49 protein-coding genes (1 of these 49 running past the window's edge) are annotated in these 57671 nt (G+C 48.0%); 22 read left to right on the plus strand and 27 right to left on the minus strand.

From position 1 onward, the window contains the following. Window positions 1-372 precede the first annotated feature (372 nt). The 10 genes from IXB50_RS14495 to IXB50_RS14540 form a co-directional block, all read right to left on the minus strand. Entirely contained in the window at window positions 373-792 is a 420-nt protein-coding gene (locus IXB50_RS14495) for a hypothetical protein (RefSeq protein WP_215609695.1), read from the minus strand. 31 nt (window positions 793-823) lie between these two features. Continuing rightward, entirely contained in the window at window positions 824-1864 is a 1041-nt protein-coding gene (locus tag IXB50_RS14500) for a hypothetical protein (protein ID WP_215609696.1), read from the minus strand. 25 nt (window positions 1865-1889) lie between these two features. Next, complete coding sequence (locus IXB50_RS14505) at window positions 1890-2243, minus strand: hypothetical protein (protein WP_215609697.1); 354 nt, start codon at window positions 2241-2243, stop codon at window positions 1890-1892. A 120-nt stretch (window positions 2244-2363) separates the two neighbouring features. Next, window positions 2364-2975: a RebB family R body protein gene (locus tag IXB50_RS14510; RefSeq protein ID WP_215609698.1), complete on the minus strand. Its 612-nt coding sequence runs from the start codon at window positions 2973-2975 to the stop codon at window positions 2364-2366. Continuing rightward, on the minus strand, window positions 2972-3190 hold the full coding sequence (locus tag IXB50_RS22830; protein WP_215609699.1) for a RebB family R body protein: 219 nt from the start codon (window positions 3188-3190) through the stop codon (window positions 2972-2974). Before IXB50_RS22830 ends, IXB50_RS14510 begins: the two co-directional genes overlap by 4 nt. Window positions 3191-3332: 142 nt before the next feature. Continuing rightward, window positions 3333-3599, minus strand: coding sequence for a RebB family R body protein (locus IXB50_RS14520; protein ID WP_215609700.1), 267 nt, complete (start codon window positions 3597-3599; stop codon window positions 3333-3335). 59 nt (window positions 3600-3658) lie between these two features. Continuing rightward, window positions 3659-3925 carry a RebB family R body protein gene (locus tag IXB50_RS14525; RefSeq protein WP_215609701.1) on the minus strand — a complete coding sequence of 89 codons (267 nt, stop codon included), beginning with the start codon at window positions 3923-3925 and terminating at the stop codon, window positions 3659-3661. A gap of 112 nt (window positions 3926-4037) precedes the next feature. Then, the gene (locus tag IXB50_RS14530; RefSeq protein WP_215609702.1) at window positions 4038-4304 is read right to left on the minus strand and encodes a RebB family R body protein; all 267 of its coding nucleotides are present in this window, start codon (window positions 4302-4304) and stop codon (window positions 4038-4040) included. Between the two features lie 38 nt (window positions 4305-4342). Next, the gene (locus IXB50_RS14535; RefSeq protein WP_215609703.1) at window positions 4343-4630 is read right to left on the minus strand and encodes a RebB family R body protein; all 288 of its coding nucleotides are present in this window, start codon (window positions 4628-4630) and stop codon (window positions 4343-4345) included. A gap of 566 nt (window positions 4631-5196) precedes the next feature. Next, window positions 5197-7029, minus strand: coding sequence for a CAP domain-containing protein (locus IXB50_RS14540; protein ID WP_215609704.1), 1833 nt, complete (start codon window positions 7027-7029; stop codon window positions 5197-5199). Window positions 7030-7416: 387 nt separating this feature from the next. Here IXB50_RS14540 and IXB50_RS14545 point away from each other — a divergent pair, with 387 nt between their 5' ends. The 4 genes from IXB50_RS14545 to IXB50_RS14560 all read left to right on the plus strand — a co-directional run bounded on the left by IXB50_RS14545 (window position 7417) and on the right by IXB50_RS14560 (window position 14247). Next, on the plus strand, window positions 7417-9516 hold the full coding sequence (locus IXB50_RS14545) for a substrate-binding domain-containing protein kinase family protein (protein WP_215609705.1): 2100 nt from the start codon (window positions 7417-7419) through the stop codon (window positions 9514-9516). A gap of 78 nt (window positions 9517-9594) precedes the next feature. Beyond that, window positions 9595-11313 carry a serine/threonine protein kinase gene (locus IXB50_RS14550; RefSeq protein WP_215609706.1) on the plus strand — a complete coding sequence of 573 codons (1719 nt, stop codon included), beginning with the start codon at window positions 9595-9597 and terminating at the stop codon, window positions 11311-11313. A gap of 22 nt (window positions 11314-11335) precedes the next feature. After that, window positions 11336-11824 (plus strand): PPC domain-containing protein, encoded by a 489-nt coding sequence (locus IXB50_RS14555; RefSeq protein WP_215609707.1) that lies wholly within the window; start codon window positions 11336-11338, stop codon window positions 11822-11824. Between the two features lie 14 nt (window positions 11825-11838). Continuing rightward, window positions 11839-14247 (plus strand): COG1470 family protein, encoded by a 2409-nt coding sequence (locus IXB50_RS14560; RefSeq protein WP_215609708.1) that lies wholly within the window; start codon window positions 11839-11841, stop codon window positions 14245-14247. An 18-nt stretch (window positions 14248-14265) separates the two neighbouring features. Here the strand turns inward: IXB50_RS14560 and IXB50_RS14565 are convergent, their stop codons facing one another. The 17 genes from IXB50_RS14565 to IXB50_RS14645 all read right to left on the minus strand — a co-directional run bounded on the left by IXB50_RS14565 (window position 14266) and on the right by IXB50_RS14645 (window position 39584). Next, window positions 14266-14901, minus strand: a complete 636-nt coding sequence (locus IXB50_RS14565) for a restriction endonuclease subunit R (RefSeq protein ID WP_326520807.1) — start codon at window positions 14899-14901, stop codon at window positions 14266-14268. 73 nt (window positions 14902-14974) lie between these two features. Beyond that, window positions 14975-16294, minus strand: a complete 1320-nt coding sequence (locus tag IXB50_RS14570) for a type III secretion system chaperone family protein (RefSeq protein ID WP_215609709.1) — start codon at window positions 16292-16294, stop codon at window positions 14975-14977. 154 nt (window positions 16295-16448) lie between these two features. Further along, window positions 16449-17117 (minus strand): pentapeptide repeat-containing protein, encoded by a 669-nt coding sequence (locus IXB50_RS14575; protein WP_215609710.1) that lies wholly within the window; start codon window positions 17115-17117, stop codon window positions 16449-16451. Between the two features lie 10 nt (window positions 17118-17127). After that, window positions 17128-21291: an eCIS core domain-containing protein gene (locus IXB50_RS14580; protein ID WP_215609711.1), complete on the minus strand. Its 4164-nt coding sequence runs from the start codon at window positions 21289-21291 to the stop codon at window positions 17128-17130. A gap of 176 nt (window positions 21292-21467) precedes the next feature. Further along, window positions 21468-22262: a HEAT repeat domain-containing protein gene (locus IXB50_RS14585; RefSeq protein WP_215609712.1), complete on the minus strand. Its 795-nt coding sequence runs from the start codon at window positions 22260-22262 to the stop codon at window positions 21468-21470. Beyond that, window positions 22262-24067: an eCIS core domain-containing protein gene (locus IXB50_RS14590; RefSeq protein ID WP_215609713.1), complete on the minus strand. Its 1806-nt coding sequence runs from the start codon at window positions 24065-24067 to the stop codon at window positions 22262-22264. Before IXB50_RS14590 ends, IXB50_RS14585 begins: the two co-directional genes overlap by 1 nt. Window positions 24068-24281: 214 nt before the next feature. Further along, window positions 24282-27071, minus strand: a complete 2790-nt coding sequence (locus tag IXB50_RS14595; RefSeq protein WP_215609714.1) for a serine-rich family protein — start codon at window positions 27069-27071, stop codon at window positions 24282-24284. Between the two features lie 79 nt (window positions 27072-27150). Then, the gene (locus IXB50_RS22175) at window positions 27151-27918 is read right to left on the minus strand and encodes an eCIS core domain-containing protein (RefSeq protein WP_246564526.1); all 768 of its coding nucleotides are present in this window, start codon (window positions 27916-27918) and stop codon (window positions 27151-27153) included. Window positions 27919-28060: 142 nt separating this feature from the next. Continuing rightward, a complete protein-coding gene (locus tag IXB50_RS14605; protein WP_215609715.1) occupies window positions 28061-29557 on the minus strand; it encodes a hypothetical protein in 1497 nt (498 codons plus the stop codon). 217 nt (window positions 29558-29774) lie between these two features. Then, entirely contained in the window at window positions 29775-31253 is a 1479-nt protein-coding gene (locus IXB50_RS14610; RefSeq protein WP_215609716.1) for a hypothetical protein, read from the minus strand. A 94-nt stretch (window positions 31254-31347) separates the two neighbouring features. Further along, window positions 31348-33711 carry an HET-C-related protein gene (locus tag IXB50_RS14615; RefSeq protein ID WP_215609717.1) on the minus strand — a complete coding sequence of 788 codons (2364 nt, stop codon included), beginning with the start codon at window positions 33709-33711 and terminating at the stop codon, window positions 31348-31350. A 133-nt stretch (window positions 33712-33844) separates the two neighbouring features. Then, window positions 33845-35833, minus strand: coding sequence for an ATP-binding protein (locus IXB50_RS14620; protein ID WP_215609718.1), 1989 nt, complete (start codon window positions 35831-35833; stop codon window positions 33845-33847). A 2-nt stretch (window positions 35834-35835) separates the two neighbouring features. Continuing rightward, on the minus strand, window positions 35836-36063 hold the full coding sequence (locus IXB50_RS14625; RefSeq protein WP_215609719.1) for a hypothetical protein: 228 nt from the start codon (window positions 36061-36063) through the stop codon (window positions 35836-35838). Between the two features lie 44 nt (window positions 36064-36107). Continuing rightward, entirely contained in the window at window positions 36108-36338 is a 231-nt protein-coding gene (locus tag IXB50_RS14630; RefSeq protein ID WP_215609720.1) for a hypothetical protein, read from the minus strand. Window positions 36339-36360: 22 nt separating this feature from the next. Beyond that, the gene (locus IXB50_RS14635) at window positions 36361-37635 is read right to left on the minus strand and encodes a DUF4255 domain-containing protein (protein ID WP_215609721.1); all 1275 of its coding nucleotides are present in this window, start codon (window positions 37633-37635) and stop codon (window positions 36361-36363) included. After that, window positions 37632-38324 carry a response regulator gene (locus IXB50_RS14640; RefSeq protein ID WP_215609722.1) on the minus strand — a complete coding sequence of 231 codons (693 nt, stop codon included), beginning with the start codon at window positions 38322-38324 and terminating at the stop codon, window positions 37632-37634. Before IXB50_RS14640 ends, IXB50_RS14635 begins: the two co-directional genes overlap by 4 nt. A gap of 117 nt (window positions 38325-38441) precedes the next feature. Beyond that, window positions 38442-39584 carry a sensor histidine kinase gene (locus tag IXB50_RS14645; RefSeq protein ID WP_215609723.1) on the minus strand — a complete coding sequence of 381 codons (1143 nt, stop codon included), beginning with the start codon at window positions 39582-39584 and terminating at the stop codon, window positions 38442-38444. Window positions 39585-40366: 782 nt separating this feature from the next. On the opposite strand from IXB50_RS14645, the gene IXB50_RS14650 reads away from it, so the two are divergent. The 18 genes from IXB50_RS14650 to IXB50_RS22650 all read left to right on the plus strand — a co-directional run. Then, window positions 40367-40912, plus strand: a complete 546-nt coding sequence (locus IXB50_RS14650) for a Pvc16 family protein (protein WP_215609724.1) — start codon at window positions 40367-40369, stop codon at window positions 40910-40912. 197 nt (window positions 40913-41109) lie between these two features. Beyond that, window positions 41110-42822 (plus strand): phage tail sheath family protein, encoded by a 1713-nt coding sequence (locus IXB50_RS14655; protein WP_215609725.1) that lies wholly within the window; start codon window positions 41110-41112, stop codon window positions 42820-42822. Window positions 42823-42901: 79 nt separating this feature from the next. Beyond that, a complete protein-coding gene (locus IXB50_RS14660; RefSeq protein WP_215609726.1) occupies window positions 42902-43396 on the plus strand; it encodes a phage tail protein in 495 nt (164 codons plus the stop codon). A 36-nt stretch (window positions 43397-43432) separates the two neighbouring features. Beyond that, window positions 43433-43930: a phage tail protein gene (locus IXB50_RS14665; RefSeq protein ID WP_215609727.1), complete on the plus strand. Its 498-nt coding sequence runs from the start codon at window positions 43433-43435 to the stop codon at window positions 43928-43930. A 24-nt stretch (window positions 43931-43954) separates the two neighbouring features. After that, entirely contained in the window at window positions 43955-44482 is a 528-nt protein-coding gene (locus tag IXB50_RS14670) for a phage tail protein (protein ID WP_215609728.1), read from the plus strand. Between the two features lie 145 nt (window positions 44483-44627). After that, on the plus strand, window positions 44628-44969 hold the full coding sequence (locus tag IXB50_RS14675; protein WP_215609729.1) for a hypothetical protein: 342 nt from the start codon (window positions 44628-44630) through the stop codon (window positions 44967-44969). 11 nt (window positions 44970-44980) lie between these two features. Next, window positions 44981-45364 (plus strand): phage tail assembly protein, encoded by a 384-nt coding sequence (locus IXB50_RS14680; protein WP_215609730.1) that lies wholly within the window; start codon window positions 44981-44983, stop codon window positions 45362-45364. Further along, on the plus strand, window positions 45304-45495 hold the full coding sequence (locus tag IXB50_RS22835; protein WP_407658808.1) for a DUF6760 family protein: 192 nt from the start codon (window positions 45304-45306) through the stop codon (window positions 45493-45495). The genes IXB50_RS14680 and IXB50_RS22835 overlap by 61 nt, the downstream gene beginning before the upstream one ends. 47 nt (window positions 45496-45542) lie before the next feature. After that, window positions 45543-47198: a CHASE2 domain-containing protein gene (locus IXB50_RS14685; protein ID WP_215609731.1), complete on the plus strand. Its 1656-nt coding sequence runs from the start codon at window positions 45543-45545 to the stop codon at window positions 47196-47198. Then, a complete protein-coding gene (locus tag IXB50_RS14690) occupies window positions 47191-47418 on the plus strand; it encodes a hypothetical protein (protein WP_215609732.1) in 228 nt (75 codons plus the stop codon). The genes IXB50_RS14685 and IXB50_RS14690 overlap by 8 nt, the downstream gene beginning before the upstream one ends. Further along, window positions 47418-47951: a phage tail protein gene (locus IXB50_RS14695; protein WP_215609733.1), complete on the plus strand. Its 534-nt coding sequence runs from the start codon at window positions 47418-47420 to the stop codon at window positions 47949-47951. Before IXB50_RS14690 ends, IXB50_RS14695 begins: the two co-directional genes overlap by 1 nt. Window positions 47952-48011: 60 nt before the next feature. Then, the gene (locus IXB50_RS14700) at window positions 48012-51878 is read left to right on the plus strand and encodes a hypothetical protein (RefSeq protein WP_215609734.1); all 3867 of its coding nucleotides are present in this window, start codon (window positions 48012-48014) and stop codon (window positions 51876-51878) included. Between the two features lie 16 nt (window positions 51879-51894). Further along, window positions 51895-52416, plus strand: coding sequence for a CIS tube protein (locus IXB50_RS14705; protein WP_215609735.1), 522 nt, complete (start codon window positions 51895-51897; stop codon window positions 52414-52416). Between the two features lie 13 nt (window positions 52417-52429). Next, window positions 52430-54268, plus strand: a complete 1839-nt coding sequence (locus IXB50_RS14710; RefSeq protein WP_215609736.1) for a VgrG-related protein — start codon at window positions 52430-52432, stop codon at window positions 54266-54268. A gap of 36 nt (window positions 54269-54304) precedes the next feature. Continuing rightward, window positions 54305-54697, plus strand: a complete 393-nt coding sequence (locus IXB50_RS14715) for a DUF4280 domain-containing protein (RefSeq protein WP_215609737.1) — start codon at window positions 54305-54307, stop codon at window positions 54695-54697. Between the two features lie 75 nt (window positions 54698-54772). Beyond that, window positions 54773-55210, plus strand: coding sequence for a GPW/gp25 family protein (locus IXB50_RS14720; protein WP_215609738.1), 438 nt, complete (start codon window positions 54773-54775; stop codon window positions 55208-55210). Beyond that, window positions 55200-57377, plus strand: coding sequence for a putative baseplate assembly protein (locus IXB50_RS14725; protein WP_215609739.1), 2178 nt, complete (start codon window positions 55200-55202; stop codon window positions 57375-57377). Before IXB50_RS14720 ends, IXB50_RS14725 begins: the two co-directional genes overlap by 11 nt. Before the next feature lie 58 nt (window positions 57378-57435). Beyond that, window positions 57436-57671, plus strand: partial view of a phage tail protein gene (locus IXB50_RS22650; protein WP_215609740.1) — the 5' end (the start) only. 874 nt of this gene lie beyond the right edge of the window; only the first 236 of its 1110 coding nucleotides appear in the window; the start codon lies at window positions 57436-57438; the stop codon falls past the right edge of the window.

The raw sequence follows: 57671 nt of genomic DNA on the forward strand, positions 1-57671 counted from the left end.
GTCTTTTTCCTTGTCATTGAGCGAGACCATGCCAAGCATGACCGCAAATCTGTGGCGAAAAATTCATGACACTAACTTTATTGAAGTTCAAATTAGTCGCCCCCTAAATCCTTAAGCTTAAGGATTTAGGGGGGCGACTTTAAGAGGTTAAACAGCTTGTTTATGTCTTATAAGTGGGTTAGCCTAATCGTTTATAAGATAGAAGGCTAGGCGTTTGGCTTCCTCGAATAAGTCCCCAACCCCCCAATACTGGGGCTTTGAGTCTAGTCTCCCCCAGTATTGGGGGGACGGAAGGGGGCTTCAGGATGTGAAGCATAATTGGGACAACCTACTTAAAAGCTTGAACTGACCTACTTACCTTTAAAGGGTCTCTTAGCCCTCACTATTTTCTTGCGTAGCAGCGATTGCTGCTGCAATTGCTTGGTCAGCTTTCTCCTGGGAGGATCGTATGATTTGAGATTGAGTATGGATTATATTCTCAATCGTTTCACCATATTCCTCTATCTGCTTAGCCGTCTGGTTGATGGCATTTTGCACCACTTGTTCAGTTGTTCCGACACTTTCCTCTAACTGCTCAGCGTTCTGATTGACGGCATTTTGTACCACTTGTTCTGTTGAGTGGATTACATCCTTGATTGTTTCATCATAGTTCTCTATCTGCTTAGCCGTCTGGTTGATAGTATTTTGCACTACCTGTTCAGTGCTTTCTACTGTATTTTCCAAAAGCTTTTCATTTTGCTCAATAATCGCCTCTGAATCCATGGGTGAAGGTGGTGTTTCAAAACCAGACATTTTCGATACTCCATATTTTTTAAAAGTTAGTTTAATTATCGTTAGTTTGAGAAATAACCTTAAATGATCTTAATGAAATAAGGCCATCCTGTACGATTAATTCTGCTTGCTTATCTTTAGTCTTATAGCCTACAGTACAACCGTTTCCAGCTTGATTAATCCAAGCATATACTGGGGTACTTATGGCAATAAAAGATTTGGCAGTATCTAAATACGCCGAAATAGTCTTTTCCCAATATGATATGGGCTGTTCCTCATAGTCTACCTGCTTCAAGATCTCTAATAGGGCTGAAGAGATATTTTGAAATCCTAAACGCTTACCCATCAGCGACCATCTTTGAATCAGAGGAGAAATCTCTGCTGGAGCAGGAATTCCTGACGTTTGAACAGAATCAAGGGAGCCAAATAATAGTGGAAGCAGTTTTGATAAACAATTTTTGGCACGCTCCAAGCGTTCTTCTTTATTTAGGCTGGATTTCTGACGAGATAGCAACAAATAGATTTGAAAGTAGTCACAGAACTCATGGCAAGAAAATGCTTGTTCGATGGCAAACGCTGCAGCCTCTTTTTGGAGATCACTATCAGCCTTTGAATCAATCGTCGAACGATACAAACTATAGAGCGTTAGACGGCCCTCAAAATTAAGCGCATCGAAAATGTATGCTTGATCCACTTCAAGCTGTTTCAGTAAATTGAGACCATCGGCTAAATCTTGCTGGGTACGAAGATTGTTTTCAACTAGAATCTGCCTTAGCTCCCCATCCTGATCAGGCGACATCTTCTCTGATTCTGCCTTAGCGAGAATGGGTAAACTTGCCCCCAAGGTCATTAACTTTATGGGGCTGACCAGTAATCCTAGATTTGGTAAATAACAGAGTGACGACGTATGTAAACCTTGTTGTACTGAACTTACAAGTTCCGTTTCATCTTTAAAATCATACCTGGCCTGCTGATCGCTCATGGCCCAGTCCAACCATGCTAACCCGCCATCAATAATACTTAATGTTATTCGAGTTTCCATCCCCAGCTGGCTGGTCTGGTTTATGGAAGTGCTGCTAATTGAGAGTGTCATGGGTTTCGTTAAGTTGAATTATTACTCAGCCAGAAGGAAACTCTTTCATCAAAGTTGCCATTGCAGTGCCGATGGCAGCAAGGTCTGTGGTGGATTGTGTAACCAAATCCTTTGACTCTTGGATCACTGTTTGATAAAGTTCTGCGTTTGCTGGGTCGACAAGCATTTGTGAAATCGCAACTCCAGCAGCAGTTGTAGCTATCGTACTAGCATTGCGCAGGTTATCGGTAGCATCTTGGATAGCGATCGCAGCCGATTGGGCAACCGATTGATAGGCCTTTCCAGCACCACTGGTTTTCACCACCTGGGGGCTCATTGTCGCCAACTGGGTCTGATTAACGGAGTCAATGATCTGGGGATTTACAGTGGTTGGATCCATGGGAAGTTTGAGAGATAAAGATGGTCAAATAGTGATTGGTCAGATTGAATGTCACAGCTCTCCGCTAATAGATAAATTGCGAATACGCATGACATCAAAGCCTTAGATTTAAGAGGCTCCTCACACTCCAGGCTCAGTAGATTCAGGCGCTTTAGGTGCAGTAGATTCAGGCGCTTTAGGCACAGTAGAGCCAGTCGCCTTAGGCACAGTAGAGCCAGTCGCCTTAGGCACAGTAGAGCCAGTCGCCTTAGGCACAGTAGAGCCAGTCGCTTTAGGCGCACTAGAGGCATCTGCCCCTGATGCTTCCTTAACCAACTCCTTCAATTTTGCCGCAGCTGATGCTGCATCAGCATCAGAGGTTGAGCTAGCTTTCTGAAGATCCTTAATGGCTGCATCAGCAGTATGAAAAGCTGCATCTATGTCTGCTGCAGTTGTGCTAGGGGATGGTGGACTGGGCACATCATTGACTTTGGGGGGAGTCGGCGGCGGCGGCGACGGTGCAGGGAAAGGAGTGCCTAACATTTTTGCACAAGCCGCTGTAACAGCAGCATTGCTAGTTAACCCTGCACCTTGTTGGCGCATAACAGCGTTATGCATTGCCATGCCAAGACTTTCTAGCAATACAGCATCCATCATGCCAAACGCACCTGCTGGAGCTTGACCTGTCACCAGCGTTGTGGCACTCGTTACCGAATCCACCACCTGAGAGTTAACGGTTCCATCTTCATTCATGGGTTCTTTGCTCCTGCAGATAAAATCATGGTGAGAACTTGCCCTAACGAGGTCTCAGCTATTAGCTGACCTCTTTGCTGGTTTGCGACTGCATTCTCCATGGCAAGTCCAACGCTGGTAGCCATGGAGACGTAGACCATCCCCATAGCTACACTTGGGGCCTGTCCAACTGAGTTAAGGGTGGTTGCAGCAATCGAGGCGTCAGGGGTAGCCACATCTAACCATTATCAACGGTACGACATTATGGACGAGGATATAATGATCCTAAACTCCAAAATTCACAACTCCAAAATTCACAATGAGCCTATGAACCTGAGATCCTCTTAAAAGGAATAAAGAGTTTAGAATCACCTGGATTTATTGAAAGATTTTGTGGGTCGCTACACCGGTACTAGCTGTATCGACTGCATAGAGAGTACTTACCGCCTGTGTGGTGCTAGCCTGCATAGTTACATAAGATTGTTGTTGATTGTTAGTGGCATTATGGGCTGCATTTGACAGTGCTTGGCTGGTGGCAACAAACAGGTTGCCCATGGCTATTGCTGGAGAATCACCAACTACTTTGGTGTTCGCTTGGGTGATGGAATCAGTGATCTGACTATTGACAGAGGTTGGAAAGGCCATCGTTAAAATCCTTTAGTGTTTGATTTTTGGTGGATTGTGCAAGTAGAATCTACTCAGGTTTATTGAAAGATTTTTTCAGTTGCCACACCAGTGCTAGCTGTATCAATTGCATAAAGAGTCGCTACTCCCTGTGTGGTGCTAGCCTGCATTGTCACATAAGATTGTTGTTGATTGTTGGTTGCATTATGGGCTGCATTTGACAGTGCTTGACTGGTGGCAACAAACAGGTTGCCCATGGCTATTGCTGGAGAATCACCAACTACTTTGGTGTTCGATTGGGTGATGGAATCAGTGATCTGACTATTGACAGAGGTTGGAAAGGCCATAATTAAAATCCTTGGGTGTTTAGTTTGGTGTTTGAGTTTTGACTCTTTTTAGAGAAGTAAATCCCTCTAAGAAGAGTCATCGAAATATGAAATTATTCCGCATGAAAACTTACTAGCTGAGAATTTTCTTCGTTGAGACTCCTGTTGAAGCAGTGTCAATCGAGTAAAGCATTGACACGCCCATGGTGGTAGCAGCTTGGGCCGTTACATACATTTGTTGTTGAGCCATTGTGGCATTGTGAGCCGCATTAGCCAGTGCCTGAGCTGTTGCCTGGTAAAGATTACCCATGGCAGTAGCTGGCGACGAGCCCAGTACCTGAAGATTACTCTGGGTAACCGAATCTGTTATTTGGCTATTGACGGCGGTGGGAAAGGCCATTTAAAGTACTCCCTTATGGCTAGATTCAGAATAATCAGTTACCCTAACCCCTTGACTGTTGAGTTAAGAATTTCCTTGGTAGCTTCAGCAGTTGATGCGGTGTCAATGGAGTAAAGTGTTGCCACTCCCATTGTCGTTGATGCCTGGCCAGTTACATAGCTTTGTTGCTGAGAATTGGTTGCATTGTGAGCTGCATTGGCTAGGGCTTGAGCTGTTGCCTGGTAGAGATTGCCCATCGAGATCGCAGGCGAGTCACCCAAGACCTTGGTATTAGCCTGGGTGACGGAGTCTGTAATTTGGTCATTAACACTTGTGGGGAATGCCATTGTTTTTCCGTAGGGTAAAATATCACTATTCGGCAGGAATAGTGGTGGATGAGAGTTTTTGGGAAGACGTTGTTTTTGCTAATTTAAGTCAACTAGTGTTTTGCCGCAATTTCATCTTAGGATTTACATCTCCTATACATGATTTTTACAAGCTTTTGGAGATCGTCAACCCTAATTCTTAAGATTGAGCCTACACCGGTTTACTTACTCATAGATAGTAGTTTGAAATGTATACGAATACCTTGATGAATGAATGGCGTTTCCGGCTAAATTGACGATTACGCTATGACGTTACGGTGAAATTGATGACACGTAATACTTAACTCGACTTTATCCAGATGATTAAAGAGTGTAACCGTAATATCTCAACAGTCGGGCATTGATTGGCAATTCACCACTGATGATAATGCACGCATCAAACTAAAACACCTTTACCCAAAAATTGAATCCTGACAGACTGCTAGTTGGAATTATAGAACTACTTCCATAAAAAGGGGCTCGGTACCTGAAGCATAATTCGGAAAGCTGACATAAGGCACAGCCCCTACTGTCAAAAGGCATAGCCTTTACTCGATTTCAACAAACATTCCCTCACCCAAATCACCAACACTTACATTCTTCACCTCAGCCAGCACATCCTCACCGACAGAAAGAATTGCTCCATTCTCACCCTGCCCCAGAGAGACATCCTCAAAACTCAGCCCATCCGCTAAGCCAATCAAATCCACACCAACTTCAAAGTCCATAATCATATCCACTCCTGCCCCGGCAGCCAGGATAAAGGTATCAGCACCCTGACCACCTGAGTCATCATCTCCAGTCAGGATGTCATTTCCAAGGCCGCCCCACAGGAGATCATCACCATCATCTCCCCAGATTGCATCATTACCTTCACCCCCTAGGAGCCTATCATTACCGCCCTTGCCACCAATGCGGTCATCACCAGCACCGCCGTTGATCAAGTCGTCACCACCGATGCTGCCACCGGATGCTCGGCTATTGTGATCTCCCCGGAGTACATCATCACCATCGCTACCAAGAATCTCATCATTACCCAGTTCACCCGCGACTGGTCCAACATTTAAATTGACGACAATGATGTCATCGCCAGGCGTGCCTAATGACGAGGCTGGGATGTTTGGCAAAGGTTGAGGAGCGTCTGGAATCGGGGCTGGCTCAGGGGTGGGAATTGGCTCAGGAGTAAGAGCTGGTTCAGGAGAAGGAATTGGCTCAGGTTCAGGAGAAGGAATGGGAGCTGGTTCGGGCCTAGTGGGAACGGGTTCTGGAATGGGTTCAGGAGAAGGAATGGGAGTTGGTTCAGACTGAGGGATTGGTTCAGGCTCAGGGGTGGGAACGGGTTCCGGAATAGGCGTGGAAATTGGCGCAGGCGTGGGAACTGGAACTGGCGCAGGCGTGGGAGTTGGTGTTGGGGCTGGTGTTGGTGTTGGAGCGGGAGCGGGAACAGGAACTGGCACAGGCGTGGGAATTGGCGCAGGCGTGGGAACTGGTTTGGGCGTGGGTTCGGGAGCAGGAATTGGCTCAGGTTCAGGCGTGGGAACTGGCGCAGGTGTGGGAGTTGGTGTGGGTGTGGGAACTGGCTCGGGCGTGGGAACTGGAACTGGCTCAGGCGTGGGAACTGGAACTGGTTCGGGTGTGGGAACTGGCTCGGGTGTGGGAACTGGCGCAGGCGTGGGTTCGGGTGTGGGAACTGGAACTGGCGCGGGCGCGGGAACTGGAACTGGAACTGGCGTAGGAATCGGGGCTGGTGCTGGTACTGGAGTTGGTGTGGGTACTGGAGTTGGTGTGGGTACTGGAGTTGGAGCTGGCTCGGTTGGGGGTGCTGGAGGGGGGACAGGTGCGGGTGTTGGAATAGGTGCGGGTGTTGGAACAGGAACAGGAACTGGCGCAGGAATGGGAGCGGGTACAGGTGCAGGGACTGGTGGCGCAGGGGCAGGGGCAGGGACTGGTGTGGGCAGTTGACTACCTAAAACTACGGTCCAATAATCAAAAAGTTCTTTCTGACCAGTATCGTTTGGAAAGTAAGTATGACCAACGCCAAGATGGGTAACGTGGGGGTTCAGAATATTGGCAAGATGTTCAGGACTGTTTTTCCAGTCGTGTATTACTTCATCTGGGTTAAATTGTCCGGCAGCAATATTTTCGGTAGCTGTTTGATAGTTATAACCAGTAGCTAATACTCTTTCTCCTAGGCTAGAGCCGTTGGAGCTAATATGGTTGACTGCTTTACCAGGCTGAGCAATGTCATGGGTATGACTCTGGGCAACACTATCTAACTGTGGGTCGAGGGTTAGTGGAGCTAAGCCATGGAGGTGACGCTCGTTGTTGATAAGTAAGAGAAAGTGTTGATCGAATGCTTGCTGCTGGGCTGGTGTATCCATTTTTATAGGTATTTCGGATCGGTACGTGCCGTACTGTTCTTTTTTATCCGCTGGCACGCGGTCGACCCCATGGTGCTAACACCCAACTTCAAAGGATCTTTTTGAAGCAAATCTAAATTACGGGTAGATGCACCGAGAGTGTTTTAACGGTTGGCTCAACAAGATTTTAAGTGCTAAATAACACCTGAAATGGATAGGTGAATACGTGAATTTACGATCTTTCCATTGAGCGAAAAGCACACAGTCATGACCCAACTGCATAGTTTGAAGTCGAAAGTAAACTTCAAATCTATGCAACGATATTCATACTTTAGATTTCAATAATCCGGAGCTACTGTAGCAGGTCGGTATATTTTCGTAACTGCTATATCCGTGGAGATACTACGCATGCGCCCTAGTATAACCAATGGCTCAGAGGACTTACAATCGTCGCACTGCAAACTATTAGGCAATTTGTGGGGACGGTTTGATCTTTATTTTGATCACCCCATTGGGAAAAACCTATACCTTGGGCGGCAGGAGGCCAGTCAAGAAGAGGTATGGGTTAAGGAGTATCTTCTGAATGACATGGCAGATGTCCAACGCCATGCCTTTCAGCAACTAATTGATTTAAATCTAAGGTTAGGTCAGGGGCCTGATTTTAGATTGGTACAACTCAAAGATTTTGCCACTACACAACAGGCCTGTTATCTGATCAGTCATCCCCTAAAAGGGGCTGAACCCTTATCACAATATCTTTCTGCCCATGGGCCGCTTTCACCTTGCCAGGTACGACAGGCCTTACAACAGTGTTTAGAAACATTGAGATATTTGCACACAGCCTGTAGCGTGCTTTGGCCAACGGGCTCTGAGCGTGGTCTCTGCCATGGCAACCTATCTTTAGATAGTTTATGGATACGAACCATTGAAGACTCCCCCCGCTCTGATAACTTTTTCATTTATGTGACTGACTTAGCCCTATGGGAACATATTTTTGGGGCTAATCAGTCCCTTGCGCAGTGCGTGCAAGATCTCGGTTCAATTCACCAGGATTTGCATGATTTAGGCCACCTTGGTTTCTCATTATTGTTGGGACAGGGGCTAAACACAACAGAGAATACAGCCCAGCTCCTATCAGAGATGGAACTACAGAGTCCTGAACTGATGACATTTCTCTATGGGTTGACGGGTCAAACTGCAGCCACCTTTAGAACCACTGAAGAAGCTTTACAAGATCTACGGGACTTGCCAGAATTGTCTCATCAGCCGATGACTGGGTTATCTTTAGCCCCTCCGGTTGAGGTGGTGGCGGATACTCCATCCATCCAGGCAACGATTAAGCCCATAGCTGGGCGAGCCTACTTGAAGCAATCGAAAACGGCTGTGGGTGCAGCCATGGGACTGCTAGGTATCTTGTGGTTAGGCTATAGCGTTATTCAACAATGGCAACTACGCCCATTGTCAGCCCATACGATTACAGCCAGTTACTTACTCGAACCCCAGGGGACATGGCAGTCTATTTTGGCGACATCCTCAGAAAATAGCCACTTTATCGATGCATTATTGGATGAAGGCCACAGTCTAAAGCCTGTAAAATCGTCAGGTATTCGTCCCGATCAGATGACAAGGGGCGATATCTTTGAACAACTTTTAGAAGAGCAGGCTGACTTTGCGTTAATGGATAATGACGATGACATTCCCGCTGGATTGCAGGTGCAGCCGATTGCCTATGATGCGGTCGTGCCGTTTGTGGCATTCTCAAACGGTAATCAAGCAAAGCGCGCCACCACCTTTATGGGGGATAGCCTTTCTCTCTCTCAGCTACGTCAGGTGTTTACGGGAAAAACGGATACCATTAATGGCTCTTTGGTGCAGGCTTATTTCCCTGAGGTGCCTTATATTAAGGCCTATCCGCTCCAGACAAGCGATACTGCAGAGCGGCCGCCAAAGGTTAGGTTTTCTGCTCAACCGCCTCTGTTTGAGAGGTTTTCTCAGCAGGTGTTAGGGGGTGAGCCGGAATCTGTCGAGGCGATGGAGCGGCTGTTAGAGAAAAGTAGGGGGGATTTGCGATCGCAAATCCAACAGAACAATGGCCATGGCAACTATGACGTTTTTAGTAACGTCAATCGCACCTTTCACCAATGGAACGTTCTGGATAATACCTCTGAACCCACTATTGGCATTGGCTTCGACCGTCTGAGCAAAGTACAGCAGCAGTGTGATGTCTATCCCTTAGCCATCGATGTGGAAGGCCGTCAGCTGCAACTTCTGCAACAGGACAGTGAACCCATTAGTCCCAGGACCGATCTGTGTCGCGATCGCATCCAACCCGATACAGCCCTTGTCCAACAACTAGCCACAGAGGGCCTATTGGCCTATGAACTCGTCGTCGTCTATCCAGAAACCTCCAAAACAGGAGCAGCCGTTGCTGAACTCCTCAGACATCCAGACAACCAAAACCGTCTCCAGGCAGCAGGCATCATTCCCATTGACCGCTCAGATCCCTAACGTGAAATCCCTAACTATTGAAAGTAGATAGGCCCTAAACACTACCGATATAACCGTATTAGCTCAAGTAGTAGTCCTATGATTGTGGACAATTTCTTCACAAGTGAATCAGTCAGTGCAGCTGAGGCCAGCCAACACCTTGCCTATCAAGGCTATCGCCTGATTGAGCAGTTAGATACCTCTCGGGCAATGGTTGGCACCTATGTGGTTCAAGATAATCGCGAACCTGAGGGTTGCTATCGTCTGGTAAGGGTTCTGGACACCAATCACCAAGCCTCTTCCCTAGAGGGATTACAGTCACCGTCCAATATTCCAAACACCGCACCACTGCTAGGAGAATTTAAAGTCGATGGATATCGCTATGTCATCCGCCCATATATCCATGGACAACCCTTAACTTGGGAAATTCCAACTCCAACAGGCTGGAGTGATACTCAAGTAACCAACCTCCTAAAAAAGATCTTAAATACCCTGCGCCAATGCCACCAGCAGGGAATTGTTCATGGTAATTTGCACCCCAACAATCTTATTCGCCAGTCTGAAGGGAAACTAGTTTTAACTGACTTCAACGCTAATTGTAATCAACAGCCCTGCCCTCTCGACCATCAGAAAAACGGATTAAAGAGCAATATCCTCGGTCAGTTGGGACACCAGGCCTATATCGCCCCAGAACAGTGGCAAGGACACCATCACCCCAGCAGCGACATTTATGCACTGGGTGTATTGGGCATACAATTTCTCCTCGGGCGACAGCCCTGGGCATCAAGTGAACAGCTGTCCCATCAACTCAGCCAGTTGCCTTGTCAGCCCTTGGTGACCATCCTCAAACGCATGGTAAATAGTGAGCCAGGCCAACGGTATATCAATGCCCAGGAAGCATTGTTTGCCCTAGAAAATAGTCAGCAACAGGCTCAATTAAGTGCTCCCCCAAGCATCCAACCACCAGAACAAGCTACATCCCATCCCATATCTCCAACAACTGGAGCGCTTCACAACAGTTCAGAACTCAACCAGCCAGAGTGTCTCAGTCCGAAAGAGGTTATTACCCCAACACTGATTAGCCCCAGACCGGTTCACCCAGAGACCTCAGCATTAGAGCCCGTGGCATTGGTCAAAGTGCCCTCAGCCGAACTATCTGTTGCAGCCATAGCCAATCCTGAACCCACACCGATTGAAGCACAGAAAGATACATTAATCGTTCCTTGGCAACCACCAGAACCCTCAGTCTCTCGCCGCTTTAAATGGACGCCTGCTGTGTTAGCACTGACAGCCTCCGTGGGCGGCATCGCCCTCTATCACAAACAGGTTTATAGCGATCAAGAAATTGTGACCTCGCCCAATTCACTAGAATCGCTTCCCGCTAATCCAAGTACTAACGAGACTGGACAATCCTCCGAACCACTGCCGGTACCAGAATCACCTACCAATGTAAGTGACACCGCCCCCAGGTTTAGCCAGTCCCAGGAAAACCACTACTTTGCCCGAGCCTATCATCACGCCAAAGCAAGTAATTTCGCTAAAGCTTTAGTGTATTTAGAACAAGTACCTGAAAACGCTGAACGTTATTTAGAAGCCCAGACAAAAATCACCGAATACCAAGAGAAACGTGAAATCAAGGCCCAGGCATTACTCAGTGAAGCCTATGAACAGGCAACTCTGAAAAACTTTGAGCAAGCGTTGACCTATTTAGATCAAATACCGGCCCATACCGAGGCCCATCGCATTGCCTTAGAAAAAATCACAGAATATCGAGACAAGCAACAGTTAAAAACATCCAACCAACCGGCTTTAGGGTAAGACTTTAGAGGGATACCAGACAATGAAGCTCATGCTGCCCATCGTTCCACTCATTAGTAGTTTTGTCATGTTGACAGCGGCTGTTGGTCAAGCCCCAGCAGAACCTTCTGGCCCCATTATTCTGAATGTTGCCAAGGGCAATGCCCTAGTATCTGGCAACGTTAGCACAGGCTATAACTTATTTCAGTTTGAAGGGAGCCAAGGACAAACAATCACCTTAGATGTGGACGTCACCGAAATTTTAGCGGGTACATCCCACACAGACGAGGACTCTCAACTGTATCTGCTCGATCATCAAGGGCGTATCCTAGCGTACAACGACGACGAAACAGAGAATAACTTTGAATCCCGCATTTCTCAATTTATATTACCTAAATCTGGGACCTACTATGCCGCTGTTACCACGTTTGGCAATACGCCGGTAATCAATGACCAGCAACAGATTACCGCATGGAACAATAGCGGTCTCAGCCATATCCGCTACGACCTATTAGTACAAAGTCATCAGTAAATTCTACCGCAATTATGGCTACGCAACAGTCTCTACAACAATTACAAATAGCCAGTGCCAGTGGTGGATACAGCCTACAGGCCGGTATGCCCACAGCACGACAGACTGTAGCGCTGCACAACCCTAGCCAATTTGCCACTCAAGTTGAAGTATGGGTAGCTCCAGTCGATGTCAAATCTGAAGCGATTCTACAGTGGGTCCGTTTAGAAAACACCCAGGGAATTTTTCATGTAGAACCCTACAGCACCTGCGAAATTGACCTACAGGTAACGGTGCCATTACAAGCTGTTCCTGGCCTTTACAGCTATGAGATTCGGGCCCAGTCTTCAGCTCACCTGGGGCATTATCTACGCTGTTATCAACAATTAACCGTTGAACCTCCTGCTCAAGCACACCAAGACCCTATTTTCCATGTAGAGCCCGCCACAAACTCCCTCACCCCCTTCCAGTTAGAGCCTGAAAAAAACGCTAGTTTTAGCATCCAGGTTACTAACCGCTCACACCATGCCGATTGCTTTTACCTGACCTGTCTAGATATTGCCCCAGGCTGGTTTGATGTGGTTTATCCCCTAGCCGGTAGAGCCGTTGGCTTACCTCTGGCCCCTGGCGAGTCTGGCAACATTGTTCTAAATTTGCATCCTCCTCAACAAACGGTTGCTGGTAACTACACCATCACCCTACGCTTGGGCTCTCAGCATCAGCCAGACACAATTTTGTTTGAGGCTATTTATTTAACCTTAGCAGCCAATCCACAGCTAGCGGCCAAACTTTATCCTGAAACAGCCCTACTCCCCACCCTTGATCAGACACTGACCCTAGAGTTACAAAATTCAGGCAACGTTAGCCAGGCAATTGCCGTTACCACCCGAGCGCCCCAACAGCGGTTTACCTATGACATTGAGCCCGCTGCTCTGACCATTGCCCCTGGAGATACCCAGACGGTCACCATCACCCCTGTCCTGCGACAGCGTTGGTTGGGGCTACAGAATTTTAAGGTGCCCCTAACTCTGGAGATCCGTCATCAGCATCAGCCAGAAACTGTTCCCCTCACCACTTGTGAAGCCACATTAAAATGGCAGTCCCAGCATCGATGGTTATTAAAACTCATACTGGCAGGTTGTCTATCCAGTGGATTCATAGGAGCAGCATTATTGGCCTGGTGGCATTTGCTATATCAACCAACCGTTAAACCACAAATTCTGAATTTTGCTACTACAGGTGAGCAATACCGAGCTGGGGAAGCACCCGACATTAGTTTTGACTGGCAGATCAGTAACCGGGATGAGGTCCAGTCTATGAGGTTGGTTTATGCAGGCAATGATGGCAAAGACTATGAGCTATACAATGCCTCGTTGAGTGACTATGGTCTACCAGCCGCGCTCCAGGCACGATGCGAAACGGTGATTACCCATAGCGATGATTCATGGAAAGCCACATTAATCGGTGCCTATCGCGATCTAAGGCGGCAGTCTCCCCATCAGAAATCGCTTCACTGTGGTGGGTTTGGCCATCCAGAGTTAAATCTGACCGAGGGGAAACATACGTTTCGGTTAGATGTGTATAATCAAGCGGAAGTGGCGGTGCCTGCAGCAACGAAACTGATTGATGTTGAGGTAGCGGCTCCCAGCCCTCCCAAGATTGTAAATTTGTCGGCGACGGCTGTGGAGTATCGCGTAGCGGAGGCTGAAGCCTCAAAGGCGTTGAATGTTGCACCGGTGCAGTTGAACTGGGAGTTGAGCAATGCAGCGGATATTCAGAGTTTAAAGTTGGTGGGGTTAAATGAACAGGGAGTCACAAATGTTGCCCCAACGCTGTATCACTTTGATCGAGGAGTGCCTGGGGAATTGACTTCCTACTGCCAGGTAATTGAGAATCATCTGCGCTGTAATGGCGTACCTACCCAGGCGATGGAACCTGGGCAGTATGAGTTTTATCTAACGGTGTTCCCGCGTCGTAATTATGATGGCGAAGAGATTATGGCGCATACGTCGCTGTTGTCGATTCGACCGCCGGCACCGGAGATTGTTTACTTTAAGGTAAACGGTCAGGATGTACGGCAGACGCCCAAGTTGGTGCATGTGTTGGAGCACAATCAGACACCAACAAACTTAAAATTGACCTGGCAGGTGACTGATGGGGCCAAGGTAGAATTGCTGCCAGCACCGGGACATTTAGAACAGGCTACGGGTGAACTGAGCTATCCGCTGAGTCCTGCGGAGGGAACTGAGACGCTGACGTTGAAGGTAACCCACCCGGAAACAGGGGAGGAGACGAGTCAGTCCTTGGTCATTGAGAAGGTAAAAGCGGCTCAGGTGTTGCAACCGAGTCATCAAACCAGGCCGATTAGTCCATTGAATTTACAGATTCGGGATGTACCGTTTAGGTCATTGCCGGTCCCCGTGCCACCACCACCGCCACGATAAATGAAGCTTTTACATGATCTAAGTGGTAGCAGTTTGAGCCACTATTTTAGCCAGATGCTTTAGGATTTGTAGAACCTTAGCTAAGTCTTGATCTTGATCTAGGATAAATTGTCTAGATCGCGAATAATGCGGTCCATCTTCAAACACAAGTTTCAAAAAAACAAAATCAGTACCATTAGTAACCAAGCCATACAAAGGCAGCTCACGGTCGGGAGCTGCCAACATGTAAGACAGTGCTTGAGGGATACCGACCTTGGGTGAAAACTCAGCCCGTTTTGACTCGATCACCAACACCCAAAGCTGCTCCTTCAGCACAAGGATATCGATACGACCTTGAACGATGAGGTTATTGTCAGTGGCTTCAATATTAACGGCGTCTTCGGTGCTGACGTAAAAAGGAGGCAAAAATAAACCGGCTAAATCGAGCAGGGGAGCCAGGACGGCTAGTTTAACTGTATTTTCTAGAAGTGAGCGTCGCTCTAAATTAGCAACGGTGGCCTGTATTCGGGTAAGCCGCTGTTTTTCGATGTCTGTGAGTGGTGGTAATTCTTCCTGCCATTCCTTGAAGAATGATGACTCGTTGGTTTGCTTTAGCTGAAACCGTCGCTCCAAATCGTAGAGGGTGATTTTACTGGCAGGTATAGTTTGTACCACGGGTTTGACTCCCCTCTGTCGAAAGCATTGACTCTAACGCTTTCCATTTTAATCGACTAGGTCAAGGCCATGTTTACCAGACGAGGCGTTCCATTGGATTTAGACTGGTAGCTGGAGTTTGTTGTGGCTCTTGAGTAGCTTCTCCTTGTTCAACGAGGTGGATGGCTTGCTCGGGTGAGGTATCTTGCTCTAGGACGGCCATGATACCGGGGAGGTATTGGTCCATGGTCATGACGTTGGTGTAGACAAGGTTTTGGATGAGAGCATAGGTAAGCCTGTCACCTTTGACATCAATGCTAGTTTTATAAAAAATTTCCCCTGCTTCAAAATCTAGTTCAAAATTACCTACCAATAAACCATGGTTGATTCGTGTTAGTAATTCTGCTATCTGTAGCCGTTTAGTCTGAAAGACCGAAGCAGGGAATATTGAGTAGAAAATAAACTTCTGTCGCTTTTCTAGAATTTTTGCATAACAAGTAAATCGACTATTTTTTCCTTGTGCAGCTAGACGCAGTATAGATTCCCCTTTGAGTTTAGAAAATTCCCAGTCATCTTCTGAAAAGAAGTTGATAACTGTATCGTAGATTGGATGACTTAAGGGAGGTGAAGTACCTTCAAAAGGCTTTTTGCCCCAATGCTCGATAGCGCGACCAATTTCTTGGAAAATATCTGAAGCCAATTCTTCTGTTTGCTTAAGAAAAGCAGGCTCATCGAAAGACTTTAATTCTTCTTCAATGATCCCAAACACTTCCTGAATAACTTGTTCAAATTTTGCTATTTCTACTTTGCCTTGCTGCTCATAGAACTTAATAACAGCCTCATGAAACTGTCCATCAGCAATGGCCTCTGGATGAACGTAAGATGGGTCTACGTAAGACCATAATGTAGGGTAAATAGTTTCTTCTGACGCTAATTTCTGTTTTACAGAAAGCGCAAACCAGTTTTTTGTTTGCAAAAGGGGATTTATGTTTTCCTCTGTGTGTGGTTCATGTTTTTTAGTTGATTCAGAGCCCAGTTTTTCAAAACTGTAAATCTGTTCATCAAATGATTTGGAAAGGGATACAAGATAGGCTAGTCTTTGTTCGGGCTGCCCAGTATAGGTTTCTAACTTCGAGCATAGTTGAGGCTTTAAAAGAAGTTCTATTTCTATAGGATCTGTATTACCAAGTTTTGATTCATCAAAAAAAATCCATAGTTCTGAATTCAAATTAAATAATGATTGTATTTTAATTTTTTGATAGGTCTCTAGATCACATTCAATTTTAATTCGATATTTTTTGAAAGGTTTACAGTCGAGAAAGTTTGATTCTAAAATATTTACAGAAATAGCTGAATAAGAATCTAAAAAAAAATTTATTGAGTTGTTTTTTGATTTTTGATTAGTATTTTCCATCCTTCTATTACGACAATTATAGAACTACATTTTTATGCGTATTCAGAAGTCTAAGGCTGACGACCAATTTAGCAAATATTCAATTCATGGAAATCTTTGTTGAGAATTTTAAAATGCGCTAAAGGTGAAATATTTGTTCTTTAAATTAGTGGACTTACTTAAACTGATTCTCAATATTTAAGTCCCCCTCTAAATAGAGCTTTGCATCAATACCATCTAGACGTTCACCGGATAGAAATGCATAAGTACATTTTATTTTTTTAATGCCGTAAGCATTAGAGATTTTTGTATTTTTGCTAAGGTGACATCCATCAAAAATTGCCCCAGATAAATCCGCACCTTGAAAATTTACGTCATCCAAAATTGCTTTTGAAAAGTTGCTCTCAGAAAGACAAGCACCCGAAAAATCAGCTCCTATACAAATAGCTTGGCTAAAATCACTCTTTGTTAAGTCTGCCTTGCGAAATAATGCATTTCGCAACATTGCTTTTGCAAAGATAGCATGGTGTGCCTGGACTCTTGAAACCTCTGCTTCTTCCATTTCAGCTTTTGTCCAATTGCTACTATGTAAAACTGCGTCATTTAAGCGAATTCCATTGGCTAATGCTCTAACTGCATCCACTTCCTGAAGACAAGATTCACTTAAGTCAGCTTCTTGTAAAGTTGCTTCAGTAAAAAATTCCTTTGAAAAGTCAATACCTCGATAAGTCTCGTAAGCTAGAAATAGTGGTTTACCGATTTTTCCCATAGTTTCATGCCAATCACGGCTAGAGGCTAATGCCGTGACAAGATCAAGAGGAATATTTTTTTTCTGAAATGACATAGGTATCTCCCTAAGGATAGAAAATTACATCTCCATTAAGTCCCGCATCTTGCACAGCCTGTTGTAAAGCAGCAGTATCTTGTGGGGTTAGATTCTGAGTATCTATAATCACTTTCTCTCCAGTTCTTAACTCTCCTCGGATTACTTCCAATTCGCCCTCTACAGTAAATTCTCCACGCATTGGGCGATCAGCAGGTATATTAGGTTCTGGTCGTCCTCGCTGTCTGGCTTGTTCCTGTATATGTTCTATTAGTCTTTCACGACTGCGTGGTGCTTTTACATCCCATTCTTGTCCCGTTGCATCTACAAAGTCACCACTTTCACCATGCTGAGGTCTTCTGACAGGGCCTTCTAATCTTCCTGCTTCTTCCAATCCAAGAGCAACCTCCGCTTCTCTCCGACTACCCGGAGTAATGTTCCCATTATGGTCTGGATCACGAGCAAGTTCCTCAAGACGTTCTTCTCGAGCCTGAGCACCGCCTTCATCACCCTCACGGACACCGCCTTCATCGCCTTCGCGGACACCGCCTTCATCGCCTTCGCGGACACTGCCTTCATCGCCTTCGCGGACACCGCCTTCATCGCCTTCGCGGACACCGCCTTCATCACCCTCACGGACACCGCCTTCATCGCCTTCGCGGACACCGCCTTCATCACCCTCACGGACACCGCCTTCATCGCCTTCGCGAACACCGCCACCTTCATCGCCTTCGCGGACACCGCCGCCTTCATCGCCTTCGCGGACACCGCCACCTTCACCTCGACGAAAAGGACTTCCTCGACGGAATCCAGCGTCAAGACCTTGAATAAATCGTTGAGCTACCCCACCTGGCGTGAGTTTTAGCTTTCTTAAGAAGCGTCCTGCTATTTCTCCAGCTAGGGCCGATAATGCTAGCAATATGCCTGCAATTCCAGCTGCAATGGAGCTGGAAGCCATCTGATCGAGATCTTCTACCTGCTCATCTATGATTTGCTCCACAAAGGACAAATCCGCCCAAGCTTTACCAATAGATAGAAGTTCAGCAGCAACAAACGAAGCCAGCAATCCTTCCCCGAGGCCTAGGGCAAATCCCAAGCCAACGCCAGCGCCCCCAGCGATACCACCACCGGCACCAGCCGCAGCACCTGGTGGGGCTAGTACCCCTCCTCCCATTGCACCCAAAATAGTACCGCCAACAGTTCCTCCGATGCCTCCTGCAAAAGCACCAACAATAACGCAGGCTAGTGTAAACCAGCCATAGAGATGCATGAGGATGTTGTTAACTCGTCGCCAAATAATAAGCGGAATATCAAGTAAATGCCGCCAAAAACCCAGACCTGCTGACATCATTCGGCTGACAGCTTTTCCTAAATCTGCTTTCAAACCTGCCCATTCTTCACCAACTGCAGGCCAGGGCCAAACAAAAGTGTATAGCGTATCTAGGACAATATCTAGCGGATTTAATTTGCCCAATTTTTCTAGAAGCACCTCCCAGAAACCACTCCAAAGAACATTTTGATCGAGGGGCTGGCGTAACGTAGTGTTTTCTGGGGCCGATGTATCAACTTGCTGTTGAATAAGTACCTCATCTGTCGATGGCTCAGCGCTTTGATTCACATTTCCGCTTCCAGAAGCCTGTTCACGCGCTTTTTGCTCAGCTGCTGCAGGCATCCCAGCATCAATTTGGCTAGCGATCGCCTGTGCCATCGGTTGCATAACACTATCTGGATCTTGCGCTGCTTCTCGCACTACCTCCAGAAAAGGCGCATACCGAATAAAAGCTTGAATAACCTCTCCAATATCAAAGTCACGGAGTTGGTTCCATACTGATTGAATGCGCTTGAGAGCATTACGTGTTTGTTGCTGTACCCATCTTTGTAGGCGACTCCAAAGTCCCCGTAACCGACTCCATAGATGAGCGGCCCGTTGCTGGAGACCTTGCCAAATGCTCGTTACACGCTGGCGTACCCTTTGAAATATTCCACTCATTCGACGGCGCAACCCACTCCATTGCCGTCGAATGCCACTCCAAATTCGCTGTCCCCAAGATAGGAAACGATTGACCAGTGAACGCAAACGATCTAAAACTCCCCCCAGTACATTTGATAGCCCAGATGCTCGATTACGCAGCCCTTCCCACGCTGCTGACAATCTTTGGCGCACACCCTGGGCAACTGCCTTTAAGCGGTTGAAAACTTCCTGTGCCCGATTCGTAAGGTTACTTAAAACGCCATTGAAACGTTCCTGCAAACTACTCCATAATCCGCTAACGCGTTGAAATATTGCCTGGCCAGCTTGTTGAAGTTGTTGCCACATGCCTCCCATTAAACCTGTGACACGTCCCCAAGCTGCACGGAGAGCATTTGCATCCAAGGTCATAACAGCTTGAGAAACTGTCTGAGCTGCAGCCATTATAGAACTAACAGCTCCTCCAACTTGTTGCTTAAACCCATTGACCAGTTGACTGGCCATCTGACCAAGTGTTGACCAGCCCGATTGCAGTCCCGACATAGCTGTAGAAACGAGGCTACTTAATCCTTGGGTCAAGCCACCAATTTGACTACCAATCCCTTCAAAAGCACCCTGAGCCATCTGGCTCAAACTGCCCCATCCAGAACGAAGGCCATCAACAATACCACTAATAAGTCGTCGAATCCGCCCTGTTATACCACTGCCACCATCTTCCTCTTCACTCCGTTGAATCAAGTTGAAATCTGGCTGATAAATTCGAGAATCAGAGATATTCTTAGAAATGTCTTTCGGCAGTAGTTCAAGGCCAGGCTTATTAGAGCTTGGAGCATCTATTTTTGTATATATGTTGACTCTATTATCTATAGAGTTCTCAGTTGACGGTAAATCTTGTTGAGAAAAATCAAAAACCTTTGGCCCCTCTATCGTAGGTTCAATATCAGTAGCCGAAAAAGAATCGCGATTGGCTAGTAGGTCTAAACTAGAATTCAGATCAGGCACTTCACCATCTGAAACAGAAGTTTTATTGTCCGCGATATCTACTAATTTTGATGTTTCAAAACCAAAATTCTCTGAACCTTGTGGGCTATTTATGTGTTTGGGTGCTTGTTCTGTAGAAAGGTCCTGTTGAAGACCCTTATGCTTTGTAAAAGAATATTCTTGCCTCCTATTTGAATCAGTTGAATTACTGTCTACTGTCAACGACTCTGATGGTTGAGCATTAGTTTTTGCTTGGAGTACTGTATTTTTTCCTTCAGATATCTGATTAAATATCTGCTTATTTTCAGTGATGGAATAATCAGTTAAACTCTTTGCTTTAAGTGAAATCTTGTGCTCATCATCTAAGGATTGCTTTTGGGGTATTTTATTTAGTGAACCTCCTGTCTGCTGAATAGTGTGGGTTAGCTCATGGGCTAATAGTTCCTTGCCAGCGGTCGAACCAGGGGAATACTTTCCTGAATTGAAATAGATATTATTACCGTGGGTGAATGCCTGAGCTCCGACTTCCTTGTTGAGTTGTACAGCTGTTGACCCTGTATGCACGCGCACCTGGCTAAAGTCAGCTCCAAAGCGGGGTTCCATAAAGCCCCGCACATCTTCACTCAGTCCTGCACCACTGCCCTTACTACTCTGCAGCCGCTGTTCAAAATCAGTGGTCGTTGTCTCATTACCGCCTTTCCGCTGAACCTTATTTGTTTTCAGAAAAGAGGCCAGAGGCGATCGCTGTACTACTGGCTCAGGCATCGACACAACTTTTGCTGCTGTTTGGTCAGCTTCCTGTTCATATTTATCGCCAGGCTGCCCAACTGTTAGCTTGGTTTGTATCGATTTACCAGATTCATCATCGTCGTCTGCCGCGCAGTCTGCACACTGGCGCTGGATAGTTTCGTCCGATTCTATGTCTTCCTGCTCGGGCTCATCCGGTTCAGGCTTTTGCTGAACTGTAGCTGCAGGAGTTACGGGTGCTGAAGGCGCTGCTCCTGCAAAGAGATTAACCTGGGCCAGATCAAATCGGTTAGAGGGTTTAGTCTCATCTAAACGGGCTTGTAAATCTGGAGATGGGGCTGTTCCAGCTGTCTGAGAAGGTGATGTAATAAAAGGGCGAGCAGGTTTCTGACCCAGGCTAGGGGTCCCATGGGAACCAGTCTGGGTTGACTTTGTCTGGTGTGCTGTTGGGGACCAGGTTGAATTGGTTGATTGTGAAGTATGGGATTGGGAGGGCACGGCAATTACCCGCTAGACGACCCAAAATAGTCCAAAATAAGCCATGGTAGTGCTTGTCCCATTGTCTGTAACTTGTATAGATTTTGATACTGACTTTAGACAGCAATTTTAAATGTTCTAGACCTTTGTCGTATCGATAGAATAAGACAGCTATTCTCTCACTTTAAAGTTGTGTTTTAGAGTTGTTCCAACCAATTCTCCCATTGCTGAGCTGCCGTATCTCGCTCTGTTTGTGGAGCAGTTGGTGAATAACTACCTAGACTGCGCCATAAATTCTCCCAGTTTTCCACTTCTGGTAGTCTGGTAGCCACAGCTTCAACAATTAAAAATGCCCGTTCACGGGTCAGCTGATCTTCAGACCTTAGAAGGGGAACGATTAACGGTAAAACTTCTTGACCTCCTTTCATCAGTGGATACATGGAGGCTGTGTATGGAGAGTGCAAGATATCAGGATAATCATTTAAGTTAGCGACTAAGGCTTCTAGACCTCTGTCATCGCCTAACGTATAAAGAGCAATGGCTGCACGGGCACGAACTTCACCATTGATATCCTGGGTGGCTTGAAATAACGCATCGGCGCTAGCAGGGTCAGCAATTTCCTGTAAACCTTCAGCTGCTAATCGACGGGTGCGAGGATTTTCGTGTGTTAACGCTTCTAGCAGTACAGGAGTTGCTTGTTCACCCCGACGAATTAACTCTCCCAATGCTAAACCGCTGACGGTTTGATCGCTTGAGTAAAGCCGTTCTTGAAGCTGAAACATGGATAAGTTAGATGCATTTTGAAGGTTCATAGTTAAATGCTTGTTGTCACTGGGATTAGGGTCTATTTCTTCTAATGCAGATGTTTCTGGAGTAAGTGTTTCTGGGATAGAGGGATTCTGAGGCGGATCGGCATATTGAGCCCTATTGGATCTGGCAGAACAGCTCAAAACTAATACGGTTAAGACGAGTCCGATCCGTACTTGCCTCATCAGGGAGTACCTCCTGCCCCCGCTCCTGAACCTGCTCCCGTTCCTGAGCCTGCTCCCGCTCCTGAAGCTGGCACGTGCTCAAAGGTCAATACCACTCTGCGATTTCCTCGTCGGTTGGCTTCGCTGTCTTGGTCAGTGGTTGCGTCTGGAGTATAGTCCGTTGTTGCTCCCTGGCCAATGGTTATTCCTTCAATTTGAGACTCGGGTACACCTTTGTCACGGAGGGCATCGGTAACGGCTTCTGCCCTGCTTAGAGAGAGATCTAAGTTGTACTGAGAAGCGCCTCCACGCATATCGGCAGAACCTGTAGCAGTTACCTTGACATCAGGGAATCGGCGTAGATACTCAAGAAAAGTATCAATCTTAGCTGTCTCAGTACCATTTAACTGGTCGCTATCGAAACCAAAGTAGAAGATAACGGGCTCATGCACATAGAAATCTCGATGGAGTTCCAGGGCTGCATCAAAGGTGTCAGACTGAGAATCCTCTACTGAGGCCTGTTCATTGGTGACCACACCCGCACGGATGCCAAAGCTCCACTTGAGCGCGCCAAAGGTGGTCATGGTATCTTCGCCCTTGGCAACGGTTTCAAATTCAAAGTCGAGATCGGTGTTGGCTGGGTTAACGGTTGGATATCCGGGGGCATCGGTTAATTCAGCGGCTTTGATATCGGCTGGATCGTTGGAACGTTTGTAACCTACCGTTGCGCCTCTGCCACCACCAGAATTGGGTCGAGAGAGTCCTGGAGTCGCCGGGTTAGGCTGAGCTGCATCATTACCAAATGGATATTGGGGAGGGAGTGCACTGTCTGCTGGGGCATTGGTGCCAGCACCTCCCGTCGCGGGTGCATCATTGTGCAACACATCGGTAAAATACCCTCCTTCAACCCCAGCGGCGGCATTATCTGTGGTCCGTAAACTGGCTCCACGGGCAGTCGGCAAGGAGATTGGTTCGATATTATTACCGTTGGTATCGGTTAACTTCACAATTTGAATCAGGCCAATCTGGTTGGAGTAGGGGGCTGTGACAGCCGGATCAAAACTAATGGTAATGGGTAAGTTGGAGCCCCCTGTCGTGGTGGTTACGTCAAACTTGCCATGGGTAACAGGGTAGCTAGGATCGATGGCGCGCTGGATTAGTTGTCGTTGCGTGGTGCCTGTTTGTTGAATCGTATGGGTTAATTCATGGGCTAACAGCTCCTGGCCATCCGGACTCTTGGGCTGATAGGCTCCCTGTCTAAAGAAAATATCTTGGCCTGTTGTAAATGCTTTGGCTTGAATAGATTGATTGAGCTGGTCAGACTGGGCATCGTTGTGAATTCTGATGCTGCCAAAATCTGTGCCAAAGGCTTGTTCCATAGACCCACGCACATCGCTACCAAGGGGCTGCCCCTGTCCACGAGCTGATTCAATTGATGATTCTAGATTGCCTGGGGAATGATTACTGACTCCTGGTGGAATGTGAGACATCATCTGGAGACTATCTGTTGCGATTGGCAGGGGCTGTCGCTGGATAGAAGATTGCTGAACCTGAGGAGTATTGATACGCTCTACTACCTGTGCGGCTACGTGATCGGCTTCTTGCTCGTATCTGTCGTCTGGTTGACCGATGGTGAGTTTAGTCTGAATACCTAGATTTTGTAAAAGGTTGGTATCTAACCTGGCTGACTGCTCAAATCCAGTACCTGGCTTTTGTTCTTCAGACTTTTGTTGCACTACAAAAGGACGTGCCTGAGCCATAGTATTTGGAGCAAAGCTACTGGCAGCAGCAGGGGCTTTGGTAGGGGCAGAAGAATGGTTGCTCATGGCCAGACAATCCTTAATTCAGCAAGGCATAGGTAGATGAGAACGGGTATCCCATAAGCCTGGCACAAACTATTGAACCGTGGTACTCACAAAAGTGATGGATTTTGGTTGGGCTTATGGCTCGTTAAAAAATAAGCTTATGGTTCTACCTGCTAAAGCATTTATTTAGTGAGGCTTTCAGTTTCAAAACGTGAAGTCATTTTTTAACAGCCCCTTACTCCAATTTCAGTTCATCAGGTAGCTGATGACCATGGGTATAGGCATAGAACTGATTGTTAACGGCCTCAGGATGGGCTTCACGGATAGTATCGTAACGACGGAGGGCCGTCTGGTACAACCCACGGGCCAAACTAAACTTGTTGAAGGTTTTGACTAGCTGATCACCCAGGGTAGAATCCAACGTCCCTACAATCTGTGCCGGTTCCGTAAATTCTAATCGCGATTTGGCTGCTCGATAGTCTCCCCATAGCTCTTCTGCTTTTTGCCAAGCACTATTCCCACTATCTAAAGCGGACTTGGCACTCTCATACTGAGCTGCATGGTCATCATCGCCATACCAGTGCCGTTCTCCCCAGGTTTCATAGGCTGAGCGTGGACCTTGGGTGTAGGCTCCCCTATGGATCCAATGGGCCCGTCGAGCATCGTTCCCCATGTCAGCGCAATCGGTACGTTTATTGGTGACACGGGTTTCAAAGGCATTAATGGCATCCCACTCTAAGCTAACCGCCTGTGCGTCCGTCATTTCACAGGAGTTGGCCGTGGGATCCAGGCTCGGATCCACTGACATCATCTGATCGGACTGGTTATTCTGCTGCACCAGGTCGCGAGCTCTGGTCTGTAATGTCTCTAATTCAGCGATCTCTCCCTCAGTACGTGTCATCTCCTGTCCACGTAGCTCATTGGGTAAATCGGGATATCGTTCTGGATCGCTAATGGCTGTTAGCCGAGTGCGTTGTTGTCTTAACTCAGTGGCAATTTGTGCACCCACTTCCCTAGGGGATGTTTGATTGTCTAATCGGGTGGTCCACCCACGAAGCTTTTGGGCAAGGGCCGTATGACCCGCTTCACCGGTCATATATGGATCGCCTTGTAGTGTGAGGCTATACCGTGGACTAATGCCCAGGGTGCTACGAATTAAATCGAGGCCACTATCGCCTGTTTCAGAGACAAATGCGGTGAGCGCGCGATCAATCCGATCCCAGTCATCTCCTGCGGCTCGGACTTCAGCAGCAAAATCTGCGCCATCACCCGATTCATAAATCAGTGAATGGTGATTCCAATTGCCTCGACGAATCTCTCGCACTAACCGTTCAATCTGGGCTTGGCTAAAGCTAGAGGTGACGGTCCAGCGACGGGACTGCTGATTGGCTAGTTCGTTACTGACAGAATTAAAATGGACGCCTGTGGAACGGGCCAGTTCTTTGTTAACATCTTCGGTTGAACTGCTGTTCACGTTAGAGCTAACAGAATAGGTGCGGTTACTGGCACTTGAATCATCGGTGGCTGTTAACTGATCAGATTCAGAGAACGAGCCTAAAAAGGGCACTGTTACTCCAGAGGATTCAGCCCCAGTTCGCTCTTCTACGGTGCGCTGATCGGCGGCGTAAGTAGTTGTGGTTTCTGAGGTTGTATTTTTGTTGGTAACAGAGGTGCCTGCCAGGCTAAATCCTGATGATTCTTCGGTTTGACTGCCCTCAATATTGGCCTTTAAAGTGTAACCTCGCCCACCAGGGGGAAGTTGACCCTGGCGAGTTAAGTATTGGAAAGCGCTTTGGCCAGCGGCAGTGCTGAGGTCAAAGGTAACAATATAGCCGTTACTATCAGTGGACTGTAGGCCACCTGTCATGGAGACGCCAGGGGCTCCTAAGCTAAGAGCTCCGCCCAGGATACTGCTGTCGAGGACTTTCACACTGACGCGCTGATTGCCTAAACCTGTGACTTCGACGCTGTGGCTGTCACCAACGGTGATGTTGGCACCGACGGTCAACCCCATGGCCTGGGCAGAGGCACCTCCAGTAATCTGGTCACTATCGGTCTGAGAGATCTGGTCACCTGCCTGTAGCTGGCTGGCATCCTCAGGGTCTAGAGATGCCCAAACACCACCATCGTAGAAAGCCTGGGCGGCAGATTGTGTGTCAAATTTTCGCGAGCCGGTTGTGGATTCTTTTCCTCCATAGCTGGCGCTGCCGCCGCGCCCACTGGCGTTGGTGTGACCACCCCCGGCACTAACGGTATATTCCCGCTTCCAGGTAACAATATAGCGACCGTCGGTATCTAATCGAGGCGGTTGCGCAGAGACCAGTATGCCACCCCCAATGTTTATGGAGGTACCGTTGGCGGTGACATTAGCAGTACCGCCACCCCCTTCTAATTCGCCACGGGAATTAAAATCTAGATAGCCAGAACCACCGACACCTCGGGTATCGGTTTGCTCGCCAATTTGGGTGGACTGGGAATATCCCCCCGTGATACCTACCTGGCCATTATTGGGATTGAAAGATGCTCCGGCATTGTAGCCAGAGGAGGTGCTCATGTAGGTATCGTTGTCGATGCCCACGGTGTTTTGCTGTCCCCAGGAATATCCGTAGGACAGGTTACCACTGGCATTGACGCTACCACTATGGGACGAAGTCGGGTCGTTATTATCCCAGCTAGAGGCATATTCCATCCCGGCAGGACAACTTTCATCAACACCGCACTCTCTTTGGATATATGTTGCTTGTGCTGTAGACGTTGCTGGATTTAGTTGAGAAGAATGATTGGCAAAGAGGTTGAACTGCGTGAGGTCAAACTGCGTTGATTGGCTTTGTGCTTGTAAGCTCAGACCTGTGGTTGATTGAGTTGATTGTTCGACTGAGGTAATAAACGGACGAGTTTGTAGGGGACTAGATTTGTGACCCGCATTAGGGCTGTCATGCTTACTATTTGGCGGTGATTTGGCCTGGTGGGATGCAGATGGCCAGGTTGAATCAGTTTGCTTTTGCATTCGGCGTCGAATGGGCACGACAATAATCCTCTAGATGGCCCAGTAGAATCTACTGCGTCCTGAGCAGAGAACGCGGAATCATAATCAATTCCCGATTTTACTTGCGGCCATTTTGCTGCACCACATGGGTTAACTCATGGGCTAATAACTCCTGACCACCTCGGTTGCCTGGACTAAACTCACCTTGCTTAAAGAAAATATCCTGGCCAGTTGTAAAGGCTCGGGACTGTAGCGATGTATTGAGCTGATTGGAACGTTCATCTGTATGCACTCTCACGCCACCAAAATCTGTGCCAAAAGCTCCTTCCATCGAGCCCCGTACATTATCTGAAAGCGGTTGACCTTGGCCCTTTGCTCCAGAAATAGTTGCTTCTACCTGGGGTGCGGCTGCACCGCCGCCTTGTCGCTGAAGATCAGGTTTAGCCTGCAGTTCCTCTTCTTCCTCAGGCATTTCTTGCCGCTGAATAGAATCAGCCAGTGGCTTCGCTTGTAGTTCCTCTTCTTCTGGCATTTCCTGCCGCTGAATAGAATCAGCTAGAGGGTTTTGTTGCAGCGTTTCTTCTTCCTCGGGCATGGCCTCTCGTTGCACCGATTGCTGTTGAGCCTGGGGTGAATTTATCTGCTCGACTACCTGGGCGGCAACGTTGTCTGCCTCCTGCTCATATTTGTCCCCTGGTGCGCCGACGGTTAGCTTGGGCTGCAACCCTAAGTTTTGTATGAGCCCTGTATCAAACCGGTTTGCTTGCTGTGGGTCCAATGCCTTGGCTTGGGCGATAAACGGGCGAGCCTGGACCTGATTAGTAGGGACAAATTCGCTACTATTTTGAGCGGGAGCTTTGGTGCGGAGATAGGAACGGTTACTCATGGTCTGGCAAACTCAGCAACGGCAGTGCGGCAGATAGGTCCTGAAATTTGGCCCTTATATGGTGCCATATATGCATTGAGGACGGTACTGTCAAAAGTTAGTTATGGGTTTGTTTGTGGTGTGAGATCGCACCCCTATCTCATTAAAGAGAAAACATATTTCCAAGTGTCCCAAGTGTCCCAAACAGAGCTTTTGCTTGGCTTTCTAACTTTTCTGAGAATACTTTCATTCGCTCCAGGAGCAGCTTTTTGCTCTGCTGCTCTCGAAGGAGAGATTCATCAGCAACATCTTTAACATCAAGGGTGTTTCCCAGGTTCCCCAAGGACAAGCCGTCACAGCACCATAAACCAAGGGAACCAAGGACATCATGGGCAAACTCAAGATTGACCTTTGCCAGACTTTGGTCATAAACCCCTGGGGTATGTTCTGTTTCTATGTTGATGTAGCGTATCTGTTCTTGTTTAGCTTTCTGATACGAATTACTCAAAAGAGTCACCAGGGTTTTGAAGGGAATACCGGTTTTCTTATGCAGTATTCTAGCCGTTGCCTCGATCAGGAGCTTATTTTCTTTTGTGGAAATTTCAGGTATGAAATTAAACAGCGTAGAGAGGTCGGTATCTTTGTTAAACGGGTTTTTCTGTAGTGCTGGATTTAATCCAGGTTTTCCCCTAAATTGTCGGATGATTGACGCAATCCACAGTCTGTCATAGTCTTTAGGATTCGATGTCCAAATCACTCTGTCTATATTTTTAGAATCTCCAGCCCAGGCTGATTCTATGGCCGAAGACTTGCCCCATCTGTAAATATTAGTGGATTCTTTTTCAGCTCTCTTCTTAAATTTTTTATCACTCTCTTTTGGCTTCTGGGTGATTTTCCTGTTGTTGTGTAATGTAACAACAGGCTTGCTAAAATCATTACTACATTTTTTCAGATCGCCATATAAGCTACATATTGGTCCATAGGAAACCTTGCCTGCACCTGGGGCCGTTGCCGTTGAACCAGAGCAGTGTTCGATAACTTCTTTATCAAATATTTCATTGGGGTCATTTCTCATGACTCCCTTTTTAGGTAAGGATTTAATGACTCTAAGGGGAGATTTGAGATGTCTACCTTTACCTGAGCCAGTACTGCTACTTCCATTCACATCAATCAAGCCGTAGCCACAGCCTTGATTTAATAGGTGAGCCACAATTTTAGAATTTCGTTCATCATTGTGGATGTGGACTAAACAGGCACAATCGTTACTGCCTGGGTAATAGCTATGAATGTCTTTAGCTGCACTAGTTCCTTTTTTAGAGGCTGCTTTTGACTTACCTGTACCTTGTTTACTTTGAATCAGACGATTTTCTTTTAGCTGATTCAGGTTTACTGACTGGTCAACAGTTAGACTGGCGTCTTCTGGTGTTTGAATACCCTGTTCTTGAAGGCGTTCTTCAGCTTCGCAGGCCGCGCATTTTGTCTGTACGATGGGTCCCGTCAGGGCCTTTCTTTGCAGTTTGTTGTCCTTCTTCGGTATTTCCTGGCGTTGGATAGTGAGTTTGGTCTGAATGCCTAGATTTTGTAAAAGGTGTGTATCCAACTGAGGTGCATGGTTAAACCTATGATTACCTAACTGAAGCTCCTCAGGCTTCTTTTGCACTACAAAGGGACGTGCCAGAACTTGATTGCTAGGAACGAAGCTGCTCTTTAGGGCAGAGGCTTTGGTGCGAACACAGGAACAGTTACTCATAGCCAGAAGATGCTTAGCTCAATAAGGCAGAGGCTTAGGGAGTCTAGGCACCCATATTGTGGCATAAGCTACTAAACGACAGTACTCACAAAAGTGATAGATCTAGCCTATAGGTGGTCAAGGAGCTTTACTCAGGTGCTGTTACCTTATGGCGTTTTTCGGCAATGATAGCGCCTGTGCCTGTGTTGCGCATGTCGAAATGCATCATATCCCCATAGGTGCCACCCCAATGTAGTCCGATGCCATCAACCAAAGCCCTTTCAAAATTTGTAAATCCGCCTTGTTTGACTAATGCTGTATAGCTTTTCTTATTCCGTTTTGCTCGCCAAACACCGACAACCCATTTCAGGTCTTCTTTGATGCGTTTGCGAGCTTTGGAGAAATCTTGATCCTTCCAGAATTTCGTACCGGCAGTGCTTGCTGCAGCCAGACGAGCATTTAGCTGTTTGTCATTATCGATATAGGAAAAATAGGTTTCTAAGGTTTTATCAAGCTTGAAAATATTGTTGAGCTTTTCTGCTTTTTGTTCCTCCGTATCTTCTGATTTTGTTTTTTGGTATTTCATTGCTTTCCCATGGACCAACAGAGATGCCCGTGGAAAAACTGCATTGATGGCATCCCGGTCATTCTCAGACTCATTAATAAAAGGATTGGCGGTATAGTCTAGATCAATGGCCAGTCCAAAGAAGTGCATCGATCGAGACGCACTCGTGGCATGTTTTCGTGCGCCTTTTATCGGTTCTAGCTTAGGGGAAAGGCCAAGATTGTCGCCTGCAATTTCGGGACTACCAGTGCCATTGCTGTGGGAAGCGACCAATGTCTTTTCGGCACGTTTTAATTGGTCTGCTAATTCTTTGTGGATGGGTGTAGCTGTATGTCTGCCCAGGAAAGTGGTATGCCTGAAATTAGAAAACCAGGTTTTAGGATCGACTTTAGCCTTAACCAGCACTTTATTAGCAAATTTCTGGTAAGAGGATTGCAGCTTAAAGGTGGTGGGTTTATCAAGTTGAGTCAGGTTAGACAATAATGTCCAACCCTGATACTGCCTTGGCCCGACAAAATCATCAGGCAGTATTTCTTCTACATAGGCATATTCTTTTTCTTTCTTGCCACTTTTTACCGTTGCTGTTTTCAGGATTTTTAGCTGGGTATTGCGTGGAATGGATATTCCATAGGACTTCAGGTCCGGTGGGGGAGATCGCAAAGTACAATCCTTACTTTTTACATAGGCGTACTTGGGTTTTATTAAGGAAACAATGCTATCCAGTGCCCAGTTTGCTGCTTTTCCGACATGGGATGAAATTGTATCAATGCCTTCTGAAATTGTATCGAAGAGGTCAAATCGTTGAATGAGTTCTGAGGATGTAGCCGGGTGAAAATCCGTTTTCTGCTTGTCTTTATTTCCGGACGCTAACGTTGTTAGCTTCGGCTGCAGACTCAAATTTTGGATCAGCCCTGTATCCAATCGACTTGTTTGCTTGGAATCTTTTGTTGATAAAGCCTTTGTCTGAACGACAAACGGGCGCACCTGTAGCTGATTTGCAGGGATAAGCACACGATTACTGTGGATAGGGACCTTGGTACGGCGATAGGAACGATTACTCATGGCCTGGTGAATTCAGTAATGGTAGTTCAGAAAATGTGCTTACTGCTTTTGCGATCGCAAGCGCTGACTTGTCTGTTTACCTCCCTCAGCTTCTCTAATGTCGTTTACCCCGAGTCAGGTTACGTTGCCTAATATGCTTGATCACTTCTGGCTCGTTTGCGCTTACATAGCTACTCAAAATTGGCCGCCACCAAGACGTATCGTCGGGGTGAGAAATAAAGAAATCGACTAAAGACATTAAGTCTTCCACATGCTGACCTGCAAACCCGTAGGACTCTGAAATCCTGCCTTCTTTCTTAGCCCGTTTTTCTTCACGTATTCGATTACGACGGGCCTGTTTAGTGATCTCCTCAGTACTGAGGTGGGGGTTCGTTCTTAACGCCTCTGCAGAATTCGCATTGGATTTTTCATCCCAAGCTTCCTGGGTTTTACTAATAATATGTTTGTCAGCTTCGATCGCCAACTGACGATGTAGCCGATAGAACAAGGATCCTTCGCCCACATCATACTCAGATTGATTGGCTTTCAAATGGGTCATTACTCCAGAGAACATTGAGTCCTCATGGTGGGGAGGATGGTCTTTGCTAATCTCTGAATGGGAAGGGGGAAATGCGTACTGAGCTTCGCCATTCTCAATGCCATAGGCAGATGCCAGGGTATTTGGATCCTTCTTATTTTTAATGTCCTCCAGTTGAGCCGCGATGGCCGTATTACCTCTGGTGTGCTCTATCCCTTCATGGGCAGCCTGGTGAACCAACCAATCTAAACCTCGCTTCTTCGCTTCTTTTGCATCAACACCGGTAATATCTGCAGCTAAATTGAGGATAAATTCATTTTTGCGTCGTTTGATTTCATCCCTTAACTTGCTGATCTGTCCTTTAAACCACTCGACAATACGAGATTTTAGATCCAGTAGTAACGTAATTGGGAATAGGATATTAACCACGGTCTCAAATTCATCAATCCGCTTCATGATGCGCTTGTGCAGCCGCATATAATGCTGAATTGCCGATATTAAACCTGCCGATGATTCACTGGTCTCGTACCCGGTGGGGATAAATCGATTGGTAAGCGGTATGCTCCACCCCGTTAACCAAATATCGTGAACGGGGACTTGAATATGTCGATCTAAGGCTTTGATAATCTCTAAGGTTGCCGCGCCTTCTGCGGTATCTTTATCTTGGGATTTCAACTGTTTTTCAATCTCTTCCCAGGTGGAATTTCCCTCATTTTTCTCAACCAGGTTAAATGCCTCATCGATTTTGCGATCGCTAATTTCCACCAACTTAGGAAGCTTGGGTAGCAGAATCTGACCAACGCTCACCTTTAGATCTTCAGAACCTGCTGTTCCAGTAGTGACGGCCATTCTACCTTTTGGAGTTTTGGCATCATATAGGGTATCCACATAGGCCCCATCCACCTGTTTATTCCCGGTAGATTTTTCCGCTTGGGCCTGCTTAAGGAACTCAGGGGAAAATGCGGCATTGCCTGCTCGAGCTTTGACAGCGCGACCAATTTCTGAATTGAGCGCAACCTCGACAAAATTCGAATGGGCAAAATAATCTTCTACGGCGTGTAATGCCGACCCTAAGCGCATACGCCCAGTGGGTGATTCCCCCGCTGAAACCGATTGCCACAGTTGTTCTTTAGTCCATTCGATAGCATTGTAAATATGTTTACCCAAGCCCGCATCGCTCACCTTATAGAGGTCGGGATTTTCAACCTGGGACCCCGGAAATGCTTTACCCGCAAGCTGTTCATCTCGGTCTATATCATCACTAACTAGCTGACTCGAAACCTGCTGCCTACCCTCTCTCAAGAGACCTGATTCGCTATCTCGAACTAAATGATCGGCAGCAGTGGTGCCCATGGGGTTATCCACATGTTGCTCGGGGGTGTATACCCCAATATTCTCAGAAGTGACCAATTCGTTGGTGATTTTGGTGCCAAAATGTAAGAAAGCCAGTGACCTAATCACAGCCGTGATAATATCTTCTGCCCCTGCGGCTCCAATCTTTGCTCCCTGTGGATCGTTGACGTTTTTAGGCAGTTGTCTAGCCAGTTTGTGGGCTCTGGGCAGATTTAACTGGGAGAAATCCCGCATCCAGTTGCCTGCATACATCTCCATGGTTTCGTCTCGACTGCTTTCTCCCTTGCCAGAGTCGAGTACGGCGCTTTCTTCAATGCCCTGATGCACATGGGCTTCACCCCGCTGAATCAGGCCTACGTTGGCATGGCTAATGTTAGGCAACGGTTGGACTAAAGATTTTGTCTGGAGTTTTTTCTCTAGCCTGGGCTGCAGCGTTAACTGTGGCATCAAACTGGTATCTAGCCGACGTGCTGCTTGGGCTGGCCCAGATTTTGTTTCTGTTACAAATGGACGAACGGTTATATGATTCGTAGGTGCGCCACCACCTTGAACGGTCGTTTTTTTGTGGAGATGGAAACGGTTACTCATAATGGGGTGCCCCCAGAAATGGCTTTTCAGCAAGCGCATTCTGAGATGAGCCCCTATAGGGTGACATGCATGGCCATGGAGCCGTAGTGATCGAAAGTTATAGATTTCTCCCAACTAGGAATATGATTTATCTTTAAGTCTGTTCGATGGCTACCCAGCCCTTGACCTCACTGTCGGTTAAGGGGCGCTCTAGCTTAATATACTCACTTTGGGCAGCCAGTAGAATATGTTTCATTTCTATCGGGGTGTCCTCATCTGCAGCTAAAAAAGCTGCATTTAGGGCGATGTTGCGAATGTTGCCTCCGGCCACGCTGAGCTTAGCCAGGCGGCGATAGTGTAAGTCCTTTGTGGGGGTTTTTGATGGAAAAATACGTTGCCAGATGTCTTCTCTCTGTTTGGCATCGGGAAAGGGGAATTGAATGACAAAGCGAATGCGCCGCAGGAAGGCCTGATCCACTGAGTCTTTTAGGTTGGTGGTGAGGATAGCCAAACCGCGATAGGCTTCGATGCGCTGTAATAGATAGGCAACTTCCATGTTGGCATAGCGATCGTGGGAGTCGCTAACGTCGGAGCGTTTACCAAATAGGGCGTCGGCTTCATCAAAAAGTAAAATAGCGCCACCAGTTTCAGCGGCATCAAACACACGCCGGAGATTCTTTTCGGTCTCACCGATATATTTGCTGACCACCGAGCTAAGGTCAATGCGATAGAGGTCCAGGTGTAGTTCCTTGGCAATAATTTCGGCAGCCATGGTTTTACCGGTGCCACTTTGACCAGCAAATAGGGCACTGATGCCTAGCCCCCGGCGACTCCTGCCAGAAAAGCCCCACTCTTCGTACACTTTGCTACGCTGACGAACATGGGCTGTGAGCGTTTGTAATACTTGTTTTTCTTTTTCTGGCAGGATGAGATCATCCCAGGTGGCGAAGGTTTCGATGCGCTGGGCCAGATCGCCGAGGCGGGGGCGGGCTTGGGAGAGGCAGGTGTCCCAGAGGAGTTTGGGGAGAGTGGGGGAGTGGGGGAGTGGGGGAGTGGGGGAGGGAGAGTGGAGACGCTGGACTTTGGCGCAGGTGGCTTGGATGGTGGGGGCGCTGAGGTTAAAGTAGGAGACAAGACGATCAATATGGCCGTTGAGGTGGACGGCTGTTTCGCCCAGGGTGCTGTGCCATAGCTGACGTTGTTCGTCGGCGGTGGGGGGATAAATGTCGTAGGTTAACAAGGGGCGCTGCTGCTGGGGGCGACGGTCACGGCTGAGGATGAGCAGCGGCTGCCGACAGGTTTCGATCAGTCGATCGACCATCAGGTTGAGCTGGGCGAAGTAGCCGTCTCCAGTAATGGTGCTGGGGATGCGATCGCAATTCAACCCAAGCACGGCCCCGCTCAAAAGCGCCTCCCGTTCGCACAAACACTGCAACAGTTTCATCTGTGACAGTTCCGTTGGCAGTGTTTCGGCAGCAATGATTCGTAGGTCCAGGTTAAGGGAATGGGCGGCGGCAGTTGCGATCTCAAGCTTGGTGGCACTGTCTTCGCCACATAGCTGTACCACTGGCCCAGCTGTGTCCTGTAGGCCTGTTAACATCACCTGTTGAGCCATTTGTTGATGAGATTCTGGCAGGATCAATGATGCTGTTCCAGACGCTGTCATAATTCCTCGGAGACGATCGTCCAGGGACGTCATCCCCATCAGGTAGTGCAGAATGCGTTCATCGATACGGAGGGGGCACTGGGTGAGTTCGGCACCAGGTTGGAGCTCAATCAGTTTCCAATACCGCAGTGGGCTTTCGGGTAAAAGGGCTGACCAGTGGGCCTCTGGCAACAAGGAGAGAGCCAGCCCCAGGGTAGGATGTTGTGCCCCTTGCTGCAGTTGAGCGCAAAGATCTGCCAGGGTACGGCTGAGCTCCATACCGGTACACAACAGCAACAGTGCCCGTTCAAATGTGGACAGTTTAAAGCGACGGCAGAGGGTTTCTATGGCCGCCTCTCCTTCGGGAAAGGTAACCTCTGATGTTCTGGAAAATGTGGCTACATCTGCGGGGGGATCACAGGCTTGGGCTAACTGATGTTGCACCTGACCAATGGCGGCTAAAAGATATTGTTGATTTGCTTCGTGCCAGCTTGCCATTACTATTTTTCTTCGGTAACAGGCTGAATTAACTGTTGCAAAAAGGTGATTGCGTCCTTAGGAGGCATGGTAAGGATTTTGCCCTCGCGGATGATTTCGTACTGGCCTTGGTGGTGGCCATGACCAGCGATCAGGCCTTGTTTGATGGCCTGGTTGCCAAGTTCGTTGAGTTGGGTGATGCTGAGGTTTTCGACATCGGTGTCGAGTTGTTGTTGGATTGGGTCGCTCATGGGTTTGTTGTGGGTGTAGGGGCTATACCTCGTGATATCGAGGGTTAACTCTTGCCTGGTTGGGGACGGATTAAAGGGACTAAATCATCGGTGGTTTCTTCCCACAGCTCCCAACCAATCGGTAATCTAGACGTCAGATGATTGTTGCCAAACCGGAGGGCTTCGGTGAGGGTGGGCCAGGATCTGGCTACTGATAGGGTGGCGCAGAATCTGGGTTCTTGATCTTCCCAGGCGCTGTGGATAAAGCCGAGACCATCAATCTTAATTAAATACATAATTAGATCATTGCTAACAGTGTTAAAGAATTAGGGCCTTGGGACCGATATACCAGTCCTTGGTGGGACTGTCGGGTTCTGTGTCCACTTCTAACTGACTTTCTGCGCTGTCGATCAGGAGTCGGACTAAATACTCTCCTGGTTTAACATCCTGGACGGGTATGGATACCTGGTTGCTGTCACTGTCCCGTTGGGGAATGTCGAACATGTAGGAAGTGGGAGTATCGGTGGCATATTCGTTAAGGGCTAGTACCACTGTTTGTGCGTGACCAACGGTAAGGTTTAGTTGGATCTTGAGGACAGCATCACGGGTGTCGTTGTCGGTTTCTTCGAGGTTCTCCACTGAGACTGACATGACTCGGGGGCGTAATACAAAGGGTGCACCGGCAGATTCGGCTCCGCGACGACCATGGCTGCGGTCGACTTCGGTGAGGGAGTGGGGGTGGATCACCTGTAGACTTTGGACACCGGCCCGCAGGGCATAGTCAGGCAACGTGGATAGATCCAGCTTAATTTCGGTATCTCTTACCTCGGTGGGGAGGACTTCCACACCGCCGATGCGTACCTGGGTAAAGCGATCGCCTTTGAGATGCTTGCCTTTGATTAACAGGGTACTGTCCACCAAAATGGGCTCGTACCGGCCAGCCTGGGCCATAATTTTTTCCACCTGTGGCTGGTTAGGAAAGGGTGATATGCCTCCTGACCGGGCTTCGCGGACGGGCAATGCTCGTTTAAAGGGATCGTCACCTGCGACTAAGACGACTAAGCATTTATAGGCAACGGAGAGTACGTAGGGGGTTTGGAAAAAGACGGACCAGGTTTTGGATAAATCTTCCAAATTTAGATCGAGGGGGAGTAGATTAATGTGTTGTACCTGATTGGCCAGGTTCGAATCTGCTAGAAACGAAAAGGTGCTATCTGTGCAGGCGGCTCGGATCATATCCTGGCTAATCACCCGCTTATCATTGAGGGTGCGCACGGCACTACCCAACAATCGCTGGGGCACCAGCTCGTTATTGTTGCCGTAGAAGCTCAGCATGTAGTACAAATCTAGAGCTGCCTGGCGTTTAACTGGGTTGCCCCGAGACCTGGCCAGGGTGGCATCCATATTGTGAAGGGCCGGGTTGGTGATCACCTGGTACATAAAGATGTTCACACCGGTCTCAGGGGTGCCTTTACCGATTTCACTGGGGCTGACCGTGGTAATCCGAGCCCCTTCAACCTGGGTTTGGACCGTGGCTTGGAGAGTTTTTTGGAGGGTGGCGGTGACAGTTGCGATCGCAAGATGATTACTCATGCAGCTACGAGTCCTAATTTCAGAGCTTTGAGGGCGGCTTGGGTCCGGCTAGACACCTCCATTTTTTCAAAAATACAGCGGAGATAGGCTTTGACCGTACCGACGGTAATGTGCAGGCGCTGGGAAATCATCTCATTGGAGTCTCCCTGCACGAGACAGGACAATACTTCTTGCTCGCGCTCGGTTAAGTGAATGGCCGAAAGACTCTTTAATGAATGACCGGTCTGAAAATGAAACTGCCTGAAAAAGCTAGTGGCAATGTCAGGGGAAATGTAAACTTTGTCCTGCAATACCGTATGAATGGCATCACACAGCTGGCTCGAGAGATCTGACTTTAAAAGATAACCTCGGGCCCCAGCCTGCATAGCCTGAAAGATCCAACGATCTTCTTCATGGCCGGAAAGAACGAGTACTTTACCCGTTTGCTGCAGATGGCGATAGCGAGAGAGGAATTTGACCCCATCACCATTACTGAGCTCAATATCCAGCAAAATCAAGGCAGGATGCTGTTCAGCGGCCAACTTAATGGCCTGATCAACCGAGGCGGCCTGACCGACAACATCATAGTGTTGCCCCTTGGTCACATTACACAAGTCTAACCAAGTTTTCAGGCTTTGACGAAACGTTGAGCAATCGTCAATGAGTAAAACGGAAATGGGTGGGTTGGAAACAGTTGAAGCAGGTGACATAGTCTTGCGAAGGAACAGAGAACAGCGTATTGGAGAGATGCCAGTGGGAAAGAAAGCGGAGGAGGTTGGGTTGAGATACAAAACCCAACGAAAGGGATAGGGGAGACTGTCTCGATATCAGCGGTGGCGAGGCAGTGAAATAGACACCTGGGCCCCACCATGGGGAAGATTCTTTGCCCAAATGTTGCCCCCATGGTCATGGACTATCTTCTTGGCAATGGTCATTCCCAGCCCTTGGCCATCAGGGCGACGAGAATAATATTGCTTAAATATATGGCGGAGGTCTTCTGATGAAAAACCAGGTCCTTGATCCCGGATCTCGATTAGAATCTCAGAATTATAACCGTGCCAACAAAAATCAATAATGCCATTCTCAGGGCTAAAGGCAATGGCATTGCTGATCAGGTTATTAAATACCTGCTGCAATTGCCAGGAGTCCACCTTCAAAAGGTAGCTGGGACGTTCACCCACAAGGGCAATCCGCTTTTTATCTAGCTGAGGCTGTAACTCTTGAATGCTATCTTGAGCGATGGTTTGCAGATCCTGCTGACTAGCCGCTGCAATCACAGATTTACTCGTCAAACGCTGCAATGTTGTCAATAGCTTACGAACCAGGTGCTGAACTGCTTGAGCTTGTTCCCCTTCCCTGGATGTACTTAAGCGGTTACATAGGATATCGGCATAAAGCTCAATGGACGCTAACGGGGTACGCAGCTGATGCCCAATTTGCCGAATCACATCTTCCAACCCAGTGATGCGCTCCTGCATCTGTTGGTGCTCTAGCTGTTGGCGCTCTAGCTGATAAAAGTATCGAGCTTGTTGTTCAATGCAGAACTGTTGCAATGGAGTTAACTCGATTTTAGACCACACTGTTAAATAGTGCGATAAACCATTGCTCCCGTCCGCATACTGACAACAGTAGATATGCCGGTCGCTCAAGGTTTGGTCAAACTGACGGGGATGAAACAGCGATAGCTGTTGTAACCAACGTTTAAAGCTGTGACTGTTGATTAGCTGGCATAGGCTAAGGCCATAATCAGGGGCCGCATGGTGAATAGTGAAATTGGAACTTTCACTGGCTTTGTCAGTCGTTATAGTTGCGATCGCAACCAAAGCAAGCTGTTGTCTTAAACCGTCCACAGCGTTGGCATCACTGATTGAATAATCAACCGTGTATGGTTGACTCGATGGAGACTCCTCTACATCAACAGCCAATTCATTTTTACTATCTTTTACTAAAAGGCTTGTAGTAAACATCATTGAACATTTCCACCACCAACTCTACATAAACGTTTTTAGGCGCGCTTAGAAAACTCCTGACATTCCTGCTTCTAGCCTGTTCATAGTGAAGACTATTCACTAACATCATGCTTCACAGCAGCAACCGCAATTTCCTTGTATTCATATGGTTGACTGTTCTGGTTTAAATCTGTAAAAACCGTGAGATAAAAACGACAACTCTAGCCCCTTACCTTTTCACCATGGTTAGGTGCCAATCTTTTGAGTCACAAGGACTCTACCTAAATTTGATTGGGGACTATCTGTATTTACCTCCTAACTTTCACGTAGTTTTTGATTACGGACGTATGATTTACGCACTTAACTAAGCGCTCCTCGTAATCCCACCGATATCCGGAGTTTTTTACAAAGCGAAATGGGCAACCGTCGGTACACATCCTGGTGAAAGCACTTAAATTGATACAGTTCTCCCGGTTCAAACACACCTATTATTTTTTTCACCGAACTTCAAATTTTAAAGATTCATAACAAGTTTTATGTATAAAAAGCTACCTATAGCAATTGAGCCGTACTACACCATGTCGGATTGATATCTCTGGATTGGCAAGGCATCTTAGGGGTTTGTTTAAGATCCCTAACTTAAGTGCAGTGACAAAGTTGGACATTGATCCTTTATTGAGAACTAGCCCCAAGGCTATTTCCTCAAACCAAGTCCAGGTTAAAACTGGTTGCTTTTCTATGGAAAAACTACAGTTCTGGACATGGACAAGGTTTAAAAGGATCTGCATCATTAAGTCTGCCTCATGATTTCTGTTGCAACTCAGACCCTTGCAGATTTCATCACCAGTGGAATCCCGCTTATTAACAAAGAGCAGATTTTCTTTGACCATCCCAGGGTGGCTCAAGTCAACAAACCAGCTCTAAATTTATATTGTTATCGGGTGCAGGTTAGTGATTGGAATCAGACGCTTCCGACTACGCCATCTGTTCCCTCCAGGGATAATCCTCTATCGCCAACGTTGGGCGTAAGGAAATCTGTCAACGTTGCAGGTGTCTCTCAATGGTTCGATCTCACGTTTCTCGTCAGTGTGACCGACCATACGGCCCTTAGTGAGCAACATCTACTCTCCGAACTGCTTGCTATGCTTTCCAGTTACCAGTTTTTACCTGACGAGTTTTTGACCCCGTTATTACAGGGGCAAGGGGTGCTTCCCATTACCGTTTCTACAGAAGGAGTGATCGATACAGCCCTGCTATGGCAAGTGTTACGGATGCCTCTGCGCCTAGCGCTCCACGTTACCTTAACCGTGCCATTTTATCACCACCTTGGATTTCATCAGACAGGATAGTTGGCTAAGTCCGGGCGAGAACTATAACCCATATCCACCCTGAACTTTCTTCTATAGAAAACCCAGGCCCTGGCCATGGATAAGGTTCAATTCCGCGACAAAGGCCAACCTAGTTGTTCTCAAAAATTGCTGTTGCTAATTTACCCCAATCAGCAACGCTCAAAATCTATTTCAAGACATATGGAGGATGATTACCCATGGCATTGGATTACTTTGCCCCAGGTGTATACGTTGAAGAGGTTGACCGAGGTAGTCGCCCGATAGAAGGTGTCAGCATGAGCGTGGCCGGTTTTGTCGGTTTCACCGAAGACATCCGTGGCGATGCTGAACTGTTTAAACCTATGCTGATTACCAATTGGAGTCAGTATTTAGAATACTTTGCTAAGCCCGGTTCTCCCCATCCCGGATTTACCGAGTTTGATGCCTACCTGCCCTTTGCGATTCAGGGTTGGTTCGATAATGGTGGCGGTCGTTGTTGGGTGGTGAGCATTGGTACCCGCCCCCCAGGCTCTACCGCCCCCTCTGCAGAGGAGACGGCCACTAAGGTATTGACCTCAGGTAAAAAGCCTTCTCTTCGCTTTAACCTCAGACTGCCAGATGGCGATACGGCAGCATTGCCACCGTCGGAAGGGCGTTTGACAGTACGAATTTCCGAAGGTGAGCCTAAACCTTTACCGGAAGATGCCCCCGACGATACCGAACCCCCCTTCAATACAGGTGAGTATTTCACCCTGGAAATTAAGAGCGGTAATGAGGTTGTTGGACGGTATCCGCACTTGACCATGAACCCTGAAGCGGAGACTGCCGTTGCAGACTATGTGGTCACGGCATTGGCAGATTCCGAGTTTCTGGATATTGCCGATATGTCCGTTGCCGGACAACCCCTATCACGCCGCCCTGTGAATGGCTTCTATGAGGTGGCACCCCCTCCCTATGTGGGTCAGGTGGACCGAGTGTCTCGCGATCTCCAGGGTATCCGAGATGATCGAGCCGGCATTGAAGGTCTGTTTGAGATTGATGAGGTGGCGATGATCGCCTGTCCCGATATGTTGCGGGCCTATCAGGAAGGTTGGTTAGACCTGGATCAGATCCATGGTTTGATGGAGCGATTGTTTACCCTGTGTGAAAACTCTTTCCCAGGGCCTGCCTATCGCATGGCCGTGATTGATCCGCCACCAGTTAAAGTAGGCAAAAACAACAACCAGGCGATTTTGCCGGAACAGCAAAAGCCTCAGGACGTGGCCAAGTGGCTCAGTGAGTTCAACCGACGCTCCATGTTTGGTGCAGTGTACTATCCCTGGATCAAGGTGCCCAACCCCCGCAACGGTGGTCGTCCGATTATGGTGCCCCCCAGCGGTCACATGATGGGGATTTGGTGTCGCACCGATGAGTCACGGGGGGTGTTTAAGGCTCCTGCCAATGAGACTCCTCGGGGGGTGTTGGGATTGGCCTATGAAACCAATATGCGCGAGCAAGAGATGTTGAACCCCATGGGCATCAACTGTATTCGCAACTTTGCCAACTACAATCGAGGCTACAAAGTTTGGGGCGCTCGCACCTTGGTGGAACCTGATAATGTGCAGTGGCGTTATATCAGTGTTCGTCGTCTGATTAGCTATATTGAGAAGTCCATTGAAATGGGAACTCAATGGGTCGTGTTCGAACCCAACGATCAAGATCTGTGGGCCAGGGTAACCCGCACGGTGACCACATTCTTAACCCGACTATGGCGGGAAGGTGCTCTGTTTGGCAACTCTCCTAATGATGCATTTTTCGTTAAGTGCGATGGAGAACTGAACACCCACGACACCATGATGTTGGGTCGTCTCTATATTGAGATTGGTGTTTGTCCTGTACGACCAGCGGAATTTGTTATCTTCCGCATTAGTCAATGGGCACCTAATCAGTAGCCTAACTTAATCCTGGTCAGGGGCTAATGTTCCTGACCTAACTTGATAGTTTACGGGAGAAAATTTCGAGGAACGTACAATGTCTGAATTGCAGCCGGTAACCGCCAGCCGATTTTATGTCTCTTTTGATGGCATGACCGATAAATTACTTAAAAGTGTTCAGGAGGTCAGCTTCCAGGGGCAGGTCAAGGGTAATGATAAACCCCTGATGTCCACCAAGGGTGGTAAAACCATGCGACAAGCCACCTCTACTGGATTTGAAGAAAATCCCAATGTCACCATTGAAGTCTACTTAATGCAGGACGACAAAGAATTCTACGATTGGATGCAGAACACAATGCCTTCCAGCTACAGTGGTGCCGGTGCTGGTGGAGGTAAATGGTCAGACAACCGTAAGGATGGCGATATTGTTGCCTACGATCCGGGTGACAACGAAATTATGCGGTGGAATCTGAAAAAAGCTTGGGTTAAAAGCTATAAGGTTTCTGACTTTTCTGCTGATGGCACTGACCTGGCTTATGAGACATTCGAATTGGTGTGTGAAGACATCAAACGTGTGCCGGTGCAGGGATAATCCTAATCTTTTGATTATTTGACAAGAGGTAACATTATGGTTGAAAAAAATTCCTTCAATGATTATGAGGTGCTAACTAACTCCAGATTTTATTTGGAGATTGATGGCATGAATGAACTCATTATCAAAAAAGTGAGTGGTTTGCAAATCACCCTGGAGGCTGCCGGGGATAAAAAGTCCTTTGGGGTAACCAAAAAGGGGAAAAGCCGCATGCAGGCTACTGTCAGCGGTGTTACCAGTGGTTCCATCACCGTGGATTTTGTCGCCACGGCAGAAGATATGTCCATGCATGACTGGTATCGGGCTTCTCATCCAGCCATCGGCCCCATGGAAGGGGGGGTGTCTGAAAATGCTGGAGAACGTAAAACTGCTGCGTTGACAGTATATAACCAAGGGGGTAGTGAGGCAGCGATGTGGCAATTTACCGGTGTTTTTCCAAAGAGTTATAAAACCTCGAAAATGGAACCCGGTAGTACAGAATTGTTTACGGAGACTGTTGAATTTGTGTATGAAACCTGTCATCGCACTCAATAGTTTTACCTGATCGAGGTCTGTCCCATGACTGAAGGTAATAAAGCTCCAGATGATAAGTATGAAGTTCTAGCAGCGTCACGCTTCTATCTGGAGCTTAAACTCAAAGATTCAGATGATCGAATTGATGCTTACTTTATGGAGTGTCAAAGTTTTAAGCGGAAACAGGATGTGATTGAGCACTGTGAGGTCTTTCCTAAGCAACAGTGGGGGAGTAAACCGGCTAAACATGGACGGGTGGTGCGGGCAAAACTTCCTGGTAATACCCAAAGTGAGAATATTACTCTAAAAATGGGTATGACCATCTCACCCACCATGTGGAAATGGTTTAAGGATGTAGAAAGTGGAAACTGGTCTGAACAGCTGCGAGATGGATCCCTTACGATTTACAGCCAACGGGGTGAGATTGAGGCGCTGTTTCACTTTTTTGGTGCTTGGCCTGTGAGTTATAAAATTGGCGATGTCAAAGCTGACAGTAATGACTTTCAAATAGAAGAAGTGGAACTGGCTGTCAATGAATTTATTCGGGTGAATAGTAATGGCCAGCCCTATTAGTTAGGGATTTTATAACACCCATAAGGGCTGTTGGAGAGATGTTGCATGCAACGTCTGTACAGCCAAAAAACGTCTGTACAGCCAAAAGGAGCTTAATTAGTCTGATTCGTAAGTGGTGAGTGGTGATTAGTGAGAGTATCGACCCATGCAAACAGAGTTTGAGTTTACCTTACCCAAAGGTTATCTAGATGAAGAAGGCAATCTTCACCGTAAAGGGATGATGCGTCTATCTACGGCGATGGATGAGATTACGCCGTTACGAGATCCTCGGGTGAAATTAAATCCGGCCTATGCCACAGTGATTATTTTGTCGCGGGTAATTACCAAACTCGGTGCGCTAGATCAGGTATCGCCCTATGTGGTCGAGCGGTTTTTTGCTCGCGATTTGAGCTACCTGCAAGACTTTTATCGGCAGGTGAATGAACTGGAGCCACCTGAGCTCACACAGCCACAGCCACAGCCGCAAGCTGTCTTGGCAGAGTCTTAGAGAGAGTTATTATGACTACACTTACAACCACATTTGAGTTTGTCTTGCCGCGAGGTCTAGTGGATGAGACGGGTCAGGTCCATCGTCAGGGTACGATGCGACTGGCTACGGCCAAGGATGAATTGGTCGCTCAGCAACATCCACAGGTGAGAAAACATCCAGAGTATTTAATGTTGGTGATGCTTTCTCAGGTGATTGGCCAGATCGGCACCCTCAGCCAGGTGTCTCCCTTACAGTTAGAACGGTTATTTACTCAAGATCTAAGCTATCTAAAAGAATTTTATAACCGACTCAACCAACAAGGGCATCCCTATGTGGCGGCCCATTGTTCAGAATGCGATCGCAGCTTCCAAGTCGAGCTAACCCTGGCGGGGGAGTCATTTGCTACCCCTTAGATCAACTGCATGAGGAGGTAGCCTACATCGCCCTAAATTTTCACTGGTCCCTGGAGACCATATTGCAGTTGAGCCATTGCGATCGCAGACGTTGGGTCACCGAAATTCAAAAGGCTAAAGATAGTGAGTAGTTTATTAACTATCCTCGCAACACCAAACTTTTCCCACAGGAGCTACCATGTCCCCCCGACAACATCAAACCTGGAAACAGTTTTTAGGCACAGCGCTGCTGACCAGTTTGGTGGTGACAGCAGGGATGGCGATCTCACGACAGTTTGGCTGGCTAGAATCTAGTGAACTGGGACTCTACGACCAGTTTATCCAAATGAGAACGGCTGCAGGTCAGGACGATCGAATTTTGGTGGTGGGCATTGATGAAAATGATATTCAAAGTCGTCAGGAGTACCCGATTGAAGATGGCACCCTGGCCGATGCCTTACAGATATTAGACGCTTACAATCCCCGTGCCATCGGCGTTGATATTGGCCGGGATGTGCCCCAGGGACCGCCGGAGGGGCGAGAGCGGATGATCGATATAATATCCAACAGCGACAGAATTGCCACCGCCTGTGTACTGAGTTCCCTGGATGAACCGGGGGTGTCTGCAGCCCCCGGCACCGATCCAGATTTGATTGGGTTTGCCGATTTTCCCATCGATCCAGACAACGTAGTGCGGCGCAGCATTTTGATCTCAGCCCCCGGTGAGTTCTCATTAGACCTGGGAGAACCTCACCTGTGTAACGACACTGACCCGGAAAATGAAGTTCTATCCCTGAGTTTACTCCTCAGTTTGATCTATTTAGAAGGCGAGAATATTTTCCCAGAACAAACACTTTGGGGCGATCTACGGCTGGGTGATACGGTATTTATTCCCCTGTTTGAACAAACAGGAGGCTATGCCAGTACAGGGGCAACAGACTATCAGTTGATGCTCAACTACCGTGCCCCCAGCGATGCGGTCCGTCAGGTAACCTTGACCGACGTCCTGGAAGAGACTGTAGATCCAGCCTGGATCGAAGATCGCATTGTGCTGATTGGCTACACCTCTTCCATTGCCAAAGATGTGTTTAGTACTCCCTATTCGGCCACCACCGCCAGTTCTCGCAGTATGCCAGGGGTGGTCATCCATGCCCAGGCCACGAGCCAAATTCTAGGGGCGGTATTAGACAATCGTCCCCTGATCCAAAGCTGGCCAGAATTAGCAGAAATTGCCTGGCTATGGGCCTGGGCATTCCTCGGCAGCGTGGTGGCTTTGCTCCATCGTCGTCTGAGCTTGTTTGTGTTGTTAGTGATCGGACTGCTGGTCACTGTTTGGAGCCTTTGTTTTGGCCTGTTTACCCTGGGACTGTGGCTACCGTTGGTGCCCACGATCGGTAGCCTCGGCTTAGCGGCGGTAGGGACTCGCTTGGTGGATCAGGCTAACCAAAGTGGTTATTCCCAAGCGATTTACGAACAGATTAAAGACCAGTTACAGGGGACTGCCACGGCAGGACCGAATGTGGATTATTTGGAGGCCTTAGTGCGTCGGGCTCGGGCCATTCGTCAGCGTCGTACAGGGGAAGAACTATGGGATGACGAGGCCCTGGTCGAAGTCTCTTCAGACCCGATGCATGCGTCATTTGACTCCCCTGAAATGCAGACGGTGTATGAACAAATTAAAGCCCGTGCCTATGAGGACTGGGAATCGGAGCGGACTGAATTGGAAGCCGATCAGACACAACAAAAGATAGCGCGTCAGGAAAAACGCATTCAGGCATTGATTCATAAAGCAAAGACTGCCCGTAATGGCAATATGCCAACGGCAACAATTTTTGAGGAGGGTCACGATGGATGAGCCGTCCCTAGCCTCATTGGTGACAACCGTAGGGGGAACAGCCGTTGCCGGGTTTGCCCTGACGCTGCAGCCTGAGGCGGATGAGTTGGCCGGTATGGCGGCGCAAGTGTTGGCCGATCCGATTATGTTTCGTAAACTTTGCGATCGCGTCCATGAACTGCTTCAAGCGGATTTGCGCTACCAGCGAGAACGCGCCCAAGGGTATGGGAGGATCCTCTAATGACAACAAACGAAGCCCCAAAATCAACGCCCCAAAATTATGTTACGGCTAATCGATTTTATGTCGAGATGGAAAGTGACGTAAAAGCCTCTTTTAGTGAATGCTCTGGCCTGGATGTTCAGATTGATAAAGATGTTTATTTTGAAGGTGGTGTCAATGAACAACAGCGAATCTTTCTAAAACATGCCAAGTTTGGTGACATTACGCTAAAGCGAGGCATTACTGACGATCTATCCTTTTGGGATTGGATCAATACCTTTCTCGAAGCCAAACCTGCAGAACGAAGAAATATTAATATTCTCACCTTTAATCAGGCCGGTGAAACCATGCAGGTATGGACCCTATTAGCGGCTGTGCCAGTAGCCTGGAAAACACCTTCACTACAAGCCAATTCAACATCAATGGCCATTGAAGAGTTAACCCTCGCCTATGAAGGATTAAAAGTAGCGGCTAAAACAGAAGGTGGCAGCGGCGCATCAGTCTTTGGTGGTCGCAGCGAGAGCGGTTACTACGATGCATCAAAGAGTGGTTAAGGAGGATAAAACCAGCAAATCAGTACCGTCTCAATTACAGAATCCAATCAACACCCCTAAATGACCGCCCCCCAGAACCAGTCAACGGCCCAAGACAACACGGAACCCTTGGGCATCAAAAACCCTTTACTCCCCCATCAACCGCTGGGGCAAACAGTGCCTGGGTTACAGTTCATGGTGCCAGCTGGGGCAAAGTCCATCTCCGTTTTAGATCCCTCTGTTTTTAGTACGAGTGACACCCTGCAGCGAGCTGAGCTGCATCAGCCATTTGATGAACTCCCGTTCTTTAAACCGAGCGATCTAAATAGTCTTGGCAAACCATTGGCTGTCTCTGCCCCTGTCGTTGAGCAGTCGGCGCTTACATCCACTATTCAACCCGCAGTGGAGGATATATCTGCTGCTACAAAGCCAAGTTTTCAATCTCTCCAACCATCACCGGATATTTCGGTATCTGCTGCTACAGCGTCTACGTCTGCACCTGCTGATTCTACAATTCAAAGAACTGCAAAGGATATCTCCGCTGCAGCGGAATCAAGATTTCAATCTCTCCAACCATCACCGGATACTCCGGTCTCTACATCTACAGCGTCTACATCTACAGCGTCTACATCTACAGATTCTGCACCTGCTGCTGCTATTCAGAGAAAATCAGATGTACCGTCCGATGTATCGACCTCTGAGAAACCAACATCAAACCCACCCATTTCTCAGATTCAACGCCAATCTGATACGCCTAAACTAGATGACTTCACGCCCACAGTCACCCGACGTAATTTTGCATCAGAAGCCGCCGCTCCACCATACTCTTTTACTGAAACAGAACCATTAATTACTGAACAGCCATCTCCCACAGCAGACCCTACAATCCAAAGAGTATCTGATGAATCAACACCGATTCAAGATACCGATGTTGAAACTGTCTCAACGGTAGCGGATCAGACTCTACAGCGAAAACCCTCAGTCAGTGAATCCCCTTTACCAACCGAGCCATTGATTTCGAGGCGTGAACTACCTTTATCACCCGAACCCGCTATTACTGAGACTGACCAGCCTTCTCTTCAGGGGCCGATAGAATCTGATGCTCCTCCCTTGATTCAACAAAAGGCCGATGCCGCTGTTCTGGACCTTACTCCCGAGAGTTCAGAGACCCTGGCTGAGAATCCAGAGACATCTGTGTCACAGCCATCATCATCTGATATTACTCCGTCATTTACAGAGCCAGCAGTAACCCAAGCTGAGCAGCCACTGCTCAATAAGGCAGCCTCTGTTCAAGAGGTGGCCTCTGTTCAAGAGGTGGCACCAGTAATACAAGAATTACAATCCCCACAGAATACTGTCCCTAGATCATTGTCCCCTGAACCATCTGTCATTGCTGATGAACCTGACTCGGCTCCCATCACACCTAACCCAGAAATCTCAGCAGCAACGCCCTCATTTACTCAACAGGTATCACCTGCAATAGAATCTACGACGCTATCAAGTTCAGATGCACCTACTCCAGCTACTGCAGAATCGGTAACGCCAGAGCTACAGCAAGCGGCCGCATCAACAGAATTGGTAACATCAGGGCTACAGCAAGCGGCCGCATCAACAGAATCGGTAACGCCAGAGCTACAGCAGGCGGTCGATTCAACAGAATCGGTAACCACAAATGATGCTAGAGACATCTCTGGGTTTGCGCAAGACAAGATGGAACAAAATGCATCTGTTGCACAGCCAGTACCTGAGCCAAATGGGTTAAAGACACCCACAAACCCTCTAACGGAGGCTGCTGATATTCAACGGTCCATAGTAGTATCTGAAACAGCACCCTCTTCTGGTCTGGAAGACGGTCCTTTCAATAGGCAGCCATCAACAACGTCAGAGACACCTGATCTAAAACCGTTACCATCTACAAACTCACCACCCCTAACCGCTGAGCCAGCTTTCTCTGATGCCCATCATCCTGAATCTGCGATCGCACCCCCACTTCAGACCAAAGCCTCACCAGATAGTGAGGCTCAAATCTCTACAGCAGACCTAACATCTGAGCTCCAATCAGCAGCAGATGCATCAGTATCAGCTCAAGATATCCACGAAACACCGACAGTCAACCAACCGACCTCAGGTCTACAACCAGAACCATCCATTTTTGAGAACAATGATGGACAGGTTCAGAGCACGGTAACCCCTGAAGCAGTACCCATCACACTAGAATCAACGCCGCCATCGATTCAAGCATCCTCTGAAGTGTTGCCATTAAGTGAGGAAATCTCATCGCTACAAGATAACGGTACAGCCCGTGCATCAGAGCAGGCTACTCCAAAGCAACAGCTAAATGAGCCGCTAAAACCATCTCCAATTCAGCGACAAGTGTTGCCAGATAGCCTGGCTCAACAAACTGAGTCAGGCGCTCCGATTGAACAGACCAATGAGCTTGAACAAAGCATCACATCTACAGAAATACCAGCTACCCCATTTCCTAAAACAGATTTACAACCTGCTGAACAACGACTGCCGCAAGCAGAGTCTGCCTCATTACCATCATCTGACGCTGCACTGTCAGACACAACTGCAACAAATACTTTGCCGGACACACTGTCTGAACCAGCTGAATTATCACCGCCCGAGACCAATTCTCCCGCTATTCAAAGGTTAAGTACACCTGAGTTAGAAACCTCAAGTCAGCACCAAATAATATCTGAGCTGCCTGAACCATCTGAATCATCCTTGCCTCAGACAAATGCTCCTGCTACTCATAGTCTGAATCAGCCTGATGCGGAACCTTCGATTCAGCGCCAAATAATACCTGAGCTGTCTGAACCATCTAAATCATCCTTGCCTCAGACAGATGCGCCCGCTGCTCATAGTCTGAATCAGCCTGATGCGAAACCTTCGATTCAGCGCCAAATAGTATCTGAGCTGTCTGAACTATCTGAACCATTTGAATCATCCTTACCTCAGACAGATGCGCCCGCTGCTCATAGTCTGAATCAGCCTGATGCGGAACCTTCGATTCAGCGCCAAATAGTACCTGAGCTGTCTGAGCCATCATTACCTGAGATAGATTCTTCTGCTGTTCAAAATCTGGGTAAACCTGTTTCAGAAACATCAGTTCAACGCCAAGTAATACCTGAGGTAAGCCCAGAATCTTTAGCTTTACAGGCCTCATCTGTCACGTCTGAGCCACCAGTTGCAGAAACTCCCCAAAGCCCTACTAATGATGTATTAGCCGATAGTCCCTTACCTCCCGTTCAATCTGCCAACCAAGCTGACACCCCGACCCAAACGATCCCACCCTCTCCACGGCCAATTTCTGAGACTACTGTTCCTATCCCTACACCGAACCCTATCCAGCGCCAGACAGCTCACCCGAATCAACCTCCAGCGGAATGGTCTAGCGTTGCGGATCTTCTTTCCCAACTGTCTACTCCGTCTATTGCTGAATCAACATCTTCCCCTGATTCTCCTGAACCTGTTGGGTTGCGGGATTCAAATGATTCTCCTGATGTTGGGTTTCGGGACTCAACCCAACCGACGGCTCCTGAACCTGTTGGGTTGCGGGACTCAACCCAACCTACGGCTCCTAATCCCCCGGTCTCCCCTGCTCCTTCCGCCCCGCCCACTCCCTCCCAACAGGAGGCTTACCCCGACCTCCACCCTTTTGATCCAGGTTCTCAACCCATCCAAGCCAAACGCCAAGATGCTGTCACCCAGGCATCCATTCCTCCGGATCTGCAAGCGTTTGCTGCTAATGATGAAACAGAGGTGCCAACAATAAATGAAACTGCTGAGGAAGAATCGGGTGAGGAAAAATCGGGTGGCAGTGGCAGCACCTCAGCGGATCAGCTAGAACAGCTGGCTCAGGCGGTTTATCAATCGGTTCGGCAGCGGTTGATGATTGAACGAGAGCGGAGCGGGTATTCCTATTCAGGTCGATTATTCTAAATTCTTGAGGGACGTTATGACACTAGAAAAAGCAAAATTGATTGCGATCGCAAGCGAAGCCGAAGACATTGAGTTTATGTTTAACCCCAATGAAATCAGCTTTAGCCGCAGCATGAGTCTGGAGCAAGCCAAGGGCTCGCGAACAAAAAAGGGCCAAAACAAAACCAGCTTTAAGCATCCCAACCCCTACTCTCTCAAAATTGGCAACATTGTGATTGACACCTATGAGGGGGGCGGCAGTGTTCTGGAACATATTAAAAAGTACACAAAGGCTGTCGAATTCTCGGAAAAGGGCAAGGCCGACAAAAAACGTCCCCCAATCTATCTGTTTGTCTGGGGCGGCAATCTGTATATGCGGTGTTTTGTCAAAAATTTTAGCTTTAAGCTCACACTATTTCGAGCCGATGGCACCCCAGTGCGAGCGAGCATTGATTTATCCCTAGAACAGGTGGATCCACCAAATCCTGAGACTAGCCAACTACCTGCTGGCGTTACCCAAGGCATGCGGGATAGCGGCTCACAAATTTTTCTAACCTGAGGGGGCACCCACCATGGCAGATTTTTCCCACAGTTCTGAACCACTTCTAGAGATTGACGGCAGCCCAGCTCCTGACAAACTCATGGAGGATCTGCAACAAATTATCGTTGAAGAAAACGTTAGCTTGCCGGGGATGTTCACCCTCGTCTTCCAGAATTCTGCCCTGCCAGGTCAAGAAGAAGCCGAGATTTGGGAACATGCTAAGCTATTCGATTTTGGCAAGTCCATCAAAATTGGCTTTACCTCCAGCGTCACGGCCTCAGAAGATTTTTCTGAGCAGGAGAAAGGAACCATTTTGGCAGGCGAAATCACCGCCATCGAAACCCACTTCACCCCCGGCTCCCAGGCCCCCATTGTTATTCGCGGCTACGATCCCTCCCATCGCTTACATCGAGGTCGATTTAACCGTTCGTTTCAAAATATGACCGATAGCGATGTGGTTAAGAAAATTGCCGGTGAGGTGGGGATTTCCGCTGGCACCATCGATAACAGCGGTGCCCCCCACGACTATATTTTTCAACAAAACCAGACCAATATGGAGTTTTTGCGATCGCGAGCAGCCCGCTGCGGTTTCGAACTCTTTGTCAAAGACGCCAAACTAAACTTCCGCAAACCCAAAGGCGATGACTCCATAGAACTCACCTGGTTAAAAGACCTCAGCAGCTTTCAAGTCAGAGTCAGCAGCGCTGAACAGGTCAGCAGCGTTGAAGTACGGGGATGGGACTATCAACAAAAGAAACCCTTTGTCGCCACCAAGTCCTCCGATCAGCTGATTACAGCAACCGACTACGGAGATGGCAAAAAGACCAGCAACGTCTTCAAAGAAAAACCCTCCGATCCCAAAATGACCGTCGTGGATCAGCCTGTCTTTACCCAAAAAGAGGCCGATACCATTGCCCAAGCCCTATTTAACGAGCTTAGCGGTGAATTTGTTCAGGCTGACGCCAAGGCAGAAGGTAATCCCAAAATCCGCCCTGGACAGGTGGTCAAACTATCCAAAATGGGTAAGTACAGCGGCAAATACTATGTCACAGAAGCCCGCCACCGGTTTAGTGAGCGCGTTTATACAACAGAATTTAGCATTCGAGGTTTACGAGGCGGTGACCTGTTATCTGTCCTAGCACCACCCGCTCGCCCCAAAGTCGGTCAGACCTTATTAGTGGGAGTGGTCGCCGACAACAAAGATCCCGAAGGTTGGGGCCGGGTGCGAGTGAAATGTCCCACATTAACCGAAGAACATGAAAGCAACTGGGCCAGGGTTGTAGGGGCAGGCGCAGGCAGCGAGCGCGGGTTTGACTGTCTCCCCGAGATTGACGACGAAGTCCTGGTGGGGTTTGAACATGGCGACATTCACCGCCCCTACATTTTAGGCGGCGTATGGAATGGCCAAGATGCACCGCCAGAACCCGTAGACAACAGTGTTGCCGACGGTAAAGTGCGATTACGCACCTTTAAAACCCGCACGGGCCATAGCCTCCAGTTTATAGAAGAAGACAAAGGCAGCAGCAAAAAAGGCATCCAGGTCATCAGCGTCTACGGCCATGAAATCCACCTGAACGACTCCGAGAAAGTAATCAAAATCAAAACCAACGGCGGTCATCAGCTGACCCTGGATGACCAAAGCAAAAAAATTGAAATGAAATCCACCGGCACAATCGCCATAGAAGCCCCCCAAAAAATTGACCTAAAAGTAGGCCAGTCAACCATTGCCATGACCCCATCCGGTGTAGAAATCAGCAGCATGAACTCCACCATGAAAGGAACCGCCCAAGCCAAAGTCGAAGGAGCCCTGGTAGATGTCATCGCCCAAGGCGTAGCCAAAATAAAAGCCGCCACATTAATGCTGGGCTAAGAAAAGACATCACAGAAACAAAAGGAGATTATAATCATGGCAATCCAAGTATGCATGGGAGCCACCCTACAATGCACCTTCGGCGTAGCACCCAGCTCCCTAATAGTAATTCCCAAAGGCCCTCCAGTCACAGCAACAGGCCCCCTAGCCGCAACCATCATGGACCATGTCCCCATGGCCAATATTATGCCATTTGGCATGTGCTCATCCTTAGCCAATCCAACAGTAGCGACAGCAACAACAGCAGCCCTGGGAGTACTGACACCCATGCCCTGCGTTCCCGCAACAACGACACCCTGGGCACCAGGATCGCCAACCGTACTCATCAACAACTCCCCCGCCCTAAACAACACCTCAAAATGCATGTGCATGTGGGCCGGAATCATTAGCGTGCTCAATCCCGGCCAGGCCGTCGTTCAAATTCCTTAGAAACACTAACTTTCGGTAAATAGGCGCTAGCCGATGGCCAAGATACATTAGGCCCAAAGCTAGTCAGCTAGTGCCATGCCGGAGCCCATCGACAAACGCCAGGAACCCTTTTGGGGCCAAGGAATATCATTTCCCCTGAGGATGAATGTGCAGGGGAGCATACAGATTAGTGCCTTCTCCCACAACATAGAAGAATGTATTCACCTGATCTTGCGAACAAAATTGGGCGAACGGCTATATCGACCTGATTTTGGCTCTCGTCTCTCAGAGCTAGTGTTTGCCCCAATGAATACCCAAACCCTATTGTTGATTCGGCTGTATGTAGAAGAAGCACTGGAAAAATGGGAACCACGCATCACCATAGAAGAAATTAAAACTGAACCAGATCCACAACGGGGACGTATCGATATTAATATTCTCTACACCCCCAAAGACTCCCCAGATACTCGCAGTCTGGTGTACCCCTTCTATCTGGTTCCATCCGCAGAGGAGACGCTGCCCCATGGAATTTGACTTTTTGCCAAATCTACCAAAGTCTGACCTGGATGACCGCACCTATAAAGACCTGGTCAATGAGTGTGTCCTGCGAATTCCTCGCTACTGCCCCGAATGGACCAATCACAACCCGGCTGATCCAGGTATTACGCTGATTGAACTGTTTGCCTGGTTAACAGACCAGATGTTGTTGCGGTTTAACCAGGTACCCCGACGCAACTATGTGGCATTTCTAGAAATGTTGGGCATTCGACTACAGCCACCCACACCAGCCCAAACGGCCGTCACCTTTTATCTAAGCCGACCACAGCATCCTGAAGAACGCATACCAGCGATTCCCGCCGGGACAGAAGTAGCAACAGAGCGAACAGAAACTGAGGAAGCCATTGTTTTTAGCACCGATGACGTTCTGATAATTGGTATTCCCCGCATCCGACATTTACTGACAGCAGACCAAACAGAAACTCAGCCACAACGCCTGCGGGATCGACTGGTGAATGTGTGGGCATTAGAAAATACCACCGGACGTTGGTCTGGCCCAGAACAGTCAGTTTTCCAGGCCTATCCCCAGGTGGGAAACTGTTTTTACCTGGTGTTTGATGGCGATGAACCCCTAGATGGCAACGTCATTGAACTCATGGTAGAGGGAGAACCGGCTGCATCCACAGGCATTAACCCAGATAAACCGCCTCGGAAATGGGAAGCTTGGGATGGTGAACAATGGCAGCCCATTTTGTTGAAAGAGTCCGATGACCGTACCAGAGGCTTTAGCTTTGATGAAGATGGGCGACAAGAAATTGTTGACGTACAGCGAGCGTCGGTAACGTTGCATATGCCGCTCCATTGGCCTGCCACCCATTTTTCTAACTACCAAGGACGTTGGCTACGCTGTGTCTACACAGCCTTAGAAGATGATCAAGCAGGCTATAGCCGGTCACCTAAACTGGAAGCGATCACGGCCCACGCTGTGGGTGGCTGTACCGTAACTAGCCAATGCACATTGGTACAAAATGAGCTGTTGGGAGAAAGTAATGGTAAACCGGGACAAACCTTTCAGCTCCAGTCTGAGTCTATTTTACCTCGACAGCCTGAGAACGAATATATTGTAGTGTTGCCCCCAGCAGACTTACCTCAGATCTGGTATGAGGTCACCGACTTTGCCGACTCTCGGACTGATGATCGGCACTATACTCTTGATTCAGTGACTGGAACAATTCAGTTTGGCCCTTTAATTCGAGAGCCTTCCAAACTAAGAGAGGACGCTAGGTATCGTCAACAGGTACAGCAGGCCAATACCCAAACGATTACATCACGGGACATGCTGGAACGACAATATGGAGCAGTGCCACCGAAGGGAGCCACAATTCGCATGAGCGCCTATCGTACGGGCGGTGGCCAACAGGGTAATGTGCAACGCAATAAAGTTCGTATTCTCAAGTCGGCAGTTCCCTATGTGACACAAGTGGTCAACCATCAGCCTGCCGTGAATGGCATTGATGCTGAATCTTTGGAAGAGGCTGTGATTCGTGTACCCAGCCTGTTGCGCACACGTAACCGTGCTGTAACAGCAGAAGACTTTGAAACCCTGACACTCCAGGCTAGCCGTGCCGTCGGTCGTGTCCATTGTCCACAGCAGCAAACTGGCGGACAAGTAAAGCTGTTAGTGGTGCCTAGGATTGATGGCATGGTGGGTACCCAGGGGATTGCCCCCTACCAGCTGAGTTTGAGTGCTCGTCTACGATCAGAGGTGTTACGTTTTTTAGATGAACGACGGCTGTTGGGAATTGAAGTGCAACTGCATGAACCAGACTATGTAGGGGTTTCAGTCCAGGCCGAGGTCGGCGTGCTACCCGGCTATGAATCTCCCCAAGCAAGGCAAGAGATTTTAGATAGCTTACAGCGTAAACTCTATCAGTTTCTCAACCCATTGACAGGGGGAAGCGATGGCCAAGGCTGGCCCTATGGCATGCCCGTTTATAAGTCTGACATTGTTGGATTAATTCAACAAACAGCTGGGGTGCGCTATCTCGGAACGGTGGAGCTGTTTTCCCTACGGCGTCAGGGAGATAGCTGGAGACGATCGTTGGCTTCAGAAGGGGTGATTTTTCCGGGCACATCCGGCTTAATCTGTTCCTGGTCGAATGAAGATTTACGCTCGGGCCATGTTATCAGTCTGAGTCGTTAGGAGAGCCGTTATTAGGAGACCTATCAGTCATTAGATGACTCGTCATTAGGAGAACGTAGTGAGTCTTACTCAGTCGGTGCAATTACAACTAACGCCCATGCAGCTGTTGAACACAACGGCTGCAGAAGACCTGAGTTTTGCCTCAGCCACCGTCAGCTTGCCACAACAGCAGCTGCGGCTAAATCCGGATGAACCCAGTGAGCTATTGATTCAGGTCAAAAACATTAGCCAGCGTCCCCTGCAGCTTCGTCTGAATGTCACCGGAGATTTTCCAGCTAAGTGGTGCTACATGGG

The sequence above is a fragment of the Leptothoe spongobia TAU-MAC 1115 genome (assembly GCF_018739885.1).
GTDB classification, from domain to species: Bacteria; Cyanobacteriota; Cyanobacteriia; order Phormidesmidales; family Phormidesmidaceae; genus Leptothoe; species Leptothoe spongobia.

Excerpts from the sequence above, each read along its gene's own strand:
- IXB50_RS14495 (WP_215609695.1), bottom strand. The coding sequence starts at position 792 with ATGTCTGGTTTTGAAACACCACCTTCACCCATGGATTCAGAGGCGATT.
- IXB50_RS14500 (WP_215609696.1), bottom strand. The coding sequence starts at position 1,864 with ATGACACTCTCAATTAGCAGCACTTCCATAAACCAGACCAGCCAGCTG.
- IXB50_RS14505 (WP_215609697.1), bottom strand. The coding sequence starts at position 2,243 with ATGGATCCAACCACTGTAAATCCCCAGATCATTGACTCCGTTAATCAG.
- IXB50_RS14510 (WP_215609698.1), bottom strand. The coding sequence starts at position 2,975 with ATGAATGAAGATGGAACCGTTAACTCTCAGGTGGTGGATTCGGTAACG.
- IXB50_RS14520 (WP_215609700.1), bottom strand. The coding sequence starts at position 3,599 with ATGGCCTTTCCAACCTCTGTCAATAGTCAGATCACTGATTCCATCACC.
- IXB50_RS14525 (WP_215609701.1), bottom strand. The coding sequence starts at position 3,925 with ATGGCCTTTCCAACCTCTGTCAATAGTCAGATCACTGATTCCATCACC.
- IXB50_RS14530 (WP_215609702.1), bottom strand. The coding sequence starts at position 4,304 with ATGGCCTTTCCCACCGCCGTCAATAGCCAAATAACAGATTCGGTTACC.
- IXB50_RS14535 (WP_215609703.1), bottom strand. The coding sequence starts at position 4,630 with ATGGCATTCCCCACAAGTGTTAATGACCAAATTACAGACTCCGTCACC.
- IXB50_RS14540 (WP_215609704.1), bottom strand. The coding sequence starts at position 7,029 with ATGGATACACCAGCCCAGCAGCAAGCATTCGATCAACACTTTCTCTTA.
- IXB50_RS14545 (WP_215609705.1), top strand. The coding sequence starts at position 7,417 with ATGCGCCCTAGTATAACCAATGGCTCAGAGGACTTACAATCGTCGCAC.
- IXB50_RS14550 (WP_215609706.1), top strand. The coding sequence starts at position 9,595 with ATGATTGTGGACAATTTCTTCACAAGTGAATCAGTCAGTGCAGCTGAG.
- IXB50_RS14555 (WP_215609707.1), top strand. The coding sequence starts at position 11,336 with ATGAAGCTCATGCTGCCCATCGTTCCACTCATTAGTAGTTTTGTCATG.
- IXB50_RS14560 (WP_215609708.1), top strand. The coding sequence starts at position 11,839 with ATGGCTACGCAACAGTCTCTACAACAATTACAAATAGCCAGTGCCAGT.
- IXB50_RS14570 (WP_215609709.1), bottom strand. The coding sequence starts at position 16,294 with ATGGAAAATACTAATCAAAAATCAAAAAACAACTCAATAAATTTTTTT.
- IXB50_RS14575 (WP_215609710.1), bottom strand. The coding sequence starts at position 17,117 with ATGTCATTTCAGAAAAAAAATATTCCTCTTGATCTTGTCACGGCATTA.
- IXB50_RS14585 (WP_215609712.1), bottom strand. The coding sequence starts at position 22,262 with ATGAGGCAAGTACGGATCGGACTCGTCTTAACCGTATTAGTTTTGAGC.
- IXB50_RS14590 (WP_215609713.1), bottom strand. The coding sequence starts at position 24,067 with ATGAGCAACCATTCTTCTGCCCCTACCAAAGCCCCTGCTGCTGCCAGT.
- IXB50_RS22175 (WP_246564526.1), bottom strand. The coding sequence starts at position 27,918 with ATGAGTAACCGTTCCTATCTCCGCACCAAAGCTCCCGCTCAAAATAGT.
- IXB50_RS14610 (WP_215609716.1), bottom strand. The coding sequence starts at position 31,253 with ATGAGTAATCGTTCCTATCGCCGTACCAAGGTCCCTATCCACAGTAAT.
- IXB50_RS14615 (WP_215609717.1), bottom strand. The coding sequence starts at position 33,711 with ATGAGTAACCGTTTCCATCTCCACAAAAAAACGACCGTTCAAGGTGGT.
- IXB50_RS14620 (WP_215609718.1), bottom strand. The coding sequence starts at position 35,833 with ATGGCAAGCTGGCACGAAGCAAATCAACAATATCTTTTAGCCGCCATT.
- IXB50_RS14625 (WP_215609719.1), bottom strand. The coding sequence starts at position 36,063 with ATGAGCGACCCAATCCAACAACAACTCGACACCGATGTCGAAAACCTC.
- IXB50_RS14630 (WP_215609720.1), bottom strand. The coding sequence starts at position 36,338 with ATGTATTTAATTAAGATTGATGGTCTCGGCTTTATCCACAGCGCCTGG.
- IXB50_RS14635 (WP_215609721.1), bottom strand. The coding sequence starts at position 37,635 with ATGAGTAATCATCTTGCGATCGCAACTGTCACCGCCACCCTCCAAAAA.
- IXB50_RS14640 (WP_215609722.1), bottom strand. The coding sequence starts at position 38,324 with ATGTCACCTGCTTCAACTGTTTCCAACCCACCCATTTCCGTTTTACTC.
- IXB50_RS14645 (WP_215609723.1), bottom strand. The coding sequence starts at position 39,584 with ATGATGTTTACTACAAGCCTTTTAGTAAAAGATAGTAAAAATGAATTG.
- IXB50_RS14650 (WP_215609724.1), top strand. The coding sequence starts at position 40,367 with ATGATTTCTGTTGCAACTCAGACCCTTGCAGATTTCATCACCAGTGGA.
- IXB50_RS14655 (WP_215609725.1), top strand. The coding sequence starts at position 41,110 with ATGGCATTGGATTACTTTGCCCCAGGTGTATACGTTGAAGAGGTTGAC.
- IXB50_RS14660 (WP_215609726.1), top strand. The coding sequence starts at position 42,902 with ATGTCTGAATTGCAGCCGGTAACCGCCAGCCGATTTTATGTCTCTTTT.
- IXB50_RS14665 (WP_215609727.1), top strand. The coding sequence starts at position 43,433 with ATGGTTGAAAAAAATTCCTTCAATGATTATGAGGTGCTAACTAACTCC.
- IXB50_RS14670 (WP_215609728.1), top strand. The coding sequence starts at position 43,955 with ATGACTGAAGGTAATAAAGCTCCAGATGATAAGTATGAAGTTCTAGCA.
- IXB50_RS14675 (WP_215609729.1), top strand. The coding sequence starts at position 44,628 with ATGCAAACAGAGTTTGAGTTTACCTTACCCAAAGGTTATCTAGATGAA.
- IXB50_RS14680 (WP_215609730.1), top strand. The coding sequence starts at position 44,981 with ATGACTACACTTACAACCACATTTGAGTTTGTCTTGCCGCGAGGTCTA.
- IXB50_RS22835 (WP_407658808.1), top strand. The coding sequence starts at position 45,304 with ATGCGATCGCAGCTTCCAAGTCGAGCTAACCCTGGCGGGGGAGTCATT.
- IXB50_RS14685 (WP_215609731.1), top strand. The coding sequence starts at position 45,543 with ATGTCCCCCCGACAACATCAAACCTGGAAACAGTTTTTAGGCACAGCG.
- IXB50_RS14690 (WP_215609732.1), top strand. The coding sequence starts at position 47,191 with ATGGATGAGCCGTCCCTAGCCTCATTGGTGACAACCGTAGGGGGAACA.
- IXB50_RS14695 (WP_215609733.1), top strand. The coding sequence starts at position 47,418 with ATGACAACAAACGAAGCCCCAAAATCAACGCCCCAAAATTATGTTACG.
- IXB50_RS14700 (WP_215609734.1), top strand. The coding sequence starts at position 48,012 with ATGACCGCCCCCCAGAACCAGTCAACGGCCCAAGACAACACGGAACCC.
- IXB50_RS14705 (WP_215609735.1), top strand. The coding sequence starts at position 51,895 with ATGACACTAGAAAAAGCAAAATTGATTGCGATCGCAAGCGAAGCCGAA.
- IXB50_RS14710 (WP_215609736.1), top strand. The coding sequence starts at position 52,430 with ATGGCAGATTTTTCCCACAGTTCTGAACCACTTCTAGAGATTGACGGC.
- IXB50_RS14715 (WP_215609737.1), top strand. The coding sequence starts at position 54,305 with ATGGCAATCCAAGTATGCATGGGAGCCACCCTACAATGCACCTTCGGC.
- IXB50_RS14720 (WP_215609738.1), top strand. The coding sequence starts at position 54,773 with ATGCCGGAGCCCATCGACAAACGCCAGGAACCCTTTTGGGGCCAAGGA.
- IXB50_RS14725 (WP_215609739.1), top strand. The coding sequence starts at position 55,200 with ATGGAATTTGACTTTTTGCCAAATCTACCAAAGTCTGACCTGGATGAC.